The organism is Bacillus sp. CH30_1T (assembly GCF_008364765.1).
Classification (GTDB): domain Bacteria; phylum Bacillota; class Bacilli; order Bacillales; family Bacillaceae_B; genus Rossellomorea.
This window is the reverse complement of record NZ_VTUY01000003.1, coordinates 288357-346027: the sequence shown is the minus strand read 5'-3', so window position 1 is coordinate 346027 and position 57671 is coordinate 288357. Positions and strand designations below refer to the sequence as shown.

General features: G+C 37.3%; 71 protein-coding genes, 1 tRNA gene and 1 riboswitch (2 of these 73 cut by a window edge). Of the genes, 17 read left to right on the top strand and 55 right to left on the bottom strand.

Going from position 1 to position 57671, the window contains the following annotated elements; translation table 11 throughout:
- Both F0342_RS07210 and F0342_RS07205 read right to left on the bottom strand, forming a co-directional pair.
- On the bottom strand, positions 1–40 hold the 5' end (the start) of the coding sequence (locus F0342_RS07210) for an SDR family oxidoreductase (RefSeq protein ID WP_149155298.1). The gene continues 1049 nt to the left of window position 1, outside the view; only the first 40 of its 1089 coding nucleotides appear in the window; it begins with the start codon at positions 38–40; the stop codon falls past the left edge of the window.
- Positions 41–161: 121 nt separating this feature from the next.
- Positions 162–3251, bottom strand: a complete 3090-nt coding sequence (locus F0342_RS07205; RefSeq protein WP_149155297.1) for an efflux RND transporter permease subunit — start codon at positions 3249–3251, stop codon at positions 162–164.
- A 196-nt stretch (positions 3252–3447) separates the two neighbouring features.
- Here F0342_RS07205 and F0342_RS07200 point away from each other — a divergent pair, with 196 nt between their 5' ends.
- Positions 3448–4320: a hypothetical protein gene (locus F0342_RS07200; protein WP_149155296.1), complete on the top strand. Its 873-nt coding sequence runs from the start codon at positions 3448–3450 to the stop codon at positions 4318–4320.
- 65 nt (positions 4321–4385) lie between these two features.
- Here the strand turns inward: F0342_RS07200 and nhaC are convergent, their stop codons facing one another.
- The 3 genes from nhaC to F0342_RS07185 form a co-directional block, all read right to left on the bottom strand.
- Complete coding sequence (gene nhaC / locus F0342_RS07195) at positions 4386–5792, bottom strand: Na+/H+ antiporter NhaC (protein ID WP_149155295.1); 1407 nt, start codon at positions 5790–5792, stop codon at positions 4386–4388.
- 857 nt (positions 5793–6649) lie between these two features.
- Positions 6650–8218, bottom strand: a complete 1569-nt coding sequence (locus F0342_RS07190) for a peptide chain release factor 3 (RefSeq protein WP_149155294.1) — start codon at positions 8216–8218, stop codon at positions 6650–6652.
- 179 nt (positions 8219–8397) lie between these two features.
- Entirely contained in the window at positions 8398–8631 is a 234-nt protein-coding gene (locus tag F0342_RS07185) for a YueH family protein (RefSeq protein WP_149155293.1), read from the bottom strand.
- Positions 8632–8803: 172 nt separating this feature from the next.
- Here F0342_RS07185 and F0342_RS07180 point away from each other — a divergent pair, with 172 nt between their 5' ends.
- The gene (locus tag F0342_RS07180; RefSeq protein ID WP_149155292.1) at positions 8804–10021 is read left to right on the top strand and encodes a NupC/NupG family nucleoside CNT transporter; all 1218 of its coding nucleotides are present in this window, start codon (positions 8804–8806) and stop codon (positions 10019–10021) included.
- 49 nt (positions 10022–10070) lie between these two features.
- Here the strand turns inward: F0342_RS07180 and F0342_RS07175 are convergent, their stop codons facing one another.
- The 4 genes from F0342_RS07175 to F0342_RS24755 all read right to left on the bottom strand — a co-directional run bounded on the left by F0342_RS07175 (position 10071) and on the right by F0342_RS24755 (position 14222).
- The gene (locus F0342_RS07175) at positions 10071–11123 is read right to left on the bottom strand and encodes a GGDEF domain-containing protein (protein WP_223145708.1); all 1053 of its coding nucleotides are present in this window, start codon (positions 11121–11123) and stop codon (positions 10071–10073) included.
- A gap of 120 nt (positions 11124–11243) precedes the next feature.
- Positions 11244–12719, bottom strand: a complete 1476-nt coding sequence (locus F0342_RS07170) for a UDP-N-acetylmuramoyl-L-alanyl-D-glutamate--2,6-diaminopimelate ligase (RefSeq protein WP_149155290.1) — start codon at positions 12717–12719, stop codon at positions 11244–11246.
- A gap of 186 nt (positions 12720–12905) precedes the next feature.
- Positions 12906–13961 carry a M42 family metallopeptidase gene (locus F0342_RS07165; protein WP_149155289.1) on the bottom strand — a complete coding sequence of 352 codons (1056 nt, stop codon included), beginning with the start codon at positions 13959–13961 and terminating at the stop codon, positions 12906–12908.
- Positions 13962–14018: 57 nt separating this feature from the next.
- A complete protein-coding gene (locus F0342_RS24755; RefSeq protein ID WP_223145707.1) occupies positions 14019–14222 on the bottom strand; it encodes a hypothetical protein in 204 nt (67 codons plus the stop codon).
- Between the two features lie 164 nt (positions 14223–14386).
- Here F0342_RS24755 and F0342_RS07155 point away from each other — a divergent pair, with 164 nt between their 5' ends.
- Positions 14387–15781 carry a peptide MFS transporter gene (locus F0342_RS07155; protein ID WP_149155287.1) on the top strand — a complete coding sequence of 465 codons (1395 nt, stop codon included), beginning with the start codon at positions 14387–14389 and terminating at the stop codon, positions 15779–15781.
- A gap of 42 nt (positions 15782–15823) precedes the next feature.
- On the opposite strand, the gene F0342_RS07150 is transcribed toward F0342_RS07155, so the two are convergent.
- Both F0342_RS07150 and F0342_RS07145 read right to left on the bottom strand, forming a co-directional pair.
- The gene (locus F0342_RS07150) at positions 15824–16636 is read right to left on the bottom strand and encodes a YihY/virulence factor BrkB family protein (RefSeq protein ID WP_149155286.1); all 813 of its coding nucleotides are present in this window, start codon (positions 16634–16636) and stop codon (positions 15824–15826) included.
- A gap of 171 nt (positions 16637–16807) precedes the next feature.
- A complete protein-coding gene (locus tag F0342_RS07145) occupies positions 16808–17362 on the bottom strand; it encodes a GNAT family N-acetyltransferase (RefSeq protein WP_262481663.1) in 555 nt (184 codons plus the stop codon).
- 269 nt (positions 17363–17631) lie between these two features.
- On the opposite strand from F0342_RS07145, the gene kynA reads away from it, so the two are divergent.
- The 3 genes from kynA to F0342_RS07130 all read left to right on the top strand — a co-directional run bounded on the left by kynA (position 17632) and on the right by F0342_RS07130 (position 19468).
- Positions 17632–18471, top strand: a complete 840-nt coding sequence (kynA, locus tag F0342_RS07140; RefSeq protein WP_149155285.1) for a tryptophan 2,3-dioxygenase — start codon at positions 17632–17634, stop codon at positions 18469–18471.
- Positions 18472–18717: 246 nt separating this feature from the next.
- Entirely contained in the window at positions 18718–18918 is a 201-nt protein-coding gene (locus F0342_RS07135) for a cold-shock protein (RefSeq protein ID WP_034763568.1), read from the top strand.
- A gap of 106 nt (positions 18919–19024) precedes the next feature.
- Positions 19025–19468 (top strand): SACOL1771 family peroxiredoxin, encoded by a 444-nt coding sequence (locus tag F0342_RS07130; RefSeq protein WP_149155284.1) that lies wholly within the window; start codon positions 19025–19027, stop codon positions 19466–19468.
- Positions 19469–19511: 43 nt separating this feature from the next.
- Here the strand turns inward: F0342_RS07130 and F0342_RS07125 are convergent, their stop codons facing one another.
- From F0342_RS07125 to F0342_RS07115, 3 genes are all read right to left on the bottom strand, one after another.
- Complete coding sequence (locus tag F0342_RS07125; RefSeq protein ID WP_149155283.1) at positions 19512–19841, bottom strand: DUF3243 domain-containing protein; 330 nt, start codon at positions 19839–19841, stop codon at positions 19512–19514.
- A gap of 207 nt (positions 19842–20048) precedes the next feature.
- Entirely contained in the window at positions 20049–21086 is a 1038-nt protein-coding gene (locus F0342_RS07120) for a ribonucleotide-diphosphate reductase subunit beta (RefSeq protein WP_149155397.1), read from the bottom strand.
- 19 nt (positions 21087–21105) lie between these two features.
- The gene (locus tag F0342_RS07115; protein ID WP_483861463.1) at positions 21106–23355 is read right to left on the bottom strand and encodes a ribonucleoside-diphosphate reductase subunit alpha; all 2250 of its coding nucleotides are present in this window, start codon (positions 23353–23355) and stop codon (positions 21106–21108) included.
- A 144-nt stretch (positions 23356–23499) separates the two neighbouring features.
- Positions 23500–23680, bottom strand: a riboswitch (cobalamin riboswitch).
- 655 nt (positions 23681–24335) lie between these two features.
- On the opposite strand from F0342_RS07115, the gene F0342_RS07110 reads away from it, so the two are divergent.
- Together F0342_RS07110 and F0342_RS24750 are read left to right on the top strand one after the other, a co-directional pair.
- Positions 24336–25112 (top strand): SurA N-terminal domain-containing protein, encoded by a 777-nt coding sequence (locus F0342_RS07110; protein ID WP_149155282.1) that lies wholly within the window; start codon positions 24336–24338, stop codon positions 25110–25112.
- A 123-nt stretch (positions 25113–25235) separates the two neighbouring features.
- Positions 25236–25412, top strand: a complete 177-nt coding sequence (locus F0342_RS24750; protein ID WP_188048444.1) for a hypothetical protein — start codon at positions 25236–25238, stop codon at positions 25410–25412.
- A 44-nt stretch (positions 25413–25456) separates the two neighbouring features.
- Here F0342_RS24750 and gndA read toward each other — a convergent pair whose 3' ends face one another.
- Positions 25457–26869, bottom strand: a complete 1413-nt coding sequence (gene gndA / locus F0342_RS07105; protein ID WP_149155281.1) for an NADP-dependent phosphogluconate dehydrogenase — start codon at positions 26867–26869, stop codon at positions 25457–25459.
- Between the two features lie 164 nt (positions 26870–27033).
- On the opposite strand from gndA, the gene F0342_RS07100 reads away from it, so the two are divergent.
- Entirely contained in the window at positions 27034–27891 is an 858-nt protein-coding gene (locus F0342_RS07100) for a MurR/RpiR family transcriptional regulator (RefSeq protein WP_149155280.1), read from the top strand.
- Between the two features lie 102 nt (positions 27892–27993).
- Here the strand turns inward: F0342_RS07100 and F0342_RS07095 are convergent, their stop codons facing one another.
- Entirely contained in the window at positions 27994–28284 is a 291-nt protein-coding gene (locus F0342_RS07095; protein ID WP_149155279.1) for a nucleotide pyrophosphohydrolase, read from the bottom strand.
- A 346-nt stretch (positions 28285–28630) separates the two neighbouring features.
- On the opposite strand from F0342_RS07095, the gene F0342_RS25330 reads away from it, so the two are divergent.
- Positions 28631–28762 carry a hypothetical protein gene (locus tag F0342_RS25330; RefSeq protein ID WP_262481662.1) on the top strand — a complete coding sequence of 44 codons (132 nt, stop codon included), beginning with the start codon at positions 28631–28633 and terminating at the stop codon, positions 28760–28762.
- A gap of 143 nt (positions 28763–28905) precedes the next feature.
- Here F0342_RS25330 and F0342_RS07090 read toward each other — a convergent pair whose 3' ends face one another.
- Complete coding sequence (locus F0342_RS07090) at positions 28906–29106, bottom strand: cold-shock protein (RefSeq protein WP_034763533.1); 201 nt, start codon at positions 29104–29106, stop codon at positions 28906–28908.
- 312 nt (positions 29107–29418) lie between these two features.
- On the opposite strand from F0342_RS07090, the gene F0342_RS24745 reads away from it, so the two are divergent.
- On the top strand, positions 29419–29619 hold the full coding sequence (locus F0342_RS24745) for a hypothetical protein (RefSeq protein WP_188048455.1): 201 nt from the start codon (positions 29419–29421) through the stop codon (positions 29617–29619).
- Positions 29620–29810: 191 nt separating this feature from the next.
- Here the strand turns inward: F0342_RS24745 and F0342_RS07085 are convergent.
- The 9 genes from F0342_RS07085 to F0342_RS07045 form a co-directional block, all read right to left on the bottom strand.
- Positions 29811–29907 (bottom strand) — tRNA-Ser (locus F0342_RS07085).
- Between the two features lie 121 nt (positions 29908–30028).
- Positions 30029–30355 carry a hypothetical protein gene (locus F0342_RS24740; RefSeq protein WP_188048443.1) on the bottom strand — a complete coding sequence of 109 codons (327 nt, stop codon included), beginning with the start codon at positions 30353–30355 and terminating at the stop codon, positions 30029–30031.
- Between the two features lie 142 nt (positions 30356–30497).
- Positions 30498–30860: a hypothetical protein gene (locus F0342_RS07075; protein WP_149155278.1), complete on the bottom strand. Its 363-nt coding sequence runs from the start codon at positions 30858–30860 to the stop codon at positions 30498–30500.
- Positions 30861–30890: 30 nt separating this feature from the next.
- Positions 30891–31292 (bottom strand): hypothetical protein, encoded by a 402-nt coding sequence (locus F0342_RS07070; protein ID WP_149155277.1) that lies wholly within the window; start codon positions 31290–31292, stop codon positions 30891–30893.
- A gap of 203 nt (positions 31293–31495) precedes the next feature.
- Positions 31496–31777, bottom strand: a complete 282-nt coding sequence (locus F0342_RS07065; protein ID WP_188048442.1) for a hypothetical protein — start codon at positions 31775–31777, stop codon at positions 31496–31498.
- Positions 31768–32400: a M23 family metallopeptidase gene (locus tag F0342_RS07060; RefSeq protein ID WP_149155275.1), complete on the bottom strand. Its 633-nt coding sequence runs from the start codon at positions 32398–32400 to the stop codon at positions 31768–31770. Before F0342_RS07060 ends, F0342_RS07065 begins: the two co-directional genes overlap by 10 nt.
- A gap of 3 nt (positions 32401–32403) precedes the next feature.
- Positions 32404–32847: a hypothetical protein gene (locus F0342_RS07055; protein ID WP_149155274.1), complete on the bottom strand. Its 444-nt coding sequence runs from the start codon at positions 32845–32847 to the stop codon at positions 32404–32406.
- A gap of 18 nt (positions 32848–32865) precedes the next feature.
- Entirely contained in the window at positions 32866–33408 is a 543-nt protein-coding gene (locus F0342_RS07050; protein WP_262481671.1) for a replication-relaxation family protein, read from the bottom strand.
- A complete protein-coding gene (locus F0342_RS07045; RefSeq protein ID WP_149155272.1) occupies positions 33386–34696 on the bottom strand; it encodes an FtsK/SpoIIIE domain-containing protein in 1311 nt (436 codons plus the stop codon). Before F0342_RS07045 ends, F0342_RS07050 begins: the two co-directional genes overlap by 23 nt.
- 308 nt (positions 34697–35004) lie before the next feature.
- Between F0342_RS07045 and F0342_RS07040 the strand changes: the two genes are divergently transcribed.
- The 4 genes from F0342_RS07040 to F0342_RS07025 are packed head-to-tail and all read left to right on the top strand — an operon-like array spanning position 35005 to position 35907.
- Positions 35005–35217 (top strand): helix-turn-helix transcriptional regulator, encoded by a 213-nt coding sequence (locus tag F0342_RS07040; protein ID WP_149155271.1) that lies wholly within the window; start codon positions 35005–35007, stop codon positions 35215–35217.
- Positions 35195–35434: a helix-turn-helix transcriptional regulator gene (locus tag F0342_RS07035; protein WP_262481661.1), complete on the top strand. Its 240-nt coding sequence runs from the start codon at positions 35195–35197 to the stop codon at positions 35432–35434. The genes F0342_RS07040 and F0342_RS07035 overlap by 23 nt, the downstream gene beginning before the upstream one ends.
- Positions 35427–35672, top strand: a complete 246-nt coding sequence (locus F0342_RS07030; protein ID WP_149155270.1) for a hypothetical protein — start codon at positions 35427–35429, stop codon at positions 35670–35672. The genes F0342_RS07035 and F0342_RS07030 overlap by 8 nt, the downstream gene beginning before the upstream one ends.
- A gap of 34 nt (positions 35673–35706) precedes the next feature.
- Complete coding sequence (locus F0342_RS07025; RefSeq protein WP_149155269.1) at positions 35707–35907, top strand: hypothetical protein; 201 nt, start codon at positions 35707–35709, stop codon at positions 35905–35907.
- Positions 35908–36003: 96 nt separating this feature from the next.
- On the opposite strand, the gene F0342_RS07020 is transcribed toward F0342_RS07025, so the two are convergent.
- The 18 genes from F0342_RS07020 to F0342_RS06940 all read right to left on the bottom strand — a co-directional run bounded on the left by F0342_RS07020 (position 36004) and on the right by F0342_RS06940 (position 49905).
- Positions 36004–36831, bottom strand: a complete 828-nt coding sequence (locus F0342_RS07020; RefSeq protein ID WP_149155268.1) for a peptidoglycan recognition protein family protein — start codon at positions 36829–36831, stop codon at positions 36004–36006.
- The gene (locus tag F0342_RS07015) at positions 36831–37088 is read right to left on the bottom strand and encodes a hypothetical protein (protein ID WP_223145706.1); all 258 of its coding nucleotides are present in this window, start codon (positions 37086–37088) and stop codon (positions 36831–36833) included. Before F0342_RS07015 ends, F0342_RS07020 begins: the two co-directional genes overlap by 1 nt.
- Entirely contained in the window at positions 37089–37283 is a 195-nt protein-coding gene (locus F0342_RS07010; RefSeq protein WP_149155267.1) for a hemolysin XhlA family protein, read from the bottom strand.
- 35 nt (positions 37284–37318) lie between these two features.
- Positions 37319–37462: a hypothetical protein gene (locus F0342_RS24735; RefSeq protein ID WP_188048441.1), complete on the bottom strand. Its 144-nt coding sequence runs from the start codon at positions 37460–37462 to the stop codon at positions 37319–37321.
- Positions 37459–39948, bottom strand: coding sequence for a phage tail protein (locus tag F0342_RS07005; protein ID WP_188048440.1), 2490 nt, complete (start codon positions 39946–39948; stop codon positions 37459–37461). Before F0342_RS07005 ends, F0342_RS24735 begins: the two co-directional genes overlap by 4 nt.
- A gap of 120 nt (positions 39949–40068) precedes the next feature.
- A complete protein-coding gene (locus tag F0342_RS07000; RefSeq protein ID WP_149155265.1) occupies positions 40069–41646 on the bottom strand; it encodes a hypothetical protein in 1578 nt (525 codons plus the stop codon).
- 12 nt (positions 41647–41658) lie between these two features.
- Positions 41659–42477, bottom strand: a complete 819-nt coding sequence (locus F0342_RS06995; protein WP_149155264.1) for a phage tail family protein — start codon at positions 42475–42477, stop codon at positions 41659–41661.
- Positions 42477–45530 (bottom strand): phage tail tape measure protein, encoded by a 3054-nt coding sequence (locus F0342_RS06990; protein ID WP_149155263.1) that lies wholly within the window; start codon positions 45528–45530, stop codon positions 42477–42479. The genes F0342_RS06995 and F0342_RS06990 overlap by 1 nt, the downstream gene beginning before the upstream one ends.
- A complete protein-coding gene (locus F0342_RS06985; protein WP_149155262.1) occupies positions 45531–45845 on the bottom strand; it encodes a phenylalanine racemase in 315 nt (104 codons plus the stop codon). It lies immediately after the preceding gene.
- Positions 45846–45967: 122 nt separating this feature from the next.
- A complete protein-coding gene (locus tag F0342_RS06980) occupies positions 45968–46219 on the bottom strand; it encodes a segregation and condensation protein B (RefSeq protein WP_262481660.1) in 252 nt (83 codons plus the stop codon).
- Positions 46220–46294: 75 nt separating this feature from the next.
- Complete coding sequence (locus F0342_RS06975; protein ID WP_149155260.1) at positions 46295–46771, bottom strand: phage major tail protein, TP901-1 family; 477 nt, start codon at positions 46769–46771, stop codon at positions 46295–46297.
- A gap of 12 nt (positions 46772–46783) precedes the next feature.
- Positions 46784–47194 carry a DUF5072 family protein gene (locus tag F0342_RS06970; protein ID WP_149155259.1) on the bottom strand — a complete coding sequence of 137 codons (411 nt, stop codon included), beginning with the start codon at positions 47192–47194 and terminating at the stop codon, positions 46784–46786.
- Between the two features lie 4 nt (positions 47195–47198).
- Complete coding sequence (locus F0342_RS06965) at positions 47199–47534, bottom strand: HK97 gp10 family phage protein (protein ID WP_149155258.1); 336 nt, start codon at positions 47532–47534, stop codon at positions 47199–47201.
- Positions 47531–47830, bottom strand: coding sequence for a hypothetical protein (locus tag F0342_RS06960; RefSeq protein ID WP_149155257.1), 300 nt, complete (start codon positions 47828–47830; stop codon positions 47531–47533). The genes F0342_RS06965 and F0342_RS06960 overlap by 4 nt, the downstream gene beginning before the upstream one ends.
- A 17-nt stretch (positions 47831–47847) precedes the next feature.
- The gene (locus tag F0342_RS06955) at positions 47848–48174 is read right to left on the bottom strand and encodes a phage head-tail connector protein (RefSeq protein WP_149155256.1); all 327 of its coding nucleotides are present in this window, start codon (positions 48172–48174) and stop codon (positions 47848–47850) included.
- A 2-nt stretch (positions 48175–48176) separates the two neighbouring features.
- Positions 48177–48380 (bottom strand): hypothetical protein, encoded by a 204-nt coding sequence (locus F0342_RS06950; RefSeq protein WP_149155255.1) that lies wholly within the window; start codon positions 48378–48380, stop codon positions 48177–48179.
- 21 nt (positions 48381–48401) lie between these two features.
- A complete protein-coding gene (locus F0342_RS06945) occupies positions 48402–49268 on the bottom strand; it encodes a hypothetical protein (protein ID WP_149155254.1) in 867 nt (288 codons plus the stop codon).
- A gap of 13 nt (positions 49269–49281) precedes the next feature.
- Entirely contained in the window at positions 49282–49905 is a 624-nt protein-coding gene (locus tag F0342_RS06940; RefSeq protein ID WP_149155253.1) for a DUF4355 domain-containing protein, read from the bottom strand.
- Between the two features lie 129 nt (positions 49906–50034).
- On the opposite strand from F0342_RS06940, the gene F0342_RS06935 reads away from it, so the two are divergent.
- Positions 50035–50319, top strand: coding sequence for a hypothetical protein (locus tag F0342_RS06935; RefSeq protein WP_149155252.1), 285 nt, complete (start codon positions 50035–50037; stop codon positions 50317–50319).
- Positions 50320–50348: 29 nt separating this feature from the next.
- On the opposite strand, the gene F0342_RS06930 is transcribed toward F0342_RS06935, so the two are convergent.
- From F0342_RS06930 to F0342_RS06880, 11 genes are all read right to left on the bottom strand, one after another.
- The gene (locus tag F0342_RS06930) at positions 50349–51251 is read right to left on the bottom strand and encodes a minor capsid protein (protein WP_188048439.1); all 903 of its coding nucleotides are present in this window, start codon (positions 51249–51251) and stop codon (positions 50349–50351) included.
- A complete protein-coding gene (locus F0342_RS06925; RefSeq protein WP_149155250.1) occupies positions 51251–52570 on the bottom strand; it encodes a phage portal protein in 1320 nt (439 codons plus the stop codon). The genes F0342_RS06930 and F0342_RS06925 overlap by 1 nt, the downstream gene beginning before the upstream one ends.
- Positions 52571–53824, bottom strand: coding sequence for a phage terminase large subunit (terL, locus tag F0342_RS06920; RefSeq protein WP_223145705.1), 1254 nt, complete (start codon positions 53822–53824; stop codon positions 52571–52573).
- Between the two features lie 247 nt (positions 53825–54071).
- On the bottom strand, positions 54072–54662 hold the full coding sequence (locus tag F0342_RS06915; protein ID WP_149155248.1) for a recombinase family protein: 591 nt from the start codon (positions 54660–54662) through the stop codon (positions 54072–54074).
- A gap of 117 nt (positions 54663–54779) precedes the next feature.
- A complete protein-coding gene (locus tag F0342_RS06910; protein WP_149155247.1) occupies positions 54780–55220 on the bottom strand; it encodes a terminase small subunit in 441 nt (146 codons plus the stop codon).
- A gap of 50 nt (positions 55221–55270) precedes the next feature.
- Entirely contained in the window at positions 55271–55459 is a 189-nt protein-coding gene (locus F0342_RS06905) for a hypothetical protein (RefSeq protein WP_149155246.1), read from the bottom strand.
- Between the two features lie 52 nt (positions 55460–55511).
- Positions 55512–55880, bottom strand: coding sequence for a PH domain-containing protein (locus tag F0342_RS06900; protein WP_149155245.1), 369 nt, complete (start codon positions 55878–55880; stop codon positions 55512–55514).
- Between the two features lie 111 nt (positions 55881–55991).
- Complete coding sequence (locus F0342_RS06895) at positions 55992–56303, bottom strand: hypothetical protein (protein ID WP_149155244.1); 312 nt, start codon at positions 56301–56303, stop codon at positions 55992–55994.
- Between the two features lie 22 nt (positions 56304–56325).
- On the bottom strand, positions 56326–56700 hold the full coding sequence (locus tag F0342_RS06890; RefSeq protein WP_223145704.1) for a DUF6173 family protein: 375 nt from the start codon (positions 56698–56700) through the stop codon (positions 56326–56328).
- A gap of 75 nt (positions 56701–56775) precedes the next feature.
- Positions 56776–57051 carry a hypothetical protein gene (locus tag F0342_RS06885; RefSeq protein ID WP_149155243.1) on the bottom strand — a complete coding sequence of 92 codons (276 nt, stop codon included), beginning with the start codon at positions 57049–57051 and terminating at the stop codon, positions 56776–56778.
- Between the two features lie 130 nt (positions 57052–57181).
- Complete coding sequence (locus F0342_RS06880; protein ID WP_149155242.1) at positions 57182–57412, bottom strand: hypothetical protein; 231 nt, start codon at positions 57410–57412, stop codon at positions 57182–57184.
- A gap of 145 nt (positions 57413–57557) precedes the next feature.
- On the opposite strand from F0342_RS06880, the gene F0342_RS06875 reads away from it, so the two are divergent.
- Positions 57558–57671, top strand: the 5' end (the start) of a protein-coding gene (locus F0342_RS06875) for a hypothetical protein (RefSeq protein WP_149155241.1). Its footprint extends 168 nt past the window's final position; the window shows 114 of its 282 coding nt (coding positions 1–114); its start codon is at positions 57558–57560; the stop codon falls past the right edge of the window.

Sequence of the window (57671 nt, the reverse complement as noted above, 5' to 3'; positions counted from 1 at the left end):
ACCCTGGAAACCCTGTGATTAAATATATCCCTTTCTTCATATCGCTTCCCCCCTCCAAGTCTTTCAAAATGGGAAATAAAAAAGCTAACCTGCAGTCTAAGGTACCTGCTTTATTTAAAGAGGTGACTACTTAGCTGTAAGGTTAGCTCGTTTGATTTTGACTATTCTTTATTACCGTATGCTTCACGATTTCTCTTCATTCTTCTCGTTTCTTTATCAAAGAAGCTATATACTATCGGAATGACATAAATCGTTAACAGTGTACTGCTTATTAACCCACCAATTACGGCTACACCCATCGGCTGATTGATCTCAGTACCTTCCCCGAGTCCGAGAGCAAGAGGTAACAAGCCAAGTATAGTCGTCAATGCGGTCATTAATATCGGCCGTGCCCGATCTTGAACCGCTTCAACAATACTATCAAAGCTATTGGTTCCTGATTCTTTTCGCTGGTTGATGTAATCGACAATCACAATCGCATTGTTTACAACAATGCCTGACAGGACAATGACACCAATAATCGCTGAAATGCTTATAGGTGTTTGAGTTACCGCCAGAGCTATTGCGACCCCGATGACCATGAGCGGCACAGTAAACATAATGACAAATGGATACTTAAATGATTCAAACTGTGCAGCCATGACCATATAGACAAGAACAATTGCGAGTCCAAGTGCAAGTGCCATATCGTCAATGGAGTCTTCTAGTAACTCCCTGTCACCACTGAATGAAACCAAAGTCTCATTCGGAAGTTCCAAAGATTCTATCTTCTCATCCACAGCTTTCGAAATTGTCCCGAGATTGGTGGACGATGAATACTTCAAAGTGAATTGAACTGCGTGCTGTTGATCGATTCTTTGTATACTGACAGGACCATCTTCTATCGAAAAATCCACTACAGAATTTAATTGAATATACTTTCCTTGTCCGTTAGGGATCAGTAGTTTCTTCAGAGAGTCCAGATTCTCAGTAATATTACGGTCATATTGGACGAGTACATTTATGACATCAGACGTTTCTGTAACCATTTGTGTCGCCAATACACCTCGTGTTACATCCTGTACAAGGGTGCCTATCTGAGCTGGTGCCAGCCCTTGTTCGAGAGCTTTGTCACGGTTCACTTTCATTTGGACTTCTTTGACCGTTTCCATTTGATCGGTCATCACTTCTGATACGTTTTTCATACCCTTCAAAGAATTAAATAATGCATCAACAGATTGATCCAATCGATTTGGATCTGTATCCCTTAAGTTGAACGTCAGGGTTTGAGGACTAGAACCTGATGTTGACTGAAGGTTAAATGAAATTTCCGATGAATCATTTACGTTTTTCGCAGCTTTTTCTATCTCAGGTTTTATTTCATCTACAAAAGTGAAGATGGATCTCCCGCGATCTTCTAGAGGCTTCATTTTCACATACACTTCGGCAATATTCCCTTTTGAACTTCCTCTAAAGGACTCTTCCTGGGTTGTACCGACCAGGCTTACAAAAACATCAACATCTTTTTCCTTTTCCAGCCTATCTTCAATTGCGTTTACAACTTTATTCGTCTCTTCCACGGATGCTCCATTATCTAATTCAACTCTCAAATTAAAAAAACCTTCATCCGTAGGTGGTAAAAACTGTGTTCCTACCGTCGTTAACCCAAAACCACCTGCGACCAGAGTGAGAGCCGTAATAAACAGGACGGTGAATCGATGACGAAGGGCCCACTTGACAGATCTGGCAAATGTTTTTCTGCTCTTGGAGCGCCTTCGCTTCGCTTCGAGATTTCCTTTAGGCTTCTTCAATAATCTGCTTGCTAGCATCGGGATGACCGTTAAGGCTACTACGAGCGATGCTAATAAGCTAAAAGAAATGGTCAGGGCAAATTCGGTAAATAATTCACCAAGCAAACCTGAAATAAAGACAACTGGTAAAAACACGGCAACTGTTGTTAAAGTAGATGCCGTAATGGCTCCACCCACTTCTTTAGCTCCGATACTCGCAGCCTCTCTGGGTGTTTTCCCAAGAGAAAGGTGCCGATAAATATTTTCAATTACAACAATGGCATTATCCACAAGCATCCCAATTCCAAGGGCAAGTGCTCCGAGAGTCATGATATTTAAAGCAAAATCAGCAAAGAACATTAAGACAAATGTAACTATGACAGAGTATGGAATTGCCACACCAATGATTAACGGACTCTTTACATTCTTCAAGAATAGAAATAGAACAAGCATGGCAAATGCCCCGCCAATGATTAGGGAATTTGCAATATTTCCTATCGCTTGGGTAATGTAATCCCCCTGATCAAAGAGAATGTCTGCCTTGATTGATTTGTATTGGTCTTGTTGAAGTAGACGATCCAGTTCATCTTGAAATGCTTTTGAAACAGAAGCTGTGTTTGCGTCGGATTGTTGTAACACACTAAAAAGGATGGCAGATTCTTGATTGGCACGAGTGATCGTATTTGTGTCCTGCTGTTTCTTCTCAACAGCCGCCACTTCCCCAAGGGTAATCTTCTTACCATTTTGAGGATTCACTTGAAGCACCAATTTTTTCAGTTCATCAACGGACTGTAATTCACTCATAACACGGGTGGTTAAGGTTTGTCCATCAGTTTCTATAGTATCCCCAGGTGATGTTACATTACTTGCTCTAATCGTGTTAATAACGTCAGATTGACTTAGACGATTATCTTTAAGTGCTTGTTGATTTAATTCAATGACCACTTCATCCTTGAGTGAACCAGAAACGTTTACATTGGCCACTCCTTCAACCCGGGTTAATTCCAATTTCAAATTCTCGGATAGCGTTTTTAAATTACTTTCCTTACCCTCTTCACGTAACGAGAATTGAATGATTGGAAATTGGGCTGGATCGAACTTAAGAAACCTGGGATTATCCGCCCCATCCGGAAGTGGAGTTTGATCCATTCTTTGAAGGACATCATTTTCTATCTCATCAATGGAAGTTGTCCATGAAAATTCAAGGAGAATGAAGTTTGAGCCTTCCCTGGAAGTAGATTGGATGTTTTTCATTCCTGGTAAAGTTGACAAGCTTTCTTCCAGTGGCTTAGTCAACTTTTCCACCACTTCTTCAGGACTGGCGCCCGGATAATTGGTCACGACGACCCCGACTGGAGGATTGAGATCAGGAATGAGCTTCAATGGGATTCGGAGGAGGGACACTCCTCCAAGAATAAGAATGAGTAGCATTGTGACTATGGTGAATACGGGACGGCGTATGGAAAAATCACTAATTTTCAAACGGGTGCTCCCCTTTCTATATCTATATTGTTCACTACGTTTCGGAAGCAGTTAATGTTAACTATAGTCTCTTCAGGAAAATCCTTCAATATTAAAGCTTATACAAGAGAAAAGTTTCACAAATTATTCACCTCGATAAATAAATACACCTAATCTGTAAACACTATTTTTATAATGAAACGTTAGGAGCATTAGTATGGCGAATTGGGTTCCATTTGTATCCCTTAGTCTTATCAGCATTATCCTGTTGGTAATAATTGTCGTTAAGAACCGTCATATGTCTGCTCGGATTTTATTATTTTGGCTTTTCATTTCCGGTTTAGCTTATGTATTTGAATATATCATCTTTGTTTTATTTAACAGCTATACGTATCATCCCCATATATTATCGAATAATTACAATGACAGCGTGTTAGGATCGATTAGTTCCCAGGCCTTTTCAGTGCCAATCGCGATCACGTATATTGTTGTATATCATTTAAGAGCAACCAGGATTGCCTTGATCGTTGGTTTATTCTTTCTCATTGAAACATGGTTCACCTATTCAAGTTTGTACGAACACCATTGGTGGCAATCGTATTACACATCATTTTTCTTAATCATTGCTGTCATACTGTCTAAAGCGTGGTGGAAGCTGTTTGAAAATGATCCTAATCACTATGTACTATTCATTACCTTGTTTTTTGCTCTGTCGACCGTCTCTCTATCATGTGCCTGGATTCTTTCATCCCTTTTGGAACTATATATCATCCCATTGCATCATTTCTCTAATCCTACACGGGACTTGATTGCGGGAAATGCGGTGTACATTTGGTTTACCACCTATCTTTATACACTGGTGATCTTCTTTAGATATAAGGATAAGCAATATGCACTGTTGACCATCCTTTTCCTGTTAACCATAGAAGTATTCATGATCCAAGAAGGTGTGTTGCTACTAAAGAAACCAATCATGATGATGGTTCTTCCCCTTTTTCATTTTTCAGTGATTATAATTGGGGGATATTGTTACAATCATCATTTCCCAAATTATGTTGAAATTACACGAAAAGGACTGCACTCTGGATAATTCATCTTTAGAAAAAATTCGATGAATGACCAGTACAGTCCTTTTTATTTCTTCTTTATAAAATGTTAGTTTGAGGCAATTGGATTCGTTTCGGTATGTTCTTTTTCTATGGTCCAGCCGGTAAATCCATAAAGAATCGTTATGACGGGAGAAATGAGACAAAAGATTGCAAACGGTAAATACTCTACCGTGGAGACACCTAATACATCAGTTAAGAATATACCACATACACTCCATGGCACTAACGGGTTAATGACCGTTCCAGCATCTTCTAACGTACGTGATAAGTTCTTGGGATGTAACCCAAGCTTCTTATATTGGGATTGAAATGCTTCCCCCGTTAATAGGATGGACAGATACTGTTCCCCTACAACCAGGTTTATACCGATGGCCGATAGAGCCGTTGAAAGAATCGTCCTTCTTCCTGATTGAAGGATCGTTGAAATTTTATTAAGTAAGACAGGTATAATACCAAGCTTAAATAATAATCCACCAAGGCTTAGAGAAAGGATGACAAGGGAAATCGTAAACATCATGCTGTTTACCCCTCCTCTTGTTAAAAGGGAGTCAATGGATTCCACACCCGTTTTTGACTCGTACCCTGAAAATAAAACCTGGAACAGTTCATTCAGCTTCAAAGATCCATGTAAGAACGAAAGGCCCATTGAGACAACTATATTGATCGCAAGTGTTAGTAGTGCAGGGGTCTTAAATACAATGAGAGCAATTAGGAATAATACAGGAAGGAGACTGTACCAATGAATCAGACCTGTTTGATCCAAGCCATCCTGTAACGATTTCAGCTGGGTTAAATTCACATCACTTGTTTCCGGTGATAAAAACCCAAAAACGATGAGTGTAATAATGAATGCAGGGACAGTTGTCCAGGCCATATTACGAATATGAGTAAATAAATCTACCTTCACAATAGAAGAAGCAAGGTTCGTTGTGTCTGATAATGGCGACATCTTATCTCCAAAAAAAGCTCCTGAAACAATCGCTCCTGCTGTGATACTCATAGACAGTCCCATCGCCTCACCGATTCCGATAAGCGCTACCCCTATGGTTGCCGCCGTCGTCAATGAACTTCCAATCACGATTCCGCTCAAGGAAGTAAGCAAAAAGGCAATCGCATAAAAATAATTGGGTGATACAAATTCAAATCCATAAAACATCAAAGTGGGAATGGTTCCACTGAGTAGCCAACTGCTCACAAGAAGACCAATGAAGAAAAAGAGTAAAATAGCTCCTAAGCCACCTTGTGCCCCAACAATCATCCCTTGTTCAATCTCTTTGAATTTCACTTTACGACTTAGCCCATACACCATCAAAAAGAAGAGCGATAGGATAATGGGAATATGAGGGACTGATTCGAGCCCAATAATACTGCCACTGATAATCCCCAGTACAGCGAGCAATATCACTGATGCTTCTATAACATTTGGTTTGTTTACGCTTTGGATGTTTAACATAGTAACACTTCCTTCTCTAAGTTGAAATTGATGAATTGGAATAGAAAGAACAACAAAAAGAACTCTCCATCCCGAATAGGGACGAAGAGTTCTCCGCGTTACCACCCTAATTGGAATGAACCTATTGTCATACATTACCACTATTCATTACTCACTACTACTCATGAATAGTTGACAATTGATTTATTCCCACTTCATAAAGGTTTGTCCCTGGATAAATCCTCATTTAATTAGAGGATTTATAAGCAATGTAATTCAGAAATAAAGGACCTAAGCTTTCACCTGCCGCTTAGTCTCTGATTGCTGTCTTCCTATTTCCTACTGCGTTGCTCAAGACAAAGATATTTAATTCATTCGCTAAGAGATCGCAAGGGGGATCAGCCTCTTTCTCTCTTAAACGCTTTTAAGCACTAAAGTATTTATAGTAGTATTTTATCATCGTATCGAAATATGTCAATGATATTCATAAAAAAAAATGGCCTCTTTTGCAAGAAGAGAGGTCATTTCAGCTATACAAATAGGGATTTCGCAAATGGTTCTTTTGCCTCATGAGCCGATTTTCAGATGAAGTAACCTTGTGCACAATCAACACCGATTTTTTTACAGAATAGCAATTCTTCTTTCCTCTCCATTCCACATGCGATGTTCATTTTTAACTCTCCTCCCTTTATTATGAAAATATACCTTATATGCATATAACTAAGATTTTCCTCCTGGATAATGCTACTAATATACTTTTATTTTGGGATAAATTCACTTGATAATGGGGGAAACTCAATCGGCACCAGTTGCCACTTTCAATCCGATTACAAAAAAACACCCCGCCAAGTCTAATTCTTGAGGGGTGTTCACGACTATTACATCAAACTATATAGTCGAATGTCCGGATTTTTATCATTGAACCATCTCATGGCAAAATCATTTTCAAACAAAAAGACCAGGTTATCATGACGGTCTTTCACCAGCATGCTTCGAGAGCTTGACATTGTTTCCTTAACATCTTCTTCATTTTCAATCCATCTAGCTATTTTTGATCCAATCGGTTCCATTTTCACATCAACGTTGTACTCATTTTTCATTCTGTGCTCGAATACTTCAAACTGAAGCTGCCCGACTGCACCTAGGATGATATCTTCGGTGCGGGTCTTATAGTATTGGATGGCCCCTTCTTGAACAAGTTGAAGAATCCCTTTTTGAAAATGCTTCTGTTTCATTACGTTCTTAGCTGTAACACGAACAAAAAGTTCCGGTGTAAATTGAGGGAGCTTTTCATATTGGAAGCTTTGCTTTCCTTGAACAAGCGTATCACCGATTTGATACGTACCCGTGTCATAAACCCCGATGATATCCCCACTCACTGCTTCGTTTACAGTGCTTCGATCGTCTGCAAGAAATTGTGTAGATTGAGCAAGCTTAATCGATTTACCTGTGCGGGAAAGATTAACCGTCATACCTCTCTCGAATTGTCCTGAACAGATGCGGACAAATGCAATCCGGTCACGGTGAGCGGGATTCATATTAGCTTGAATTTTGAACACGAAACCAGAAAACTCCTCTGCTGTTGGCTCGATTTCTCCAGCGTCGGAATTCCTTGGATGAGGAGATGGTGCGAATTGTAAATACGTTTCCAGAAACGTCTGAACACCGAAATTCGTTAATGCACTTCCGAAGAAAACGGGAGAAAGCTCTCCATTCGCTATTCGCTCACGTGAAAACTGGTTTCCCGCTTCGTTCAGAAGCAACACATCTTCAAGGGTCTGATCATATAAATTGCTTTCCTTCAAGGGATGTTCTCCCTCGATTTCACCTTCTTCGTTTAAAGGAATAAAACGATCTTCATCCTCCACGCGGAATTGCTCTATTCGATTATGGAAGCGATCATAGATACCTAAGAATTCTTTCCCCATTCCTATCGGCCAATTCATCGGATAAGATTGAATTCCAAGTACTTCTTCAAGCTCTTCCAACAACTCCAATGGCTCACGGCCTTGACGGTCGAGCTTATTAATAAATGTGAAGATCGGTATGCCTCTCATTCGGCAAACTTTGAAAAGCTTTAAGGTTTGCGCTTCAATCCCTTTGGCTGAATCGATGATCATAACCGCACTATCAACAGCCATCAACGTTCTATAAGTATCTTCAGAAAAGTCTTGGTGGCCAGGTGTATCCAGGATATTCACCCGATAATCATCATAGTCGAAAGCCATCACAGAAGAAGTGACCGAAATCCCTCTCTGCTTCTCAATTTCCATCCAGTCAGATGTAGCGAACTTTCCTGATTTCTTACCTTTTACAGTACCAGCTGCCCGAATCGCCCCTCCAAAGAGAAGAAGTTGCTCAGTTAATGTTGTTTTCCCGGCATCCGGGTGGGAAATAATAGCGAAAGTCCGTCTTGACTGAACTTCCTGTATAAAGTCTATTTTCATTCATAAAATCCTTTCTCGGCATTCTCACTTTCTCATCATATTCGTTCTAAAGTGACAATGCAACAAAGAATCAACACCTTGGTAAATCAGGCATGTTTCACACATCATTTCTTATAGGTAGAATTTGCATTTTCACTATCTCGCTTTTACAGTATTCACCAAAATGGCTTTAAGGACACTTACATTTCACTTGTCCATTGAACAATTCGGGAACTTAGTGTTTCTGCTGTTTCTTTTGAAACCCTTCCTTGTAATGACTCCAGTAATTTTGTTTGTATATTATCTTCACCATAGGTAAAAGAATAAGACCATCGAATATCCGGGACTGAAATCAATATGAACTCATCTTTCTTGTTTTCATAGATATATACTTTTTGTTCCAAGCCTTCCAAAAAATTTTTTCTGATCTTCAAAATGTGTATCCCCTTTCATGAAAACGCTTTATTGGCGCATACTAATGACGATGTTGTCCGTACAACTTTACGAAAATCATGTAATTGTAGGTTGTCAGACGTCTGAAAGAATTGTAAAATAAAAAACCGAAAGCATCAAGTTACAAACTTAAATTTCGAAGAGGTGAAAGAAGTGCAATATTTATGGGGTATCATGGGTATCATTGTCGTTCTGGGAATTGCTTTTGCATTTTCTACGAACAAAAAGCGTATTAATTTCAGAACCGTCCTTGGAGGACTAGCTATACAGTTATTTTTCGCTTTTATCGTGTTGGAAACTTCTTGGGGTCAGAATTCTCTTAAAGGATTGACTCAAGTTGTAAACGCTATTATCAATTATTCAAATGAAGGGATCACCTTCCTTTTCGGTGGTCTTTATACGGAAGAATCCAATATAGCGTTTATTTTTGCGTTTAATGTCCTTCCTGTCGTTATTTTCTTTTCCGCTTTAATTTCAGTCCTTTACTACCTTAAAATCATGCAATTTTTCATCAAAATTTTAGGTGGCGGACTGGCTAAGCTGTTAGGAACAAGAAAGGCGGAGTCACTTTCTGCAGCAGCTAATATTTTCGTAGGACAAACTGAGGCTCCGTTAGTAGTAAGACCTTATCTATCTAAAATGACTGAATCGGAACTTTTCGCAGTCATGACAGGTGGACTGGCTTCCGTTGCCGGTTCCGTATTAGTCGGGTATTCCTTATTAGGGGTTCCTTTGGAATATTTACTGGCAGCAAGCTTCATGGCAGCTCCTGCAGGACTAGTATTGGCAAAGTTATTTGTACCTGAGACGGATAGTACGCCTGAACCAAAAGAACTTGATATGGAAGCGGATTCTGATTCGGCAAATGTGATCGATGCAGCGGCTAAAGGTGCCAGCGTCGGGCTTCAATTAGCTTTAAATATCGGTGCAATGCTACTGGCATTCATTGCACTTGTAGCGATGATCAATGGATTGCTTGGCTTAGTCGGTGGCTGGTTCGGTATGGACACCCTTTCACTTGAGCTTATACTTGGTTATGCCTTTGCTCCACTTGCTTTCGCTATCGGTGTTCCTTGGAGTGAGGCAGTCATCGCCGGAAACTTCATTGGACAAAAGCTTGTCATCAACGAATTCGTTGCTTATTCCACATTTGCTCCTGAAATCGGGAACTTATCGGATAAAGCTGTAGCCATCATCTCCTTCGCTCTTTGTGGATTTGCGAACCTTTCTTCATTAGGTATTTTACTTGGTGGACTTGGTAACCTTGCCCCTGACCGAAGAGGAGATATCGCTCGCTTAGGATTAAAAGCCGTCATTGCCGGTGCTCTCGCTTCGTTACTAAGTGCCGCAATTGCTGGTATGTTCGTATAATATATAATCATAAAGAAGCTGTCCTCAAGGAGGACAGCTTCTTTTCATTCTAGACTGCTGATGGAATGAAAAGCTCACCATTAGCAAGACAGGCCCTTCCCTTCCCGGCTTTCTTAGCTACATAAAGCCTTTGATCGGCAAGTGCGATTAGTTTTTCCGGGTCTTCGGCTTCCGTTGTTTCAGCCTGACCGAAACTCATGGAAATCGATATAGGTGCTAAGGTCTCCAATCGGCTGTATAATTCCTTTAAAAACTGATGAATAACATCGTCATCCATATGTGGCAATAAGATGACAAATTCTTCTCCTCCATATCGAAATGCCTGTCCATTATAGATCTCCGAGAGAGTACGAAAGACTTCTCCAACCTTTCGAATCACATCATCCCCGGTTAAATGCCCGTATTCATCATTCACTTTCTTGAAGTCATCGATGTCACCAAGGAGTACGGTGAAAGATTCATTCGCATCCAATTTCCGTCTAAACTTTTCCTGAAATGATAGCTGATTGAATAAGCCAGATAAATAATCTCTATGGGCGAGATGATGATAGACTTCCTTTTGCGCATAATGGGCTCGTTCCCTCAGCATAATCAGAGCACCGAAAAGGCCAATGATCCAAAGGAAAAACATATTAAAAGAAAGAGTGAAATAATGTTGGAATTCCGTTAAGTTGACGGTCACGATTCCCATCAAAAGGTATGCAAGACTAAATACTGCAAGAGAAATGAGGGCCCCTTTGGTTCTCCAATAAATGGTTGCATGCATGACAAACAAAATTGAAATCGGATAAAGCGGACTATGTATCCCTTCTGATAAAAACATCAGCCAGATTAATGCCAGAAAATCGAACATAATCCCCGCTTTTAAAATGAGTTGGAGACTTCTCTTATCATCCCGGGCACGTACAAGTGCAATTTGAGTCACAAGCATATAGATGAACCCGGATACTAATAAATAGGGAAAGACCGCTTTATTGGTAGTGATATTATCTGAAAAGGGTGGTACGTAAAATATGAGTGTAGCGATCACTACAAACAGCCACCTCAAAGTAGAAAACAACTTCTCTGTTTCGTAATCATTCAAGTACAACGAAAATCTCATAAGCTTCATTCTCTCATCATTTAATATAGTTTAAATTTACCAAAGACTGTGAAATTCGTCTATCACATATCAAAAAAACAGACCAACATCTGTCATATTGGTCTGTTGCTCAGGAGAAGATTATTCAGTTCCACAGTACTTCAACTTGCTCTCTTCGATCGCAATATTTTTGTCACTATGAGGATATTTCGTATTTTCGATGATCTGATAATCCTCATGGCCTTTACCGGCAAAGATGATAATATCCCCAGGTTCACTTACTTCCACTGCATGCTTAACCGCTTCTGCTCGATCTCCAATCAAAGCATATTGTTCATGCTGCATTCCTTTTTCAAGATCTTTTAGAATGCTATCGTATTCTTCATACCGCGGGTCGTCTGTTGTTAAGATGACATAGTCTGCTAATGATGCTTTTTCTGCCATGGTCGGACGTTTTGTCTTATCACGGTTCCCTCCTGTACCAACGAGGAAAATGATTTTGTTTTCTTTAAACGGCAGGACGGATTGAATGGCATTTTCAATTGCATCCGGCGTATGTGCATAATCGATGTAAACGGATAGAGGTGCTTCCATTTCAACCTTCTCCATTCTTCCGCTTACAGGTGGGAGATCGCGAACAATTTCCACTAGTCTGGATACTTCCATCCCTTTCGCATACAAACATGCCATGGCTGTCAGTACATTGTAAACATTGAACTTTCCTAATAACTTCATTTCTACCTCAAAGCTTCCTTGGGGAGATACAAGCGTAAACTTCGTTAAATCATTAAAATATTTTACATTTTCTGCTTTAAAGTCTGCGTGCCCTTCAAGTCCATAGCTAATCACTTCATGAGGAGTCATATAGCTGTAGCGCTCATACCATTCGTCATCTGCATTAAGAACAGCGTACTTTGGATTTTGAAGGTCCTGACCTAATTGAGAAAACAATAATCCTTTGGCATAGCCATAGTGTTCCATCGTTCCGTGATAATCCAAATGATCATGACTTAAGTTGGTGAAAGCCACTACATCAAAGTCGATGCCCCAAAGCCTCCCCAATGCAAGTCCGTGTGAAGATACTTCAAGGGTGAAATTCTGAATATCGCGATTTATAGCTCTTTGTAGCATCTGCTGGTTCGTTAAGTTGTCACAGGTTGTGTTTTCACTCGGAAGTAACTCTCCATTTAAATTAAAGCCGATTGTACCGGATAATGCAGAACTCCGATCGTCTTTTTTCAGGATGGAGTGGATCAGGTTACTCACTGTTGTCTTTCCGTTGGTTCCCGTTACGCCGAAAACCGTTAACTTCCGGGAAGGATAATCATAATACTTATTGGATAATTGAGCCAAGGCTTTGAATGAGTCTTTGACTACGATTAATGCGGCTTTATTTAAATCAATGTCTAATTGTTTTTCTGCAACGATCAGGGTGGCTCCTTTTTCAACGGCCATCTGTGCATAATCATGTCCATCCACTGTGTAGCCTCTTGTACATACAAACATGCTGCCTTCTGTCACTTTTCTGGAATCGACATGAACTTCGTTTATTTCTGAAGGCAGTTCACCGTAAATGGTTTTTAATTTAATGCTGTCTAATAATTTATATGTAATCATTTGCTTACCTCTTTTGTATTAATATTGTATCTATTTTATCTTATCATCTTCGCTTTGATAAGAGAAATACCTCCTAAAATCAAAACAAACTTTTCTCACACAAATGTCACCATACCCCATTCACAATGACTAAAACAAAAAAGTCTTTGATCACACCCATAGTAAGGGTGACCAAAGACTTCACATTTACTCCACAACCATCTTTGATTGAACATAGTTCCAAAGTAATTTTTCCGTATTGAGAATCGAGGATTCATGCGTTCGCTCATATGCATGAGAAGCATCGATTCCTGCCCCGATCAGTCCATGAACGATATCAAAGCCTGCACGGATTGCGGCTGATGCATCGGACCCATAGTAAGGATAAATATCGACTTTATATTCGATCCCGTTTTCTTCAGCTAATGAGACTAAGTGTTTACGCAATCCGTAATGATAGGGTCCACTCGAGTCCTTCGCACAAATAGAAACCGTGTATTCATCCGTCGATTGTCCATCACCGATTGCTCCCATATCCACCGCCAGGTATTCAATGGTTTCGTCAGGAATATTAGAATTCCCCCCGTATCCGATTTCTTCATTATTGGATATTAAGAAGTGGGTCGTATAAGGAAGAGTGATTCCCTCTGATTTGATTTGGTGAATCAAGCGTAGAAGCATACCAACACTTGCCTTATCATCTAAGTGGCGGGACTTAATAAACCCGCTTTCTGTAATTTCAGCACGCGGATCAAAGGAAACAAAGTCACCCACGTCAATGCCAAGTTCCCTTACTTCCTTTGCATTTTGGACTTTTTCGTCAATGCGGACTTCTATATTTGTTTCGTCCCTTTTCGCCTCACCCGCATTTTTGTATACATGGACGGATGTTTGATGCATGAGGATGGTTCCACTGTAGGTTCTGCCTGAAGAAGTTTCAATCTGACAATACTCCCCTTCGACTGCATTCCATCTGAATCCACCTATCATGGACAAACGCAAACGTCCATCTCCCTTGATTTCCTTGACCATGGCGCCAAGGGCGTCCACATGGGCCGTCAGCATACGATGCCTTCCTGTATCTTCGCCAGGCAGCGTAATGATCAGTGCACCTTTTCTGTTTCTTTTCATTTCTACATTAAGGTATGAAAGATAGTCCTCAACAAAATTCATTATCTTATTCGTGTTTCCTGAAGGACTTGGAATTTCAACAAGCTCCTTAATTATTTCAAGCGTTTTCTTCGTATCTGGATATGTATTCAATTGACTCCCTCCCTTATCGTATTATACCGTCAATTGGAAGCTTACTACAAATGTTGTTTACCGAATATTCCATCTAATACGCTTAGATTTTTTAATCGCTTCTCTTTCAAAGCTCTTTCTTTTCTCTTTTTGAAACGGATGAAGATACCCACAGTTCTCACAGCAGTAAAAGCCAATATTTCCTCTGATCTTTTGTCCATGAGGCAAAATCGTAAGCCCATCACCATATTCTTCTCTCAAGAATATTTCACTTTCAGTCAAATCCGGGTGACCGCAATATAAACAACCATTAAACCCCATATTTTCCACCGTCCCTTTTTGTACATGCCTATGAAGGGAACGGGGATACTATGAATGGATTCGTAGGAAGTTTACTGTAGCCCCTAATCATTACCCATAAAAATCATCTAAGAAACAGGAGTGATATAGTGAACTCATCAACACTGGACAATTTACCTCAAGGAAAGAAACATCCGAAAGGGTTATATCTATTATTCTTCACAGAATTATGGGAACGGTATAGCTACTATGGAATGAGGGCTCTTCTCGTCCTCTATCTAACAACTGCATTTGTAAGCGGGGGATTAGGTGTGGACCCTGCCAAGGCTTTATCCATCTATGGAATTTATACAGGAAGTGTATATTTCACACCAATATTCGGAGGCTGGATGACAGATCGCTATATAGGGTTGAGAAGAGCGATTACTATTGGTGGCATCACAATGGCATGCGGAGATTTTTTAATCTTCCTTACCCACTCCCAAACTGGGCTGTATGCAGGATTAGCCCTACTAGTGATCGGAAATGGTTTCTTCAAGCCGAATATTTCAACTCTGGTTGGTGAGCTCTATCCCCGACATGATAAACGAAAGGATGCAGCCTTTACAATTTTTTATATGGGGATTAACCTGGGAGCATTATTTGCACCGCTTATTGCAGGGTTTCTCGCAGAGGATTTATTTCTTAAAACACTTGCGGATGGTACGATGCACTATGGATTTAAATGGGCTTTCCTTGCATCCTCCATCGGAATGGTTACTGGACAAATCATCTTTAGCACATTAAATAATAAGTATCTCGGAAATGTTGGACTAAAGCCCAATAAAGCGTTGGCGGAAGAAGCGAACGAGAACCAAAATGTTCCTCTGACAAAGAAAGAAAAGCAGCGGACAACAGCCATTCTAATCCTAGCTTGCTTTGTCGTTTTCTTCTGGGCGGGCTTTGAACAGGCAGGAAGCTCGTTCACTCTATACACGAAACATTTCATCGATCGAGAAGTGTTCGGCTACACTATACCTGTCGCCTGGTTCCAATCTGTTAACCCCTTGTTCATTGTGATTCTGGCACCTATTCTATCAAGTGTCTGGTTAAAGCTTTCAAGATCAAATCGAGGGGATCTGAACATGACGACAAAAATGGGAATAGGAATGATTCTCCTCGGACTCGGATTTATGATCCTCATTCCGGCAGTCATGCAAACCGGTTCTGATGAACAGAATATCACCATAAAGGCAAACTTACTGTTTATCGTCTTTACTTACCTTCTGCACACTCTTGGAGAACTCTTTTTATCGCCTGTCGGTTTGTCTCTGGTCAGTAAAGTAGCACCTGTTAAAATCGCATCCTTGCTGATGGGTGTTTGGATGGCAGCCATAGGGGTGGCGAGCCTTCTTGCCGGACAATTGGCTTCCCTGACAGCCACACTGGGATATTTGGAAATTTTCGCTGTCATCGGTGCCACCGCCATTATCCTTGGTTTCGTCTTAATTGCCATTTCGAAAAAACTTGTCTTAATGATGAGAGAAGAAAATCAAACGTGAAAGAAATTAAAAGCCGCTGGGCAATCAAGTCAGGCGGCTTTCCTATTTTACTTTCTTCTCAGCTACACTTCCGTTCAATAATCCACCGATCAATAAAATCGTGGAGGAAATGTAAAACCATACAACTAACGTAATGACGCTGCCAAGCTGACCATAAAACTGGGAATAGTCATTCAATTTAACATAGGTACCATATAACCAGGAAACCCCTTGCCAGCCAAAGGTGGCGACTAGTGCACCGGGTATGACATGAAGGAACGAAATTCTTTTACTTGGAACAACCATATAAAGAAACAGGAATAGTATGAACATAAATATCGAACTTAAACCCCATTTTCCTATAACCCATGCTTGACTCCATTCTCCGTAAATCTTCCCTTCTGCGAACCTTGCATGACGTATATATTCCTCAACCACTGGTACAATAAGAGAAAATGAAATAAGGAACATAAAACCGACTGTCAATAATAGATCATATAATAACGCAACCAGAAAGGGTTTCTTCCTCTCGATTTTATACGCTTTATTCAATGATCTCACCATGGATTGGACAGCCATAGAAGAAAGCCAGAAGGTAAAGAAGATGGAAATGGACAACACATCTCCACGTTGGTCATACAAAATACGATCTATATTATTTTGAATGATGGCGTACGATTTATCAGGTGCAAAAGGCTTAATCAGAAGCAATACATTGGTTTCCGAAATAGGCAGATAGCTAATCAACGAAAAGACAAAAATTAAAAAAGGAAAGATTGATAATAACAAATAATACGCCAACTGTGCAGAATGATCGAAGAATCGTTCCTTAAAAAATCGAACTGCCACATTCTTAGAATGATGTAAGATATTCATGGGTTTTAAACTCCTAAATAGGAAATGATATTCTTATTTTCCCCTTTCATGCACAATTCAATCATTTTTGAACAGCTTTGCATTATCATTTGTCCATTCTTCATTTTCCCTGTCAATATTACATATGCGTAAAGATATAAAGAGTATCCGGAATAGTCCCCAATCCTAGCCTCATTCTCCACCCCTTTTTCTCCACTCATCATTTAATAATCCAAAAAGCAGAGAGTCTCTCCACCCATTTTTCATTTTCAAGTCATGACGGATTCTTCCTTCTAACGTCATACCGATTTTTGTTAAAACTTTCTGTGAGGAAATGTTTTGAGGGTCACATGTAGCTGAGATTTTATGTAAATTCAACTCAGAGAACCCTTTCTCCACTAATGCATTTCCAAGGAGTGTTCCGATTCCATTCCCCCAGTAATCAGGATGAAGAATATACCCAATCTCTCCAGATTGATGAACGAAGCTTTTGATTATTATTTCTCCTGCACCAATCACACGACCGGTTTTCTCATCGACAATGGCATGAACATACCTTATTTGTGGAACCATCTTTTCAGCTTTCAGAGCTTCTTCCACATATTTTAATGTTTCCATCTCTGAATTCGGACCCCATGGTTGATACTGAGACACATTTTCTTGAGACGCATAGAGATGAATATCCTTCCAATCTTCTTTCTTTAACCTACGTATATATAAATGAGAAGAAATGTAAATATTCCTCACACCAATCACCCCACTTGCATTTTAAATTGTTCTAATATTAACATAACTTTCTATATTAGGAATAATTTCTTTAGATAAAAATAAGTACGTTTGTCTGAATGGATGACGCTATTGAACTAATAAACAAAGTAATTCAAAAACAGCAATCAATATTCACGAAAATACCGAAATTAATAAAGGATTTCTCCCCCTCATTCAAGAAATCAATAATAGAAAGAAAATTTCTTGCATCACTGTTTGAAGCAGACGAAAGGAAAGGGAGAATCGATATGGTAAACAACAAGGAAACAATGGGGAATGAAGATGTATACACCGACTTTATTAATAAAATGACCTATGGAGAATATCTTGGTCTGGATACATTGCTTGATAGTCAGAAACGATTATCCGGACACCATGATGAAATGTTATTCATTATCATTCATCAAGTAAGTGAGTTATGGATGAAATTGATTCTGCATGAAATCAAAGCTAGTATCACTTCCATTCAAAAAGGTGAACTTTCCCCTGCATTTAAAATGTTGGCACGTGTTTCAAAGATTCAATCACAAATCATTCATGCCTGGGATGTGCTATCCACACTTACACCATCAGAATATGTTCAATTCAGGGACAGCCTTGGGCAAGCATCAGGATTTCAATCCTACCAATATAGAATGATCGAATTTGCCCTTGGATACAAAACGAAACATGTATTGGAGATTTATAAGAAGGATCCTGAGTTATTAGCCCAGCTTAAAGAGGCATACGAGGCCCCTTCCCTATATGATGTTTCTATCCTTGCCCTATCAAAAGCAGGCTTACCCATTCATGAAGATGTACTTCTTCGGGATTATAAGAATCCTTACACGGAAGATCAGACTGTATTGGATGCATGGACAGAAGTTTATAAGCATCCCGATCAGTATTGGGATTTATACGAATTAGCCGAAAAATTGATCGATATTGAGGATTGGCTTCAACAATGGCGTTTCAGACATATGAAAACCGTGGAACGTATCATCGGTCATAAAATGGGGACTGGAGGATCAAACGGTGTAGGCTATCTAAAAAAGGTTCTGGACCATCGGTTCTTTCCTGAGCTGTGGAATGTCCGAACGAACCTCTAAATCCTTTACATTATGTACTTTTTGAAAGGCACATATTATTCATGTGAAATTCACACATTTTTCTGCCTATTTTTAATTCCTTCATTCATAAGTGTTGCCTTTTATATGGTTACCTGATATTATGTAAGAGAATTATTTTTGTTCGGAATGGAAGGATAGACAAAGTTTTTAAAGCTTTTCGCCTTGAAGTTACGTGAGCAAGAATAGTAATACAATTGTGTGGAGAACACACGAGGAGGTAACATTATGTTAGAAGGTACAGTTAAATGGTTTAACGCAGAAAAAGGTTTCGGATTCATCGAGCGCGAAGGTGGAGACGACGTGTTCGTACACTTCTCAGCTATTCAAGGCGAAGGATTCAAAACTTTAGAAGAAGGTCAAAAAGTTTCTTTTGAAATCGTTCAAGGAAACCGTGGCGACCAAGCTGCTAACGTTACTAAAGCATAATTCATGCTAATTCGAAAGACTCTACTCTGTAGGGTCTTTTTTCTTTGCCATCACATTAAATAGTGTATACAATATCCTTACCATGCTTATTAGGAGGTTTATTTATATGGCTAGACACTCATTTCATATATCTACTGATTGGCCGGGGTTGCGAAATGATACAGGTACTTTAAGCTCGGAAAATTTTCATACGAAAATATCCATTCCAACTGAAATGGATGGCCCTGGAATAGGAACAAACCCTGATGAAATGCTTCTTGGAGCAGCAGCTACTTGTTATATCATCACTCTGGCAGCGATGCTTGAACGAAGTCATATTGAGAAAACGGACTTATCGATGACATCTGAAGGAATTGTGGAAGTTCAAAAAGGGATCATTACATACAAAGAAATCATTCACCGCCCTGTGCTGTCATTAGGTCCCTCCACTTCTGAAAAAGACATAACCCTTACGAAGAAATTGTTGATGAAAGCAGAGCAGTCTTGCATGATCACCCGTGCCATCAAAGGGAATGTGACGGTAAAGGTAGACCCGGAAATACATATGTAATAAAAGCATAAGTTAAGGGCATCCATTCAGATGCCCAAATTTTTTATGATTCAGCGTGAACAAACTTCACTAACATATGGGAAAGCATATGCTGCTCTTCCTTGTTACCCGCTTTCCATAATTCATATAATAACTTTTCTTCTCTATTCTTCGGCTCCTCATGAGCCGCAAGATAATCCCCAACCTTCTGGGCTGCCTTTGCCTGCTGCTCTTCATTCATCCCTAACTTATCCGCCAAGGAAACTTTATTACCTAAGTATTGTTTAAAATGATCAAAGTTAGATAATATATCCTCTTTTTTGTCCCGGGACATATTATCTAATGTTTTGTCCACCTTAGACTCCATTTTTTCTTCTGTAGAATGATTTGCCATGTAAAACCTCTCCTCTCATTCAATCTATTATGTATATTCCCACCACTGGGAGAGATAAACATGTATTTTCACATTATTGGAAATGTCACCAGCCCAACTCTCTCAACTATGTTTACAAGATAATGGTACCGAAAAATAGATTGGATAAAGATTTATTGAGAAATAATAAGGCAAAAAGCGAGTCGTGATGACTCGCTTTTCTTATTTTTACAGTTCATCAAACCCATTAGCATCCGATGTCTTCGTATATTGCCTTGATTTCTGTTCAAAGAAATCGGTCTTCCCTCTATCCACTTCTTGATAGGCGATGATCCATTTTAATGGATTGGTCTTATATCCTTTGAATGGTTCTTCAAACCCCAGCTGTTTGGCTCTTTTATTTGCCATAAATTTAATATAATCTTCAAGGTCGCTCATTAACAGCCCTTCAATGTGAGATCCGATGATATCCCTTCCCCACTCTATTTCCAGGAGAGCTGCCTGTTTGAAAGCTTCTTGTCCGAAGTCACGCAGCTCCTCCGTTTGATAAGCCGGATTCTCGTTAAGGACTTCTTTATATATTTTTTCAAATAAGCCGACATGAAGCTGTTCATCCCGATTGATATAATTAATCATCGTCGATGTCGCCACCATCTTTTGATTTCTGGCCAGGTTGTAGAAGAAGGCAAAACCGGAGTAAAAGAACAAACCTTCAAGAATGACATCATAGATGATTGACTTTAATAGATTCTCAATGGTGGGGGATTCTACAAATCCTTTATAGCCATTCGTTATAAATTCGTTCCGTTTCTTCAATATTGGATCATTCTTCCAGAAATCAAACACTTCATCCTGCTTCTTTTTGGACACGATACTCGATAAAACGTAACTGTACGAGTGGTTATGGACAACTTCTTGCTGTGCCAAAATGATCATCAATGCATTCAGGCTGGAATCCGTGAGATAGTCTGCCACTTTACCGGCGTAATCTGTCTGCACACTATCAAGGAGAGCCAGTAAACCGATTATTTTCAAAAAGGACTCCTGCTCCTTTGATGAAAGAGTAGGGAACTGCTTGATATCCTTTGCCATATTGATCTCAAAAGGAGTCCAGAAATTCCCCAGCATTCTCTTATACTTTGGATAGGCCCAAGAGAACCTGACATCATCCCAGTTTAAAATATTCGAACTTTGTCCATTTACAATTCCAGTAGATTTATTTGGTGCCTCAGAATCTATTAAGATTCGCTGCTTTAATCCATTCACGTTATCATCTTCCTCCCAGTTAGCTATGGCAGCTTTCACATTCTTCAAAATTTGAAACAGATGTCGATCTCACATAGTAAGTCGTTTTCAATCCTGACTTCCATGCATCTATATGAAGAGATAATAGTTCTATCGCCTTGATATCATTCCGCACATACAAGTTAAACGATATTCCTTGATCTATATGACGTTGTCTCTTCTCATTCTGTTTAATACTCCAGTGCTGATCTACGTTATAAGCCGTTTTGTAATACCAGGTCGTCTTAGGTGATAAATCAGGTGCTGTAACAGGAATCTTATAATCTTTCTTTTCTTCCGAGTACTCTAATCTGAACAAAGGATCGATACTTGCTGTAGAGCCTGCTATGATCGAAGTGGACGAATTGGGCGCAACGGCCATTAAATATCCGTTTCGAATTCCTTTGGAAGAAACATCATCCCTGAGTGAATCCCACCTCGGTCCAGAATATCCTTTCTTCGAAAAATACTCTCCAGTCGACCAGTCGGAACCGCTGTAATATGGATAGGAACCTTTTTCTTTCGCTAATTCATGACTTGCTTTTATCGTGTAATAAGCAACATCCTCGTATAGTGAATCACAATAATCAACTGCTTCATCGCTCTCCCATTTCAATCCTTTTATTGCAAGGAGGTGATGCCAGCCAAAGGTTCCTAATCCAATCCCTCTATAGCGCCTGTTTGTCAGTTGAGCTTGCAGGACTGGAAGTTTATTAATATCTATGACATTATCAAGTAATCTCACTCCTATGGACACGACTCTCTCCAACTCATCATCCATGATTGTCTTAGCTAAAGAAACAGATGCCAGATTACAGACGACATAATCCCCCGGAGATTTATAGGTAATGATTTTCCCGTCCTTGATAACCTCTTCTTCCATGACGGTCGCACTCATATTCTGGGCAATTTCCGTACATAAATTACTGCAGTAGATCATCCCCTTATGCTGATTGGCATTTAGCCGATTGACTGTATCACGGTAAAACATATATGGCGTTCCCGTTTCGAGCTGGGAAATCATGATCCGCTTGAAAATTTCAATTGCTGGAACCTTTTCCCTGGAAAGATCAGGACATTCTACACACTCCCAATATTTATCCCTGAACGAACCTTCTCCCTCATACTCATCATAGTAATCTTCCAGGGAATACCCCATTACCATCTTCACTTCATGAGGATCAAATAAATACCACTCCCCTCTGTTTTCCACTTGTTCCATAAATAAATCCGGTAAGCTTACTCCAGTGAAAAGATCATGAGTACGCTGCCTTTCGTCTCCATTATTTAATCGTGTATCAAGAAAAGGAAAAATATCCTTATGCCATACATCTAAATAAACAGCGATCGCTCCTTGACGTTGTCCTAATTGATCAACGGATACGGCTGTGTTATTTAATTGCTTCATCCATGGAATAACACCAGAACTTACTCCCTTGAAGCCTTTGATATTACTTCCTCTGCTCCGGACCTTCCCCATATAAATACCGAGACCTCCACCATTTTTACTTAATGTGGAAACATCTGTATTACTGTCATAAATACTTCTTAAATCATCTGCTACCGTATCAATAAAACAACTAGATAACTGACCATGGCTTTTGCCGGCGTTGGCAAACGTAGGAGTTGCAACCGTCATATACAAATTAGACAAGGCCCAGTAAGCTTCTTCAATAAGCGCCAGCCGCTTATCACTGGGTTCGTTCCTAAAGAGTGTCATGGCGATGATCAGCAATCTCTCTTGAGGTAATTCAAGGATTTCACCATCATGGGACTTAGTTAAATACCGCTCTGTTAATGTGACAATCCCTATGTACGTAAACAGATGGTCTTTAGATGAATCCATGATCTTCCCCAAAACGTCAATTTCTTCTTTGCTATATGATTCCAATAGTGCGGGTGTATATAGTTTCCGATCAGTCAAGTCTTGAATTAATTCATAAAAGGAACTGTACAACTCGCTTTCTTCCACTCTCCTTGAATAAGCGATGGTACGATAAAGTTTCATTAAATATAATTCTGCAGCCACATACGTCCAATCAGGTTCATGGGCAGAGATCCGTTCTACTGCCGTGAGGATCATGAAATGATAAAGTTTTTCTTTACTCAATTCAGATTGACCGTCTGCATACTTATAAGTCTTTTCGTCGAACTCTTTAAAATGAAGTTGTGGAAAGCGATTGTGGAGATTTGTAAGAATCGCTTTTGCTTCCATAGTTATCGGCTGATCCTGTGATACGATTGACATCATAATTCCTCCCAATTTATACAGTGTGGGAAGGATACAAAAAAAGCCCATCCTTCTAAACGGATGGGCTTTATGTACGAAAGATATGTGAACAGACTATTGGTCCTATTCCAATCCTCGCTTTATCCTCCCAATTCCCGAAGAAGATAACACGTGATAAACAAGGCAGGTCTCCTGACTTGTGCTTCACCCTACTCTAAGGCCTTCCCATCGTATATGACAGTGGCAGTTCCTTATTTCGTCAGCACTTACAGTTGCGGGGACAGTTCCGGATTCACACCGAATTCCCTTTTAAGTCCATTCAGACACCCTATTCACAGGTTATAATCAATATATAGTTAAAATAATTAAACAGAACACAAAATGTTGTGTTCTGTACCATCATAAACGATTAAAAATGAATTTACAAGTGAAACTACTCATTTTGCTTAGAAGTTGAAATCTTTTAATAGTATCACTCTATTACCCTCTTAAAGTCAAGAGATGTAACAAGTTGAAGGAAAAGAAGGAAAACCCTTCCTTTGAAATATGCTTATAATTATTATTTTCCATGAAAAGAATAGAAGAAGATTGAATACTGCCTTCTAAAGGATACTAGTCAGCCGACACCTCCCTAAATGTTAGTTGAAGAAAATGTAGCCACTCTCTATAATTCAAATAGAAGGTTGTTTGACAGTATTCTTTGGTCCCCAATATTTTTTATAGGCTGTTTAAATGGAGGAAAAGTTCTCGATTTAAACAGCCTCTTTTTTAGAAACCAGGTGAAAGTCTTCTTACATTATCATTTCTGTCCGGCAGTTGATAGTCGAATGTAACCGCATACACTATAGTGAATAGGGACCATATTAGTAATGAACTGTATTTCAAACTCATTACAATCTATAATTTTCGGCTTAAATACTTTCTTTTTTCGGGCTTTTCCTTTAAAATGCGCATTAAGTGATTTTTTTGAAATCACACCTTACTTCTGAAAGGAGTCTATTATGAAAAAATTATTAACGACTTTGCTATTAGCTTTATTATCGATTGGACTAGCCGCTTGCGGTTCGAACGAGGAGAGCCAAAAACAAGCTGACGATAAAGCGAAAACAGAAGAAAAAAGCGATGGACAGGCTCAGGAAGAGCAAGCAAAGCAAATGGAAGAAATGCAGAAGAAAATGGATGAGCAAAAGATTGAAAAAGATAAGATCGTTGCCATTGTAAACGACGAAAAAATTAAAGGTGAAGATTTCAATAACGTATTGACTCAATCACAGATGCAATATCAACAAATGGGGCAAGACCCAACAAGTAAAGATGCAGCAAAGAAAATCAAGGAACAAACAATTGATAGCCTGGTTGGACAAACACTCCTTATGCAGCAAGCCAATGAAAAAGGATATAAGGCATCAGAGGATGATATCAATAAACAACTGGAAGAAGTTAAAAAGCAGTACGGTGATGAAAAGAAGTTTGAAGACGCAATGAAAAAAGCAGGATTCACGATGGACGAATTAAAAACTCAAATCGCTGAAAACATCAAATACACAAACTACGTTGAAAAAGAAATCAAAGTAGAAGAAGTCTCTGAAGATGAAATGAAGAAATTTTACGATCAGTACGCAAGTCAGCAAGCTCAGAGTGAATCAAAGGATGCACCAAAATTTGAAGAAGCTAAACCTCAAATCAAGACTCAGTTAGAACAACAGAAAAAACAAGAAAAACTTGTTAAGCATGTAGAAGATTTAAAGAAAAATGCTAAAGTTGATGTGAAAATCTAAAGCTCCACCAAAGAAGCCACCTACACGGTTAGGTGGCTTTCTTATGTTCTATTCCCCCGATGTTTTCACCTGCTCAAGAAGGGTATGGTACAACAACGACTCATTAAGGGAGGATGAAAGATTATGACGAAAAGGGCAAATGACAATCCTGAACAAATCAATAAAGATCATGACGGCATTCTCGATCAGCATGAAAGTGAGCAAAATGTAGACCCAATTCCCCTCGATGACTTAAAAAAAGAGCAGCGGGACGAGAAAAATAAGCATCATACGAAAAATGACTCATCAAGCAAAGAATGAAAGGTTAACCAAAAGCCCTGTGGGATTCCCACAGGGCTTTCTTCTTATTTAGATAACCAATCTGTATGGAAAGTCCCTTCTTTATCCACACGCTGATACGTATGAGCTCCAAAATAATCACGTTGAGCTTGAAGAAGATTGGCTGGCAGTGACTCAGAGCGATAGCTGTCATAATATGCTAAAGCACTCGCAAGACCCGGTACAGGGATACCTAATTTAATGGCTGTAGCCACCACTTCTCTCGCTTCCTCCTGATAGTTTTCAACGATTTCCTTGAAATACGGATCGAGCAGCAAATTCGTTAATCCCGGTTCACGATCATACGCTTTCTTGATTTCTTCCAGGAAGCCTGCACGAATGATGCATCCACCTCTGAAGATCATGGAAATCTCTCCGGGCTTCAGGTTCCAACTATACTCTTCCGAAGCAGATTGAAGCTGGGCGAAACCCTGTGCATATGAACAAATTTTGCTTAAATACAACGCTTTACGAATCATTTCGATAAACGCTTCTTTGTTACCGGAGAACTCCATATTTCTTGGTCCTCTTAAGATTTTACTTGCCTTCACTCTTTCTACCTTCATGGCAGAGATGAAACGGGCAAATACAGATTCAGTAATGATCGATAATGGTACACCTAATTCCAGTGCAGAAATACTCGTCCATTTCCCTGTCCCTTTCTGGCCTGCTGTATCCAGGATTACGTCAACAAGGGGTTTTCCTGTTTCTTCATCCACCTTTGTGAAAATATCTGCCGTGATTTCAATAAGGTAGCTGTCGAGCTCCCCTGCGTTCCATTCTTTGAATATCTCATGCAGCTCAGATGCGCTTAAACCCAATACATTTTTCATAAGATAATACGCTTCACAGATAAGCTGCATATCACTGTACTCAATTCCATTGTGGACCATTTTTACATAATGGCCTGATCCATCCGGACCGATATATGTACTGCACGCATCGCCTTTTACCTTGGCCGCAATTGCTGTCAGGAAAGGCTGGACTAAATCGTATGCTTCCTTTTGACCGCTCGGCATGATAGCAGGTCCGTATAAAGCGCCTTCTTCTCCGCCTGAGACACCTGCACCGATGAAGTTGATTCCTTTTTCACCAAGTTCCTTATTGCGGCGAATCGTATCTTCAAAGTATGTGTTTCCTCCATCAATCAGAATATCTCCCTGATCTAAATGAGGAAGCAATGATTCAATCGCTTTATCGGTAATATTACCGGCTGGAACCATAATCAATATTTTTCTTGGTGTTTCTAATGACTGGACGAACTCTTTTACATCGTGAGTACCTACCATGTTCTTCTCTGGATGCTCTTCAAGTACTTCTCTTACCTTCTCACTAGACACATCATAGATGGAAACGGAATAGCCTCTGCTTTCGAAATTCAAAGCCAGACTCTTCCCCATCACTCCGACACCAGCAACCCCTATTTGTTGTTTTTTCATATATTTATCATTCCTTTCACTTAGAGTAATTATATTTTCACCGTATATATTATAATACGAAATAATTTTCCGTGGTGGATTTTTATGAAATAATATTTTTTTATTTCATGAAGTAGGTTAAAATTATTTTCATGAAGAATTCGCTTAGAGGAGGTTTCCCCTGCATGAAAGAGGAAAAAGTACAGCATTGTTTGCCTCGTATCCGTTCTCATTACTCTCAATTCAGTGAAAAAGAAAAGATGATTGCAGAATTTATTATTGCTAATCCAGAAAAAATTATCCACTCCACCATCAGTGGTGTAGCGGAAGAACTGAACGTTGCAGATGCTACAGTCTTCCGATTCTGTAAACGCTTGGGCTTTAAAGGCTACCAGGCCATGAAGATTTCTCTTGCATCCGACCTGGTGACCCCTATCAAAGATATACATGAAACAATCAATGAAGAGGACTCTGAAGGCGTTATTGCCCAAAAAGTGTTCAGGTCCAATATCAGAACATTAGAGGATTCTCTAAGCATGCTGAACGAGGAAATGTTTACGAAAGCTATTCGAGGGATGATAGGTGCCAGAAGAATAGAATTTTATGGTACGGGTGGATCGGGGTTTGTTGCCATGGACGCTCATCATAAGTTCCTCAGAACAGGCATGACCACTACAGCGTACAATGATCCCCATATGCAGCTGATCTCCGCTTCACAATTGACCGGTGCTGATGTAATCGTCTTTATCTCTCATTCAGGATCGAACAAAGATTTATTGGAAGTATTGGACGTAGCGAAGAAAAATCGGGTAACGACCATTGCCATTACTCACTTTGCCAAATCCCCTCTAAGCAACGGGGTCGACATTCCTCTATTTACGGTATCTCAAGAAACCGAATATCGATCTGAAGCACTTGCTTCAAGAATTAGTCAACTTAGTATTGTCGATGCCCTCTACGTTAACACCATGATGAAAAGAAAAGATCTATCCAAATCTTCCCTGCAAAAAATGCGTGACGCGATTTCCATTAAGAAAATATAGTCATTATTGTATGGTAAAGGACATCAGGCATTTATTCAGGGTTTCCTGACGATTATGAACAAGTAAAGGGACGGACCTTTTCGGTAGGTCCGTCCCTAATCATTACTTCGGATACTTCAGTGCATTCTTTTCCAACTTCTCATATACTTCTTCTTCTAAGTCGATATCCATTTTATCAGCCAGCTGGACTAAATAAATCAGGACATCAGCCATTTCTTCTTTAATATTTTGACGTGTCGCTTCCACTGCTTCCCGGCTTGTTTTCCATTGGAAATTTTCCAGGAGTTCATTTGCCTCTAATGAAATGGAAATGGCAAGATCCTTTTCATTATGATTGGCATCCCAATTTCGTTCATCCCTGAATTCAATGACTTTTTCACACAGTTGTTTCATCTTCTCTCTCCCATTTGCCTATGATCTTTTACCACTTCTTTACTATAACACGGGTGGCAAAAGGATTGGGACAGGGATGAGCAACTTTATTCTCCTTAAGTTTCCAGTCTTTCAACCGATTTTGGATATGGAAATCTTCGTCACGACATCTTTCCCATCCATATATACGGCGATCAAACCATCGAGGAATACCCTGTCCATCTCACTATCCGTCGTCATCTCCACCATCTTAAATGGGTATTCTGAAATTCTCCAATCTCCCTTCCCTTACTTACCAAGGATAACGATGTATCACTTGTTAAGAATAAGAATGTAACAACCATTTACGGTTTAGGAGGAGACAACGATGACTAATAAAAATGACAATCGTGAACGAAAAAACAAATACCCAAACAACAAAAAAAGCGATAGTGAATTCTCGAAAGAACTCAATATTCGCAGTGAAGTGACGAAGAAAGATTTAGGAAATAAATCATAGAAATATGAAGCTTATAGCGGCCGTTTAATTTCGGACATATTGGAAAGACGCCCATCTATTTTTCAATTTTTCCCGGTTACTTAAATATCCCCATAAAAAAACAGACTCACGAATGAGTCTGTTTTTGGATTTGTAAAGTTAGATTATGCTTTACGTACGTTAGCTGCTTGTGGTCCACGAGCACCTTGTTCAACGTCGAAAGATACTTCTTGACCTTCGTCAAGAGATTTGAAACCTTCACCTTGGATCGCTGAGAAGTGTACGAATACGTCGTCTCCACCTTCAACTTCGATGAATCCGAAACCTTTTTCTGCGTTAAACCATTTTACTTTACCATTTTCCATGTTTGTTGCCTCCTAAAGTGCGTTACACACAATGTATTACTATTCTTGCGATATCAGGTGAAAACCAAATCTTGTTCTTCCCTCGTATACCGGACAAAAATAATTCTTCTATAGAATAACAGTAATGAAACAAATAAGCAAGTTCTTCAAGGAGAAGTTTCGAAAGTCAGACCTCTGACACAATATTACCCCCATCAAATAATCTGATGATATGACTAAATTACTACCCTCTTACCTGTTAAAGCGCTACCATTATATTTATCAAGATTTATCACTAATGGGACTCTAAAATGAAGGGTAAACTGTGGTATAATGAGAGAATATGAAAGGGAGTGCCCAATGAAATCCACAAAAAATCGGTTTAGTAATGGCGCAATGGTTACGATAAAGGAAACTGGCGAAACAGTGACAATATTGAAATGGCAATACGTTAAAAATATGAAGCGATACTCATATATCGTAAAAGAACATCCTGGCACGTTTTATTTTGAGGAAGAATTAGAAGTTAACTAAAAGAAGTGATCATATCTTAATATGATTTTGGCAAGGACTCTTACGTGAATTCCAACAGAGTCCTTTTTACATTAATTTAATGGCAAGCCTACGTTTGCCTTTTGACACTGATTATCCTTCATAAAGATATGTCTACATATGAAAAAAGAAAGCCTGCATCTTTTAAATAAGATGCAGGCTTTCTTTATGTATGACCTGTGAGGGATTCGAACCCACGACCCCTTCCCTGTCAAGGAAGGACAAGCGTATTTTGGAATATCTCCATATACCTCTGAATACTCACAAATCAAGGTTTTATACCTTTTTTTCTTCTTCAATTTCTTACAATATTTTTTAATTCGTTACCTTTATGTTACCTTTTTCGTTTATCTTTGCAATTTAAAAGACAAGGATTTCACTCCCTGTCCTACTACCATCTATTCTTAGTCTTATATTGTTCTACTAACTCCAATAGCACTTTAGCCATAAACTCTACATCAGTTTCTTCTCTAGGTTGAGATGGTTTTCTACCCGGCTTTTTCTTGGGATATTCACCGTCGAACCACTCCAAAAATACCTTCTTGCTCACTTTGAACCTATTTTGGACTTTTAGGATCTTAAACGGTGGATTTTCTGAATTCATCAAGTCATATGTAGCTCTTCTGGATAACCCAAGAATATCCTGAATATGTTGTGGATTTAATGCTTCTGGCAAGGCATCCCTATCTAACACGTAATGCTCTTTAGTACCACTCATGATGTCCCTCCTTCACAAAAGATGATTGTATAAAGGAAATGAATAATTGTCAAAATTATGTAAAATAAATTAATGTAATTTATATTCAACTGAAAGGTAATTAGAGTAATACCAAGATTAATAAATAAAAAAACCTCACCTATTAGGTGAGGGAAGATTCTTTACTTTTGAAAATTTTACTAAAATTTATAACCCAAAATATACAGGTGGTTATGACAATTATATAAAAGACACCATCGGAAATGACTTGAGTGGAAAAATTAAATCCAAACATTATCAATAGAAAAACAGTCATCCAAATTAGCTTTATTTTAATACGTTTTAAGTCACCAATACCTTTACTAAACCTTGGATAATAAATACCCATAGCAAGTAACACAAGAAGAGTAAAAATATTAAATAACTGTGTTAATTGTCCAAATAGTTGTATTTTGTTAATTGAGAAATAAAAAATTATAGAAAATAAAGCTAATAGGAATATGTTGTACCTTAATATGTTTGTCATTAAAATCCCTCCTATTTTTTATAAATATAATCATCCAACCCCATAATAACGGGTAATATGGTAGGTATTGTAGCCATTATAATTTGGATTTACTTCCGTGCAGACATATAAGCTTTTCCCATCGTATGCATAGGATCTCAAAGTACTTATTATAGGTCCAATGAATAAGTCAGCAATTTCTAAAGCAGCATCGCCAGCTACCTGAGTGAAAATGCCTGCTAAACTTTTTCCAGAACTTCCATTATCATAAGCGTTCAAAAAATCAACTAACTGTGAATGAGGAACATAAGTGGCATATTCACAAGCTGACCCTCCACTTGGTGGTCCTTCAATGGCTCTTGTTCCTATAGTATTTGATGCAGACGCAGATCCGCCTAGTAAACCCGAGAATATCAAACCAAATGTTAATATACTTACAACAATTTTCTTCAAAAATAACTCCCCTTATTAATATAATATTATTTAAGCGCTTAAATATAAACCCAGTATACAATAAAATAATTTGTAATTGTTGGAATATTCCTAGACTTATATTTTGTGTAATATTACACTATAGGAGAAATATATATTTTAGAATTTTAAGAGTAATTATTATTCTTACTATAAAGATTCCTCCTTGAATTCTTTTACAGTCATCAAATTAATTTTTTTAATCCTCTATTCAATAGCTTCCTATAATTCCATAACACATCATTATCAATATCTATCTCTTTCCAATCGCAGAACTGCTTATTCCGCCGATGGTAGGTTACCTTGCCCTCAAATGGGTATAACATGAAGCAAATTTCCCCTTCTAAGATTTCATCCGACACAACCAAATAATATTTTTGATTACCCTGATCATAACCGTCAGCCACATTTGAGAAATGAACTATGAAGTGTTTAACATCAATCTCCTTTTTAATAATCATAAGCACACCAGCCCTCCAAGAATGAAAGTAAGTATTACCCCTAAATTAGCAAGCCTTTTACTGACCATATTAAGAAGAGCAAATACACCAATACTAACCCCCACCAAGATAGGTAATGAAATAAGGTAATTCTCAATCCAATGTTCAATCCCACCGCCAATAACTTTTTCATAAAGCCACCCCTTAATTGTTGGATAATCATTGTTTGCTACATTCCCATTCTCTAAGAATCGCTGCCATCCACTCTGGGAATACTCCCCTAACTTTTCAGCAAGGGGAGTTGGATCTACAAAGCTCCCATTCCCATCCTTCAATCCAAAATGTAAATGAGCACCCGTTGAGAATCCTGTATTACCTGATAATCCTATGACATCGCCTTCTGAGACTAATTGCCCTACCTTCACCTTAATATCGCTTAAATGACCGTATATTCCTTCTCTCCCGTCTGCAAACCGGACTATAATCCCCTTACCTATATTTTCATCCCCATAATCGACTACCCTTTCAACAACACCATCATATAGACTCCTTAGTGGCGTACCTTCACTTAACCCTAAATCAATCCCTTTGTGACCATTTGGATGTAATTTATCGACTTCCCCATATCTTCCTGTCATTCGTACCTTCATGGCTTAAACAATACCTTTCATGATTTCAACTAGGATATTCAATAACATTGGTAAGATATTAATCAAGATGACACCTAATCCAGCATTAGTTATCATGTCAAAACCTTTATCTTTTTGACGTACCATTATCATAATTGCACCAACTAATACGCATATTGATGCTACTGGATAGGCTAGAGCTTGAATTAATGTTGTGATTGGTTCAAATGCAGTCAACATTTTGTCGTATATCTGATCAGATGAGAGTGCGGCAACAGTTTGAGTTGATTGATAGGTTGAGGTTGTGGATGCTGAAGCAACTGAACTTGTTAAAGTGGTCATTGGTATGACTGTTAGAGGTAAAAAGGTTCCGAACAATGCTGTGTTTTTTGAGACAGAGTATTCCTTCCTGTTGAAATCTTTGTTCATGAATTCTTTGATACTCATAGATTCTCTTTTCTTAAACATGATGATTCCTCCCCGATGTTAATGAAAATCTGAAACCAAATAAATAGTAGTATCTAACCCTTCACATAAAGCTAATAGTTGTTTCCTTCTGTACTCGGTTGTGGTGATCCAATAAATCTTAGGTGCAATCATAAAAGTACCAGTATCTTTAAGGTGCTTATACTTCTTGATTTTCTTTTTGTTTTCACACATTTTTTGTGAGTAATCAGCTTCAATAATGCAAATTCGATCCTTATTCATAAACATGGCATCACATACTACACTTATTTTTTCATCCAACTTAGTAAATTTGATTTCATTCTTCCACGTAATTGGACATCCAAGAGTAATAAACAGCCAGTTTCGCATAATGTAATGATTTACTTGAGGAGTTTTCTTACAGATTTTCTCACAATTGACCATTAACCTACCTTCCTTATTCAAGTAGTAAACATTCTCCCCAGACTGAAAAGAATAGAGATATTCCTCCATGTCTTTTAATACTCTATTGGCATTCCTTGTACTTCCTAATCTGTGTAGCCTCTGGATTTGTGATCTACTAAGATAATCGAGTTTCTTCAATGACAAGCATATTTCTTCTTGACGCTGTTGTTTTAGTAACTTCTTGTTCATCTTGAGACTCCTTTCTCGCTTTGAAAGTTATATGAGGCTTAATTTTATTGTCAATAAAGTCATTTTTAATGTAAGGAGACTGAACAATTACTTTCCTATCTGATTGATATATTGCTCTACCAGCTAATCCTACTGGCAACTCTTCTGCACCCTTCTCATCTAAAACAACCATACTCTGAGTTGAATTTTTCAGTTTAAAACATAGTGATCCACTGGTATTTGCTTTTACTTGTCGCGGGAAAACATCTGCAGTCGGATATTGGGTTGCAAAAATCATCCTATAACCTAGCCCCGCAGAAATCCTGGCTATTTCCCCAATAAGATGAGTACATCGTTCTCGCTTAACCTTATCTGTGAATCCTGAAATTTCAGCACCTTCATCAATTACAATAAAATGTCTCTCTTTTATTCCAGCTTCACCTATATCCTCATAACCCTTATTTAAGAATTCTTTTTGTCTCTTCAACAATTTGTCATGTATCGATTCTAATGCCTTTATTGTCTCCTCTTGATTCTTTGCAACCTCTTCAACTTGCTTACATTTCATAAATCGACTAAAAGCTAATCCTCCCTTTAAATCAATTAGCGTGAATTTAACATTTTCGGGTTGTTTGCTGATCAATGTTGTTATGGTATTTTTTAAGAAAACAGTCTTTCCATATCTCGTCATTCCCGCAACCACAAGCATTTGAGATTTTTCAAAGTCGTGATTTATTAACTCTTTATAAGTAACTCCAATTGGAACTTCCCAACCTTTAACCTTTTTCAACAGCTCATCAGTATAAGGTAGATATTTTGTTAATCCTTTGTTGTATACTCGTATATTAAGCATTCCATCGTACTCGATCTCAATCTCTTTATTTAATGGGATTCGATTATTAAAGATATCTAATAATTGTTTTGGTAATGTCTTATCAAATTTCAGGGTTTTCAGATCTCTTAATTCAATCATTTTACGGCTGCGATTATTTAATCCATCTACAAATTTACTTTTCTTGAGTAAAAAATCTTCCAAACCTAATCCTAAAGGGACTTTAAAAACATACTCAGTAAAATCAAACTTTTTATCATAATTTCTTCGATATAACCTTAGCTTTTCTTCCTTAGTGAACAAGCCACAATTATTTGCTATTTTCAATATCTTTTCTGCATCATTTGTTTTTGAATTTGTTTTAAAATAGTGACTTACTCCCATGATCCCACCAGCGATTATCGAAGTAGAGATTTCAACTAACATCACACCACCCCTTTCTGATATTTATAAGATAAATACTCCCAAATAAAAGGCATGTAATAGACAAAGTATTGAGATTGATATTAAAAGATAAGCAACATTCCATGAGGACTTCTAGGTTGGAATCAAACTAGGTATGATGGGTTGGAATAGATATCTGCCCATTTGGTATATTCCTTGGTATATTCTTAATCTATGGGGTATACATGTCCGATTTATCTTGTCCTCACAAAAAAGTTTGTGTAGAGCCCATCCTATTTTTTAAAGGGTATTGATTAAGCCTCATAGAAATACTATTTGAGGTGAATAAAATGGCTTACAAATGCAGATTAAAATTGATATTGGCTGAATTAGAAATGAAACATGGTGAATTTGCTGATCTAGTAGGTATAGACAAAAGTACTATGTCTTCAATTGTTAATAACAAATCATTACCGTCTTTTGACACGCTTTATGATATAGTTGAAACGATTAGGGAAATTAATCCAGAAGTTCGATTGAGTGACATTTGGAGTAAAGAATGAAGGGATAATAATGAAACCTTTACTTAGGGAATATAGATTTAAAAGAAATGTAGATCAAAAGCAAGTGGCTGAAGTTATAGGTGTATCACAGCAAATTTATAGTTTGTTTGAAAGAGGTAAACAACTGCCTCGAATCGATATTGCATTTAAAATAGCTAATTATTACGGGTGTAAAGTAGACGACTTATACGAATACGAGGTGATAAAAGATGATTGAAGGTTTTAAGTTGGCATTTGTAAGTATGAGAGAGATGGAGATCCATGATAATCATTTTGGGGAAATTAAGTTAGATATTCTTCAAAGAACAGACGGTGAGTTCGTTGTAATATCTTCTGTAGATGATAACCTAATTGAAGGTTATGGAAACACTGAGAAGGACGCACTTAAAATGTTCTTAGGAAAATTGAAGCGATTGAAGAAATCCATAAAGGTTGAGGTCAGTAATGAGGTTTAACCTAGATGTAAATCTAGAAATAGAAGGTATAGGATTGAAACAAGGTGGCACTTTTTATGCAAGGTCTAATAATGATGTGGTAAGAGTAGCTTATGAGTATATAAGGGACATACGTATGAGAACTGGTATGAGAGATACTGTAATTATTGAAGTTAAAGTAAATGGTGAACACGACATTACTCAGGATGTTAGAAATTATCAAAATGGGGACCATATTGATCCGTTACCTTTTTAGAACACAAAAAATAGCCCCAACCAATTAACGTTAGGGCTTTCTTACATGCCAGTTTAGCTCGTGGTGTGTTTATATTATTTGACTTAGAAGACTTTACTATTCAACCTTAATGTATTTAGGTGCTGCCGTAATATAGTATGTATGTCCTTTTGAATTCTTAACCTCAAACATGTATGCACCTTCTACCTTCAACTTACGCACAATTTTAGGGAATCCATATTGATAATGAAGCACCCCTGCTCTGTACTTATCATTGAATGTAGCTTTACTGTAGAAATCTAATCCTTCTTTGCCTCTATAAATACTCTCAGCCCGTTTGCCTACATAGGAAGGCTTAGTTTGTGGTTTAGCTGCAGGTTTTGACTCCTTCTTCTCCACTTGATCAATTGAATTTAAAAAATCTTTCCATGCCCCCACATCATCTACAAATGGTTTAGGACAGATTTTCCCTGTTACATCATAGTGACGAACCACTCTATTCTTAGTGTCCCTAAGTTGTGGAAACTTATTTTGAAGATATTTAACTACTAATCTTGTACGCTCAACTGTATCGGGATGGAATGAACCATCTTCCTCAATACACATTTCAATACTAAGTGTAAGTAAGTTTGCATTACCTTCTGGATAGTAAGATGTTGTTGCTTTGAGCGTTGATAATCTTGGTTCCTTCTCATTAGCTTGATATGCTACTTCATTTAGAGGGATAACCTCAACTGCTTCATCCTTATCAACGAAAATATGAGCTCCTGCATAGCGATAATTTCCACCATCTGCTCCATCAAAGAATTCTTGATGATCCTCTGCATTAGCATGTGGATTAGCTGTATAGTGAACAACAATAGCTTGTACTTTAATTAAAGGATCTCCTGAACGTGAGTATTTATTTTTGATAACATGATCTTTTCTATAGTTAAGTGCGACCATTACTTATCCTCTCCTTTTCGCTCTAATGCGTATTTAATTCCAGCAACTGATCCAATTCCCAATAACGCATATTGAAGTCCTGTCATCATTACTTCAAATGAAAAAGAGCCACTTTCCATAATAGAGAAAGCGACTCCAAGAAAAATTGCTGCTGAAGGTATGTATTTATTTGATAATCCTGTTGCTTGCCGGATTGCATATAAAACAAGTGCTAGCCCAACATAAGCTGTAAATTCAATTGACATTAATGCTTCCAATTAGATTCCTCCTTTAAAAATAAGTCCTAGCAATCCAAGAACAATGACACCTAAAATCAATCTCAATATCCACGAAGTATTATCTTTGATTGTTGAAAGGTATTCCTTAATATCCTGAATATTTGACTCAGCAACTGCAACCCTTGTCTCTAAACTGGTTACTCTGCCTTCTAATTTCGAAACTCTTTCATCCATGAGAACATTCTCCTTTACTGCAAAATAAAAAAGCCTTATTCGGCTCCATCTTGTTCTTTCTCATTTAATTGTTTCATCAATTCCTCTAATTGAGATTCCTTAAATGCTAGTTCAATCTCCAATTGTGAAATCCTATTTCCTAACTTTTGTATAACCACATTTCCATCAATATTCATCATTGCATCATCTCCAAATCATTTATTCTCTTATTTTGATTACTAACTTCTTCTGATAATTCCTGAATAGCTTTAACCGAATAACTAAGCATCTTATAAAGATTTACCGCCTTACCATCAGTTGTTGCTACTTCAGGACTTAGCTCACTAATAACACCTACTTGCCAATTGTTGTAGAGCCCACTATCTACATCTGATTGAAGTACATAGCGTTTTATTTGAAGATTATTTAATATATCTAGCCCACTCTCATCTAAATCCTCAACATTAGACTTATATGTTGTGCTAGAACCATTTAAAAACTCACTGGCTCTTATCGGTCTATATCCTGTGTTCCCACCATTGTAGAATAGATTATCCGTTACCCTTAGTTCATTAGTTGATACTCCAATATAGAAATTAGAGCTTAAATCCACCGTTCTCATACTTTTCACCCGTAAATCTCTGGCTTCTACATCAGAAACATACAAATCTCTTGCTGCAACGTCACGATAGTTTGGAGATCCATTATTGAATCCATTTTTATCAGTAACCCTTAATGCACCATTAACTTGAACATAAGCATTATCTGTAGGTGCTTCGAGTGCTCCTATAAAGGATTTATTTGCACGTATAGTAAAAGCTTCAAGATTACCTGTTCCACGATCTCCATCACCATTGGTCACGTAAAGCGTATTTCCATTCAAGATTTTACTGAATCTTAAACCACTAGACCATGTCCCATTATTCTCTGAACCAAAAAATAGGACGCCATCCTGCTCATTAGCTTCGGCATTATCGACAACATGAAATGTAAAGGTATTGTTTCCTACTACATGACTTCGAGGCTGTATTCGTACCTGTTGCTGATTAGACCGAAGATAAGCATGGTCGTATGCATCAATGATGACTCTTTCAAGACCTGATCTTAATGCTACAACACCACCTACAGATGAAATCGTTAATCCCTTTCGTGTTGGATGATAATCATATGAGAAGAATTCAATTGTTCCAGATGATTCATTCTGATTACCACTAGCGAAAGTTGAAATACCAAAGTTTGAGTAATAAAGGTTTCTGTCATCATTAAGGCTACGGGCTGCAAAGTATCCGTTTTGGAACTCTAAGGACACATCATGGTTATAAGTATTACCTTGCCATGTTCGAGTGAATTGACCTCTTGACTCTAAAAATGATCCTTCTATTCGAGTATAATCTGTTGCATCTCCACCAAATATCGTTACATTATTAGCGTCTAGAGTACCGATAGCACCAGCAGAAAGATTGAATCCATCAGCAGTTATCGCTTCTGTAAACGTTTGACCGCCATCCTTACTAATTCCAAAACCTTCTGAGTTTAAAATAGTTAGTTGATTTGGATCAATCTTGGAGCGACCAATGATACCATTAACAAATTCAAGTTCTGTTTGAGCTGATTGCAATGCTTCTGTTGAGCGTTTTACAGCGTCATCTAAGACGTTATAAGGAAGTTTAGCATTTCCATTGAATAGCGAGTTTACTTGTTTCTGAGTCTTTGAAAAATTAACAAATTCATCAGAAGTATTACTACTATAGTTAGAAAGCGTAACCTTTGTATTAATTGGCTCAAGCATTAAATTAAACTCTTCTTCAATTTCAACAATTCGTGCATCTAAATCAATATTTAATGGCTCATGTATTAAAAGTATGTAGTCACCTTCATTAACCACCTCATACGGATATCCATTCCTTCTCAGATCCAGGTAATCCACTGTTATCGAAAGGTTTGGAGTATCGTTTATTTCACGCTTCAAACGTTCCAAGAGGCTATCTGCATTAGTGTAACGCTCATCTCTCACTTCAGGAGCTTCATGAAGTATGTCATAATTCTCATAAAGAGGACTATAATATTCAACTTCAAACCCATCTTTACCATATCCTTTGATATAAGTGGATAAGTCATTAGAATCAATCTCATGACTTATCGTCTTTATGTTATGACTATATCTAAACTGAACGTCTAATTTAGAGCCAATTTCAGATTTAAATGTCAAGTGAGTGCCATTACGCTCAAATTCAACACTATAGCTTTTAAGAACATCTTGAAGTAATGATAAACGATTGTCCTCACCAAACTCTTCCCAAGTCTTGTTAGGCACACTTTCAACAATTGAAAAAGTATAATCAGTATCTTTAAATATAAAATTGAGTATTTCAAATAGAGATTTGCTTCCTGAAATCTTTGTGTAAATTCGTGAATTTATCAGATCAAAGAAGGTATGATTTGCCTCTACTTCCTTAATCAGAACTTTACCCTTCATGTGTTCCTTCACGTATTTAATTCTGTATTCTTCACCAGCTAACTCAATCAAGCTCTCTTGTTGCACTAGTGGATATGCGTATTCATTTTGAGTTAAAGAAAAAAGGATAAAGCGAATCGTTCTCTCTCCATTTACTCTTCTCTTTCTTTTGAGTTTAGTAAAGCCAGTTAGCGATTCACTTTCTCCATTTAAGTCAGTTACTATTAACAAATATCTTCCTCCTTTCCACAAAATAAAGAGTCCATAACTGGACTCATAACACTAAATATTTTTTATGTTGCTCTCTTTTTCTTACGTATCCTTATTGCACTTTTTATTTCCGATTGTACATTAAGCTTCGATTAATCCGAAACCTTTCCAAGTTCCCGGTGTTCCGTCAGCTACACATATCCAACCAAGATACCCACTGGCAGTAGGATTTAAATTCCAAATAATATCTCGTTTTTTCCATGTTCCAGTAGTAGGTGCTGCTCCTCCATAGTTGAATGTTTGCTGAAGTTGTTTATATTTCAAAGTCGAGCCTGAATTAAGTACTTTTTCTATATCAGATTGGACACTCCCCACAGTTACGGTAGAGTTCACCAATCTAACTGCTTGAGATCCAAGTGATCCATTTACAGTGACATCATCAACAATGGCATTTGTAGAGTCTCTAATGTAAACCGCAGTTAACCAATTTGTATTTAATCCTGTACAGACTACTTTGCCAACTTGTTTATTGCTACCATAACGTAAATATACCAACGATGTGTTAGTAAATGCTGCAGGCGGTAAGTTTTCAGCATATAAGTTGCCTATTCGGAATCCGTCATTAACCCCTTGTGACCCTACCGCTACTCCACCAATGCCGTTTACGTGCATATTGTCTATGGTGATCCTTATATTCGCTCCATTTTCATCAGCTCCATGAATACATCCCGTTGAATCAACGGTAGGCTCAATATTTGCGTTTATAAATACTGCTGTACCGACATGTAAACTTGCCTTTGCGTTGATATCTGTATTAGCTATGTTTATAGGGTTTTTATTGAAGTTTTTAACATAGATGTAACCAATATCAACATTTTCCCATTGTGACCCGTTTATATATATAGCGTGTCGCCCGTGAGTTGTGTCGTCATTAATTACATTAAGTGTTTTAATGGTAGTACGTTTAGCAGATGTGTTTATTCCATACCCATATTGTGCCTCTTTACCGTAAACGTTTTTTAATGTAATATCCCCACAAATAAAATCTTCACCATTTAGTGAGTGGATTGCAGTTGAAGCTCCTATAATTTCAGCAACTTTAACCTCAAAGTATTTGGGATTATCGCACCTGATGACTCGATTGTATTTAGTCCTGCTAGAAAACGGGATTGTCACCGTTGCTTTTATACGTTCAAAAACAATGCGATTTGGGTTGTTGGCACTAAACCAATAATCAAAATCTCCAGTACACTTGAACTCGCCTTTACAGTTGATTATGACATTATTGGGTAAAGTGATAGGCTGTGAGACTAAACAATTGTAATTACTGGGGATGTCAACCTGCTTCCCCTCGGAAGCGTTAAATGCGTTTTGAATGGCGATAGTATCGTCCGTCACACCGTCACCGACTGCCCCGAATTGTTTAACGTTTATTATCGCTATGTCTGCCAACTGTGCATTAAGGGAATTATAATTACCTTCTAATCTTTGATTTAAATTTTCAAATTCACCACGAGCTTGAACCACTTCAGGATTATTTGATCCTGCCTCTGCTACCACCTTGTCAAACTCTTCCTTAACTGATTCAGCCTGTTGTTTGGCATAAGATGAATCTAAAAGGGATTGATCAACATCATTTTCAATTAAACCAATGTTTTCATTGTAATCATTTCTGAAATTAGCGTTCAGATCATCCCCTAATCTTTTGAATCTTGCCATGTTATACCTCCTTTACACATAATAAAAACGGAAGTCAAACGATATCTCAAATGGACTCGTTGCTCCCGTTATCCTGAAGTCATTCCAACCTTCAGCGATTGTAATCACTTTTTTATTTGTTTGTCTTACTATCCCGAGACTGTTTTTGGTTGGTCTTACACCGTCAATTTTAATCACGTCACTTGTTGTTGTACTTCCGTTGTAGTTAAAAACATCACCAGTTGTAAGGTTTTCAATTTTCAAGTTTGATGAAGCGCCAGTAAACGTAATAATTAAAGGTAAATACTGTGGGTAGATTTTCGTATCTCCAGCGTTGTAGATACGAAAATCAGTTGTGGAATGAGTATATTTCATTTCCTCTAATGTGGTTAATCCTTGACCTACTTGCCATAAACCAGATGAGAAAGCAAAGTCATCTTGAGTTGTTCCCACACTCTCAGCAAATGGCAGGAAAGAGGTAAAGTCTACATTGAAGAATCCCTTATTAGCCATAATTCTTTCAAATGAGTATGTACCTGTTGATTTAACTTTCCATCTCTTCCCACTCTCAGTATCACTTTGTATGTAAAATGGATCTTTTCTGCTTAATAACTTAAAGATTTCATTTCTTTTCAACACATAATCAACATTATCAATTGCTTCCAGATAAAACCTACTTTTAATTGGTCTGGGTAACAATGTTTCACTAAAATCAATTACTCCATGCATTCCCTCAACTTCATCTGTCTTTTCTCTGTGAGAAGGGGAATCAGGATTGAAGTCGATTGTTTTAATGCCATGAGCAGAGAAGTCATAGACTTCCCCACCCAAAGTTGTTATAGTGACATTCATCACTTAACCCCCTTCAAAGTTAAATTATTTTGCCATCTTCTATGTAATTCAGTGTCAAGATATTCAACCATTTGATAAGCATCCTCTTCACTACCTGAACCATTGTAATTAAGTGTTACAGTTACTTCATTGTTATAGGATTCTCCTTGATTACCTCCATATTGATGACTTGCTTGTGCTGCCTCTCTTGCATATTTCATGGATACATCATGAGGAATAACTTGTGTACCATTTGGCATATTAACAATCTCGCCACGTCCACCTTCGTTAATCCTTGCGAATCCACCTTGCCAATCATCTGTGCCACGAGCCAGATATGGGATCTTACCTATCTCAACCCCAGGAATTTTATTGATAAGTCCAATCGCACTGTTAATGCCACCAATGACTCCATTAATAAAGCCTTTGACCTGTCCAACCAGTTCACTTACTGCTCCGGAAATTCCACTAAACACTCCACTCACAAAGGATGTTAAACCACCCCACGCACCTTGAATGGCTGTGAATACTCCAGTTACCGTTTTAGACACCTTGCTCATGATTCTTGAAACAATGCTAAATATTGTATTAAAGATGCCTGATACAGTTGAACTTAATCCACTGATGACTGTACCGATAGTATTAATTGCAACACCAATGAATGTGGAAATATTTCTGAAAACACCACTCACTACATTGAATACAGTATTGAAGATCCCTGTAATAATTACAATAATTGGAGTTATAACACTGATGATAGATGTAATTATTCCAGCGATAAATACAACGATTGGTACAATAATTGCCATCACTGCAGTGATAATACCTCCAATAAAAGCAACAATTGGGCTAATAACAGAGATAATGCTGGCAAACACATTGATTACTACAGTCAAAATACTTATGAATACAGGTACAAGAGCTTGAACCACCGACATGATTACCTGAATAATAGCAATGAGTGCTGGTGCGACTGTGGAAACAATATTCATAAATGTAGTAATCAAACTTGAAATCACAGGAAGTAAAGCACTTAAAAGCACTCCCACTAATGGAATTACTTGTGCAATAATACCTGCAAAAATCACTACTATTTGTGTAATGATAGGTACAAGTTGATTGATCAGTGAAATAAGCACAGGTAACACTGTTTGGATAATGGACATAAATGTCATTCCAACTTGCAAGATGATTGGAATTAGAGTTGCAAGAGCTTGCATTAGTATTGGTATGATTGCACTAGCAAGTTGTCCAATTGCCGTACCTATTGTTGCAACAACCGGAATTACCATTGTTGATATTTCTTGAAAAGCCCCAACAATATCTGTACCAAAGTTTTGAAACAAGGCAATAACTATTTTTACAATTGGATTAAGTCCTAACAAGATAGAAGCTAACTGAATTCCAAATCCACTTCCAACTCCTCCAGCAGAACTAAAACCGCTAGTGATACTTGAGAAAAATGTTGTGAATATAGGAATTACTGCCTGAATAATCCCCCAAATAGCTGTGAATACTGAACCTATTTGAGATCCTAGTGTAGTTAGGACGCTAATTACTATTGGAATAGCATTGCTAAAGGGAGAACCCAATGAACTAGCAACTTGAGATAGTACAGGCTGTACAGTAGCCCACAAACCTTGAATTATAGGAATAATCGTATTAATAACACCTGTAACTTTATTTAAAATGGAATCAAATACAGACATGGTATTATTCCTAAACGATTCATTTGTAGCCATTTGGAAGCCAAAGGCTGCTCCAAGTGCCAATAATGCACCTACCACTAATCCAATAGGACTGATCAAGAAGCCTACAGTTGATACTAATCCACCGAATCCCATAGTTAGAAGACCAAGGAAGATTAAGACTGGACCCATCGCAGCTAATACTCCAGCCGAAATAGCGATTACTTTCTTAGTCCCATCATCTAAGCTATTAAATTTGTCAACTACTCCTGTTGTCCATTTAGCTAGATCAGTAATGAAGGGAGTTAATTGACTCATGACACTAATGGTTGCAGATTCAACTGCGCCACTTAGATTTTCTAATGCTCCCCCTATTCCGGCTTTCATTTGTTCAGCAGCTGCTGCACTAGCACCCTCTGAGTTTTCAAGCTCTTTCGTTAACCCTTTCAAACCTTCTTGTCCTTCATTTAATAGAATTAACATTCCACTCGCTGCCTCAGTACCAAATATAGTTGATAAGGCTGCTAATTTCTGAGCTTCGGTCATACCATCCATCGAACTGCTTAATTCACCAACAATTTGATTCAATGGTTTAAAGTTTCCTTGTGCATCAATAGCACTAAAACCTAAACCTGACATGGCTGATTCAGCCTCACTTGTTGGTGCAGCCAATCGGTTAAATGCCATTCTAAGTGTCGTCCCAGCTTGAGATCCTTCCATACCAGCGTTTGTCATTATACCTGTTGCTGCTGCTAATTCTTCAATACCGATTCCTAAACTAGAAGCCGCAGGTGCTGCATACTTGAAGGCATAACCCATGTCACCAACTCCAGCTGCAGTTTTATTAGCTGCCATTGCTAAAATATCTGCAACCTTACTTGATTGACCAGCTTCTAATCCAAAACCATTCAAGGCACTAGCCACTACATCAGCAGTTAAAGCTAAATTTTCACCTGAAGCCTCTGCTGCTGCAATTACACCGGGCATGGAAGCAATAGTTTGTTTAGCATCAAATCCTTTAGCCGCCATTTCTGACATGGCTATAGCAACCTCAGAACCCGACAATGATGTAGTAGCACCTAACTCTAAGGCTGATTTAGTCATTGCATCTAAATCTGTTGCTGATGCTCCAGCGATTGCTCCGGCTTTTCTCATAGCAGTATCAAAATCTGCAGTAGTTTTTATTGCTCCTATAAATGGAGTAGTTATTCCAGCAGTAATTCCTGCACCTGCTACAGTCATTTTCTGTCCCATTTGATTGACCTTTTCGCCAATCTCCTTGGTTTTATCGGACAGATTCTGAAGAGTATCATTAGCACTTTTAAACGCTTTGTTAAACCCTCTGGCATCTCCTGTAATTTTTGCACTTAATGTATAATCAGCCATCTATTTTCTCCTTTCCTTAGAGATAGGCTTTTTCATTCCATTTGCCTTATAGATGCGATCAACCCAACTTTTTCCGTTGGTTTCTTCCATTTCTATAATGTTCTTGATTGCGTTTTCGTTATATTCCTTATTGGCTACTTGCTTTCTAGGGAACAACTCGAGGAATTTCTTATTCTTACCTCGATTGATATTTGCTTCAGCATTAAGAACTGCATTTCTAAGCCAAGTAGTATCAGAGATAAATTTGTTTTCGTGTTCTTTCTTAATAAACATCTTCTCTTTATCAGTCAGATTATCGAACTCTTCTCTCGACATCCCAATCTGAACAATAAAAAAAGCTAGTTCTTTCTCATAAGAGAAATCCCTAGCTAATTCATGTTTTCTTATTTCTTCAGGTGTAGGTTCGTAATTGTTAGGCAGATCACTTGCGACCAGCTCTAACGGAACATAAAACCCATATCATCTTTAAGTTTCTCCACAATAGCCATGTTAACAGTGATTAGTCCATTCTCTTCAATTAGATTCTCGAACATTTCAACTGCTTCTTTTTGCTTAACCGCTTGATTAGTTGCTTCTTCAACCAAAGCTAGTGAAAAGAGTGCTTCAAGAATGCTGATAGGCATTACTCCATTATTCTTAGTAACCTCTCCAACTACACTTGTTTTAGTTACCATTTCAATTGTCTTCAACTTTTTCGTATTGTATTTTAACGTGTATGTATTTCCTTTTACTTCAAACATTAATTATCAACTCTCCCTAATTTATTATGGCGTAACTGGAATTGCCGTATCTTCAAGATCAACCAAAGCACCTGTACCAGTGAATGAAGCTGAGTAAGTTACAGCATCATCGTATGGGGCTTCAATCGGGTAACTTGTTAAAAATGCCATACCACCAAGCATTTCAGTTTTAGCTTTTTGGTTTGTAACTTTAAGTAACACTGGTTCATCACCATCGAAAAGATCCTTTAGTTTCTTATGAGAATCATGATCACGAACATAAACACCATCGTTATCAATCGACCATTCCTTCATGCCGACAATATTTTGTTTCCAACCACCTTCACTATCCTTTGAAGTAACTTCGATTGTATCTTTATCACGATTGATTGTAAGACCTTGTTGACCTGCAACAGCTAACAAAGTGCTACCTGTTGTGTCCCAAATAGATAACAAGATATCTTTACCTGCAATGGCTTTTCCTAATTTTCCACTTAACTCTGTATATAGTTCTTGACTCATTATTATTTCCTCCTATATTTTCATTTTGTAGCCATAAAAGATTACAAAGTCATAACCCATTACCGCATGTTTATTTCCATCTTCTTCATCCATAATTCTTTGTACTCCATTAGGAACCTGTATAACCACTTCATACTCTTCTGGTAATTCAATAGCTTCTGACATTGCTTCTTCAAGCTTTTGAATGCCATCAAATACAGGAACAGAACCATTTGAACCATCAGCAAATACATGGATAAATACTTGATATCTTTCCTTAAGCATTGTTTTACTTGGATCAGGTAATTGACCCACGATTTCAGCATAATAAAAAGGTACAGGAGCGTTAGCCGGAATACTGTCATAACAACGTAAACCTGTGTTCTCCTCTACCTTTTGTATGATGGATGATAGTACAGTTGTAAATGACAACTTCTGTATCACGGTATCACTCCTTTAACTTGTCCTTTAAATCTTGCTTATAAATTGGTCTTTGAGTATCAACGTTTCTTTTTAGATAATATTGACCTGGCACATACCCGCCTTGCTTCATCCTGTGACCATATTCCACATGAGGAGCATATTCTTTGTTGTAGCCAACTTCATCCCCTCGATATTGTGCAGACATTCTTAGTTCAGTCGTATCAATAGGTGTTCCACCTTGTTTTTGGGAACGGGAGTATATATCTCTAGTATTCTTTTGATTTACTGAAATAAAATCCTCTTCACTTTTTTCAAGAAGTTTTCTAGCTAATTTATCAGTACCTTCCCATTCAATTCTCATTGTGAATCACTTCCATAACGATTTACAATAATGATTCTCCAACGTGAGTAATCGTCACCAATGATTTCTTTAATTGAATGGTATTTATGCTCAAATTTAACCTTATCTGCAAGCAATAAATTAGCTTTAGATTCACGAGTAAGTATCTTACGACTATTCGCAGTAATATCTCGTTTATCTAAAGCTACTTCCTTACTAGTCCAATTTGAAAACCGACCAACCGATTCACCAATCTGAACAAGTTCATTAATTGGATTATTTAATTGATCCTTGCCAACTTCTTGATTGGCATACAAGTAAAGGGGTAAGAATCTCATAGGAATCTCAACACCCCTCTATTTACATTTTCTTGCTTGGATTTATTCTCTTTATATAGTTGGAAATCTGACTCGTATTCTTTAAGAATATCATCTACAAAGGAAACACTGAATGTGTCAGCATTTTCATTTTTAATACCTTCATAATGTGACTTATTGTACATAGCACAAATCACTTCAACCGCTATGGATTCCATTTCAGAAGGTAACTCAGAAACACCTAATCGAATTTTGATGCGATCAGTTGCTGTAGTTTCTAACTCCTGTAATAAATCCGGATTAATCTCAGGCTTACGTATTAATACTCTGTTTCCAATAGCCATAATTACTTACCGCTTTTCTTTGGTTCAGATTTCTTCTTTTTAACCTCTTTGATAAAAATAGTTTTCTCGTCATTATCAACTGTTGATAACAATTTAATTCTTTCTTCAGAGGGCTCAAAGCCTGTACGAGGATAGGATTGACCTACCTCATACAAGCGTTTATTGTCCTCTTTATCAAAGAAGCTAGTGACTACTTTATATGCCATTTAGCTTCATCCTTTCTTTAATTAGACTGCTGGTGTAATAGCAACTTTAACAACACCATCAAGACGCTCTGCAAACAATTTGACACCAGAAAGAGCTACTGTTTCTGCAGTAAGTTGTTTCTTTGCAATATCATGAGTTACACCAATCAAACCAAGTTCTTCAGTAGTGAAATCAAATGCTTTACCGATTTCTCCACCAGAAATTTGAACGTAAGCAAGTACAATGTTTTCAGGTGCTGTAGCATAGACAGTACCTTTTGGAACTGAAGAGTTAATGATTACTGTATCTACCCCTGCAAAGTTCTGGATATACTGTAGACCGAATGCAGTTTGAACAGATACTTCTGCTTTAGTAAGATAATCTGCAATATCAAGTGGGTTAACAAATGCTACTGTTTGAACAGCATCATCTTCAAATTTCACTTGAATTTGACCCCATGCTTGAGCAAATGCACCTTGAAGGTTTTCTGCTGATGCTGAACCAGTACCTGTAGCTAAGAAATCAAAGAATGAAACACGTACACCTTTTTGAATTTCACGGAGTAATTTTTCATCAGATTGTACTATAGCTTGATCAAAACCATGCTTTTGAATCGCTTCTACGGATGCTGCTTTACGATATTTCTTGAATGCTAGTTCAATTGAAGGACCCTCTTGAGTCTGAACTTTAGAAAGTGGAATAACTTCACCTTCACCAACTGAATCATCTGCTGCCATTGTGACTGAAGACGTGTAAGTTTTAAGTGTCATACCATTTGCTACAGGCATTCTGCGAGTAACTCCTAGTGCTTCAATTAGTTTAGATAAGTTTGATCCGAACCTTTCTACAAAATCGATTGATTGTGCTTTTGAGAAATCACCTTGTACTTGTAAATTTACTTCTGCCATTTTTTATTTCCTCCTATTTTTGGAACAAATGAATGTTCTCGTTAATTAATTTTTGACGCTTAATAGCATCTTTTTCATCCATAATTTGTTGTTTGGTTAATGCTTTATTGTTTGTATTAACCTTTGGTGGTTTACCTGCTAATGCCTTCTTAACTCCCTCTTCAACTTTTGCATTGATAAGGGATACAAATGAATTTACGGCTACTCTCGTATCCTCTGCTGATTCTTTAACAACAAAGGCAAGCAATTCATCATCAGCAGTAATTTGATGTTCAGAAAGCATTTTAGAAGCTTCCTTAGACAAACCATTAAAAGAATCTTTTCGCTTGTATTCATCTAATTCTTTTTGAATCTGTTCAAATTCATACTTCCGCTTTTCATCTTCATTCATTTTGGCTAATTTCTTAGCCTCTTCTACCGCTTTTTCTGCTGCTTTCTTTTCACGGGCAACACGTTCTTTAACCATTTTTTGTACTTCTTCTTCGCTGTAAGTTTTCACTGATTGATTCTTATCATCGGATTGATCATTTTGATTCTGATTATCTTGATTATTATTTGAATCATTATTATCATCAGATTGATTATTATCGTCAGCAAAATACTGTAAGTCTAAATGTAGTAAATCCTTTGTTTCCATAATAATTACCTCCTAACAACACTCTTTATAGCCTTGGTGGGCTTTATACTCATGCAGTTTAATGTCGCCAGCACGGTTATGGACAAATATTCCAATGTCACCTATCATGGGTATGAGGAGGTGTTTAATTTGGATGCTAAAGTAAATATTCATTTATCAAATGGTGAAAAGTTGACTGTAGATAAAAATTCCATTATTTTTCCTATCACGCTTACAGAGCATAAAGACGAAACATTTTGTTCTAAAAGTAAGCCGATTATTTTGGACGAATATTTCCATATTCATGATGGATATATCCCTGAGCTGACTAGTGTCTTTGCTAAGAATAAATTCTTTACAGTTAATGAAGAAGATCCATATAAAACAAAAGTCTATAAAACTAGTGCGATTGTATCTCTAGAACAAATAGATTGATGAACAATAAAACGACAGCCTATGTTTAATTAGCTGTCGTTTTCTATAGGTATTTGTGTTGTTCTGCAACGAGTATGAAAAGGACTGTAATTAACTCCTACTTTGGCATCCTTAAACTCAAATTGCTGCCCGTCCATATTTCTGCATGTTGGACTAGTCTTTTTATCCATAACGGCTGAAACTTCGTACCGTAAAACACCAGCATCCATGAAGGCTTGTTTATTAGCCTGATTAAGCACAAATGCACTTTCAGTCTGAACTAATGCCATAGTATTAGAAGCACCAACACCTGTACGATATTGGATGATTTGAGCCATCTTCTTATAACTGTCACCACGGATAATACCGTCACGTATTTCATTGTTTAGAGTGTTGATTAATTTCTCTTTATTCTTCCAGATCCTGTCTGAGAAATTCTCACCGTTAATCCATTTTTCATTGATTGTTTGCATCATAACTTCAGAATTCACATTGAAGAATGCAGGAGTATTGACTAATCCTTTCATACTGGATAAGTACCCTGATTGATAAGCCTCTTGAAGTAACTTTTCAAAGCCTTCTTGTTCAAATGTACCTAACTCCATCATTTTCATACGGATGGATAACTGTAAACCTTCTAATCTATTCAACTTGTATATGGATTCCCTGACAGGCATGAGATTCCTATACTTTGGATTCCTTCTCATGAATTCCTCATAGTCCCTGAATAGTAAATTACGCTCAGAATCGGATAATTGGACAACTAACTTACGAAACTCAATGATATCGTTTTTACCGTACTTTTGATAATAACTAGCTATATCCTTTTGAATATCGGATTCTAACCTGTAATATTCTTTTCTCATTTTCTTATCAAATTTGGCATCTCGCTTGTCCTGAGCGTTGTAAAGTTGAACCATCCGCTTTTCCCAATAGGCTTTATTGTTTGCCATCATTGATCACCTGTTTCAAAATCTCCATTGGAATTAGTTTTAAATCCTGCCTCATTCTTTTCCTGATTCCTACGTTCCAATTCTTCTTTAACATTATCAACAATGGATATTATCTTAAGTAAAGTTTCATCAGAAACAATTCCTTTAAGTTTGCCAGCAGTTTCAGCCTCTTCTGCAATATTTCTAGGAAGATTTCTCGTGAATTGGTATGACAGATTTCTCCATTCGTCTTTATTGGACACTTTTATATTTGTAGGTAAATTAAATACCATTCTAAAACGTCTATTCATTCCACTTATGAATTTTCTTTCCTTCATGATTGCAAGGTTTTTCATTGGTTGCAGTTTATATTCAAGAGCTATTCCTGTTGCATTCCCAAAAGATTCATCATTAATATTTGCTGTCATACTCATTTGGAAAATAAGCCTTTCTAGACGATCCAATAAATGTTCTTGATTGTCATCTGCATTAGGCTTATCTAGGAATTTTGCAACTAGATTCTTCACATCTTCATTCTTACCATACATGTTGATAATTCTGTTATCCCGTATTTTTTGAAGTGTCTTCTCATCTAATTCCATACCCAATAACAATAAATAAGCATCGGCAAAGTAATCTACATCGTTTGCTTTTTCTGAAATAGCTTTATCAAATGCATTGATCATTGTTTCTACAGATTCAAAGATACTTTGTCTTTCTTCATTTTCTATGTATTCGATTACCGGAACACCATTGTAATAATGAGACTTGTTATCGGATAGGATTAATCCATCTTTACCTTCTGATATCGTTATTTCCTCTTCTGTTGTAAATAATTGACCTTTGATACCGTCATCAGTAGTTTGATACCTGACAGCAAATAAAGGCTTCTGAGCAATCGTATCATCATAAACAATGAACATATCTAATGGACTATTGTAGATACAGTTTGTAAGTGAATCCTCATCTTGATACAAGAATTCAAATCCATGACCATATATACTTGTAATTTTAGATAACTCTGCCATGTTGTCATCCATATCATTCATTGATTGAAATGTTTCTACTCGCTCATTAACTGATTCGTCATCATGAGATACCTTTACAGGAATACCGATGAAGTAACCATTAAAAGTATCCGTTATGTATTTTGCAAAGTTTACAACTAGCCTATTGTCTGGTTTGAATTGCTCCTTATCATCTTGAGATAGGATAGGTGCTTTACTTTCATACAGATTTTTTAACTTTTTATACCTTGGAACTTCTGCCTTATGCAGATCAATAAACTTCTGTACTACTTCCCCATTAATCTCTTCTTCTACTGGATGTATTAATATCAATTACAACCCTCCTTTGAATAGCTTGATAGATGCTTTCTGACTTCCAACCATTTCAACTAATCCGGTTAATGTATCTGGAGCATCATCTTTTTTGTTTTTACCTTCTCTTTGGAAAGAAAGTATAGCTGCTGCAAATTCTTTGAAACGCACTTCCCAATCTTCAGGAAAATAGACATGTTCCATAACAAATGTGGAAGCAACCATAATACGAGTGATTTTCTTTTTGGATTGATGAAACCACTCTACAGCTACCTTTTTAGTTTTGTGATTTTCCCATAGCAATCTTTCTACATTACGAGCAAATCCACGACCACCATTATTGGACTCAAATTTAGCTACGTTTACTTTGTTCCTGTATAACATCTTTGCTGTATCAGGCTCAGTAACTTCCATTCCTTCTTTTGTGTAATATACATCAAGAATGTATAGTTCCCCTTTATAAACTCCTGAAACAATACAACATAGATAGTCATTGCCTTGGTCTGCTGTATCAATATATGCGATAATCTCATCAAAGGCTGGATCACCTTGTTTATCTCTAGGAACATCACTATATAATTTAAGATTCTTGTATAGTCTGCCTTGTACATCAATACATTCCTGTTGATAGTTAGCTAGGAATATAGGTAAAGAGGTATCACCATTTTTAAGGCTCATATAACGCTCAAAACTCATTAATTCAGGACATAGCATTTCTTCCTTTTTCTCATCTAAACAGGCAGGTAAAACAAGCTCATACCATTCATCAGGAAACCTTGCTAATAATCGTCCAATTAAATCCTTGGTGCTCCATCTTGTTTGAATGACTATTTGAATCGCACCCTCAACCATTCGAGATAAAAAGGTATCATTGTACCATTCGTATTTAGTCTGCAAGGCTTCTTCATTAAATGCTTCATAGTGGTCTTTTACTGGATCATCTATAATACCTATATTTCCTCGGTTTCCTGTTAAAGTGGCATTAAATGAAGTTGCTAAATAAGACATGTATCTACCTTCTAGTGACCATGCCTCTACACTTGCATCCCCACGTTTAATTTTTACATGAGGGAAAATATCATAAACAGTTAATTCAGTAGGTGAAGATGACCTTTCCATAATCCCATCACGAACACCCCTTGCAAATTTGGTGCTTTGTTTTTCATTGTAGGAAACGGATATAATTTGATTATTAACATCTTGACCATATGCCCATTGTGAAAATTTGATAGCAATATAGGATTTCCCATGTCCGGGAGGTACTGATAATGCCATCTTTTTATAAGGCTTACCTGTATTCTTGTTAATAATTGTTCCTTCATAAATCCCCTGAAAAGCGTCACAGATAGTCTTTAAATGTGTTCTATTCGGCTTGAAGAATTTAGGATCAACTACCTTACAAAACTCCCAGAATGACTTCCTAGCCTGTCTTATTTTCCATTCACGCTGAATTGCTAATTGCTGCTTTAATGCTTCAATGTCTATGCCAATACACCCCCAAACATAGAAAAAAGACTGTCACCTATTTGTGGTCAGCCTTCTTTGATTCCCTATATATTGTTGCTCTACTTACACCTGTTATTTTTGCAATTTGGTCTACAGTCTTCTTATTCTTATCTCTTTCAGCAAATAATTCTAAAGCATGTTGTAACCGTTGATTCTTATCTGTATACTTCTTTGGTCTTCCTTTGTACACTCCTCGCTCTTTAGCTTCTGCAATTCCTTCTATTTGCCTTTCTCTAATCATATCAGCTTCAAACTCAGCGATACCAGACAAGACAGTAATCATTAGCTTTCCTATTGCTGTAGATGTATCAACCTTATCCCCGCCCATATTTAAAATGACAAGTCCAACACCTATGTTATTTAAGTGTTCAATTGTGGATAAGGCATCTTTAGTACTCCTAGCAAAACGATCCAATTTAGTTACTACAATGACATCACCATCAGAAACTTTTTCAAGAATCTTGTTAAACTCTTCTCGATTATCCTTTTTACGTCCACTCACTTTTTCCTTATAAATTCTTTCACAACCAAATTCTTTTAATTGATTGATCTGAGCTGATAAGTTTTGTTGACGGCTGGATACCCTTGCATAACCGTAAATTGTCATCGTTACACCCTCCATTTATGATACATGTATTTGATACACTGTTAACGTTATTATATCAACAGTCTCAAAATGTATCAAGAGGGTACACTCAAAAGATACAATAAAAAATTCATTTTATTAACCTTGCTTTTTAAATCGCTGTGATTCCTCTGCCATTTTCATGATTTCTTCATCTGATAAATTTTCAAATGGATTACCTTTTTCAGTTTGAACAATCTGTTTATCAGTGAACATAGCTAAGTGTTGACCCAGCAATTTAAGTGCATTTAGCTTCTCTGATCTGGTAGCTTCTTTATCTTCGGCTATATTTAAAATCTCAGATAGTATTTTTTCTTTAGTGATAATTGCAGCCATTTCAAATTCTTTTTCCTTTGCCTCGATTGCTTTCTTAATCTTAGGAAGCTTTAGTAATTGACTAGCCATACTATCTGCACTCTTTTCACTGTAACCTGCTGATATACAAGCATTCCTGCCTATTCCATGCTTCAAATACTCATTCACAAATTTACGCTGTTGAAACGTCAATTCATCACGCTTACTCTTTTCTGCTCTAGGCATCACGCCACCTCCTTAACCTTTGACTTAATATATAAATGTAAAATTACACCTTATTCATTGTAAACAACCAGTGCTGAATAATGTATCGGATCAGGAATGACTTTATCAATCACTGGATTTCCTGTAACAGTGTATTTTATATCAATTAAGTTTTTAGGCTTGATATCCATCAAAATCCTTTTTAGCTCACATTCAAAAAATACCTTATTTGTATTCTCAATTAATTCTGCTGCAATCATCTACGTAACACTCCCTTCCAAAATAAAAAAAAACACTCACAAAAGTGAATGCCTACAAATCTTGCCTATATGATACTCCAACTAAATCCTTAGCTTCCTTCGTTGCTGCTCTAATCTTTTCCCTAACCTCATTAGGACTCTTTACCTGCTTCAACACCAATACAGGATCTGAACTATCTGTACTAATGATCTCAATATCACCAACGTCCATAACCTTATCTTTCATTTTCTGCTTAACAGTTATGTCTTTGATTCTATATAACTCAATATCACTCTTAGTTTCTGTAATCATACCCTGCTTCGTAACTTTCAATCTTTCATTAGTTAATTCATAATATTCCTTTGGCATCTTAATTATTCCCTGCTTATTTCCTTTAAGACCAAATAAATAATTTTCAAATTCCAGTATTGTCTTCTCCATGTAAGTAATCTCCACCTTTTCCGAATATTAGTCTATATACGTTTAAATTCGGCTTATGGTTTCACAATACCTTTAAATAAAAAAACACCCAAAAATGGGTGCCTACTAAACTCATTTAAATATTCCTTTAAATTGTTTCTGCAGATGTTCATTAGCTGCCTTGTCAAACATCAATCTCCAATTGCTAAATGAAGTTTTTTCAGCTACAAATTTATCTAGCTCTTCATTTCTGAAATCCTGAACATTTGAATCTTTCGCAGTAAATTTATATGGACTTTCATCTTGAAATTCTTCAAAACTTTTAAAGTCAGTATATCTTGCCATAAATGTAGGATTAAATAAATCTGTCAAGCCTACTGTTGATTGAGAAAGCTTTTCTACTTCCTTGTTTAACTTATCAAACCCTTTGAATTTTCCACTCATACTATCACCATCCAGAGGAATTTTATTCTTCCTGTCCTTCTTCAGAAAAACCAATTCGCTTCTTAGGTTTTTCAGGGTCTAACCTTTTTACTGCCATTAAAAGAAAACTGATCTGTGATACATGTTGTATTAATTCAATCTTATCACCTGAATCAGTCCTCCCAAAAAATTGAATTAGACTCGGGTTATAATAACCTATATCTTCGACATGGAATTGTACAGTTTGACCAAAAGATACTAATCTCATCCCAACTTCTTGAGATGGGTCTAGTCCATCATCGAATTCATTAATCATTTCAACCAGTCTACTATGGAACTCACTTGCTAAATTACTATTAACAGGTGGTTTTATTGTTGGAATATTAACCATTGGACTTTGTAACTTTGAAAAATCCATTTTATATCACCTCACCTTCCATCTATTTACATTCGACAGAAAGTGAAGTAATCCTTTTTTCCTATGTATAAATTTCTAAATACTTGTAGGATTAACTGTCATACATACTGGTTTTATTTCAAATACTTCATCACCGATAATAAATTTCGCACCATTAAAATTAATTTCTGGCATATCCGAGTTATCGTTGCACACTTCTTTTTTCCTTGGTGTAAAATGCTCAGTAGCCTCTTTGCCGTTCATTAACCAATATCCGTCATATCCAAAGTAACTGTCTTTTTCCTTCTGTTGCTCTTCCCACTCATTCATTTCATTTTCAGTATTGAACTCGACAACAAACTCATGAAACATTTGATAAAAATAGTACTTATCCTCTTTGATTTTTCTAAATTAGTAAGAACTTTCATTTTTTAATCATCTCCCTACAACAACAATAAAAAGACATTCAACTAATGGAATGTCTTTTAGTAAAATTACTTTATTAATTTTTAAGTTCTAATTTTTCCAACTTCAATTCTTTTCCATGCACTTCAATATTAAGAACATTATTAAGATTAAAAGCTTTATCATCCACCCATATCCATTGGGTATTATTTCGCAATTGAACCATAAGCTTTTCTTTTAAGTCACTTTTATATTTTATGTTACTTTCAACTACCTCAGTAGAACCATTTAAATAAAAAAGTTTTAATAAAGCATTCTTGTTTTCCACAAACAACACTCCTCATCGAATAAATTTATCCTACCTTTATCCATTCGACTTAGAGTGTTAAATTCCTGCACAAATAATCATATTATGTAATATTTTGCTATATTAATAGGAATAATGTTACAATTATAGTGAAGGAGGTGTTATTATGCATAATGATGCTCTTGTTGAAGTAAGACTTATTCATGACTTAAATGACGAAAAAGGAGAACTAATATTCTCCAAGACTAAAAAGGAACTTATTGAAGATGGATTTGCTGAA

Coding starts and splice junctions, on each gene's coding strand:
- F0342_RS06900 (WP_149155245.1), bottom strand. CDS start 55,880: ATGGAGAAGACAATACTGGAATTTGAAAATTATTTATTTGGTCTTAAA.
- F0342_RS07150 (WP_149155286.1), bottom strand. CDS start 16,636: ATGAATATCTTACATCATTCTAAGAATGTGGCAGTTCGATTTTTTAAG.
- F0342_RS24745 (WP_188048455.1), top strand. CDS start 29,419: ATGAGAGAATATGAAAGGGAGTGCCCAATGAAATCCACAAAAAATCGG.
- F0342_RS06945 (WP_149155254.1), bottom strand. CDS start 49,268: ATGGCAGAAGTAAATTTACAAGTACAAGGTGATTTCTCAAAAGCACAA.
- terL (WP_223145705.1), bottom strand. CDS start 53,824: ATGGCATTATCAGTACCTCCCGGACATGGGAAATCCTATATTGCTATC.
- F0342_RS07130 (WP_149155284.1), top strand. CDS start 19,025: ATGGCTAGACACTCATTTCATATATCTACTGATTGGCCGGGGTTGCGA.
- F0342_RS07110 (WP_149155282.1), top strand. CDS start 24,336: ATGAAAAAATTATTAACGACTTTGCTATTAGCTTTATTATCGATTGGA.
- F0342_RS07200 (WP_149155296.1), top strand. CDS start 3,448: ATGGCGAATTGGGTTCCATTTGTATCCCTTAGTCTTATCAGCATTATC.
- F0342_RS06930 (WP_188048439.1), bottom strand. CDS start 51,251: ATGGCAAACAATAAAGCCTATTGGGAAAAGCGGATGGTTCAACTTTAC.
- F0342_RS06975 (WP_149155260.1), bottom strand. CDS start 46,771: ATGAGTCAAGAACTATATACAGAGTTAAGTGGAAAATTAGGAAAAGCC.
- F0342_RS06940 (WP_149155253.1), bottom strand. CDS start 49,905: ATGGAAACAAAGGATTTACTACATTTAGACTTACAGTATTTTGCTGAC.
- F0342_RS07075 (WP_149155278.1), bottom strand. CDS start 30,860: ATGACAAACATATTAAGGTACAACATATTCCTATTAGCTTTATTTTCT.
- F0342_RS07100 (WP_149155280.1), top strand. CDS start 27,034: ATGAAAGAGGAAAAAGTACAGCATTGTTTGCCTCGTATCCGTTCTCAT.
- F0342_RS24740 (WP_188048443.1), bottom strand. CDS start 30,355: ATGAGTGGTACTAAAGAGCATTACGTGTTAGATAGGGATGCCTTGCCA.
- F0342_RS07020 (WP_149155268.1), bottom strand. CDS start 36,831: ATGGTCGCACTTAACTATAGAAAAGATCATGTTATCAAAAATAAATAC.
- F0342_RS06985 (WP_149155262.1), bottom strand. CDS start 45,845: ATGTCGAGAGAAGAGTTCGATAATCTGACTGATAAAGAGAAGATGTTT.
- nhaC (WP_149155295.1), bottom strand. CDS start 5,792: ATGTTAAACATCCAAAGCGTAAACAAACCAAATGTTATAGAAGCATCA.
- F0342_RS07115 (WP_483861463.1), bottom strand. CDS start 23,355: ATGATGTCAATCGTATCACAGGATCAGCCGATAACTATGGAAGCAAAA.
- F0342_RS07190 (WP_149155294.1), bottom strand. CDS start 8,218: ATGAAAATAGACTTTATACAGGAAGTTCAGTCAAGACGGACTTTCGCT.
- F0342_RS24750 (WP_188048444.1), top strand. CDS start 25,236: ATGACGAAAAGGGCAAATGACAATCCTGAACAAATCAATAAAGATCAT.
- F0342_RS07125 (WP_149155283.1), bottom strand. CDS start 19,841: ATGGCAAATCATTCTACAGAAGAAAAAATGGAGTCTAAGGTGGACAAA.
- F0342_RS06950 (WP_149155255.1), bottom strand. CDS start 48,380: ATGGCATATAAAGTAGTCACTAGCTTCTTTGATAAAGAGGACAATAAA.
- F0342_RS06910 (WP_149155247.1), bottom strand. CDS start 55,220: ATGCCTAGAGCAGAAAAGAGTAAGCGTGATGAATTGACGTTTCAACAG.
- F0342_RS24735 (WP_188048441.1), bottom strand. CDS start 37,462: ATGATGAATATTGATGGAAATGTGGTTATACAAAAGTTAGGAAATAGG.
- F0342_RS07045 (WP_149155272.1), bottom strand. CDS start 34,696: ATGTTAGTTGAAATCTCTACTTCGATAATCGCTGGTGGGATCATGGGA.
- F0342_RS07170 (WP_149155290.1), bottom strand. CDS start 12,719: ATGATTACATATAAATTATTAGACAGCATTAAATTAAAAACCATTTAC.
- kynA (WP_149155285.1), top strand. CDS start 17,632: ATGGTAAACAACAAGGAAACAATGGGGAATGAAGATGTATACACCGAC.
- F0342_RS07095 (WP_149155279.1), bottom strand. CDS start 28,284: ATGAAACAACTGTGTGAAAAAGTCATTGAATTCAGGGATGAACGAAAT.
- F0342_RS06965 (WP_149155258.1), bottom strand. CDS start 47,534: ATGAGAATTGAATGGGAAGGTACTGATAAATTAGCTAGAAAACTTCTT.
- F0342_RS07030 (WP_149155270.1), top strand. CDS start 35,427: ATGATTGAAGGTTTTAAGTTGGCATTTGTAAGTATGAGAGAGATGGAG.
- F0342_RS06955 (WP_149155256.1), bottom strand. CDS start 48,174: ATGGCTATTGGAAACAGAGTATTAATACGTAAGCCTGAGATTAATCCG.
- F0342_RS06895 (WP_149155244.1), bottom strand. CDS start 56,303: ATGAGTGGAAAATTCAAAGGGTTTGATAAGTTAAACAAGGAAGTAGAA.
- F0342_RS06890 (WP_223145704.1), bottom strand. CDS start 56,700: ATGGATTTTTCAAAGTTACAAAGTCCAATGGTTAATATTCCAACAATA.
- F0342_RS07175 (WP_223145708.1), bottom strand. CDS start 11,123: ATGAGATTTTCGTTGTACTTGAATGATTACGAAACAGAGAAGTTGTTT.
- F0342_RS07060 (WP_149155275.1), bottom strand. CDS start 32,400: ATGAAGGTACGAATGACAGGAAGATATGGGGAAGTCGATAAATTACAT.
- F0342_RS06915 (WP_149155248.1), bottom strand. CDS start 54,662: ATGACAATTTACGGTTATGCAAGGGTATCCAGCCGTCAACAAAACTTA.
- F0342_RS06990 (WP_149155263.1), bottom strand. CDS start 45,530: ATGGCTGATTATACATTAAGTGCAAAAATTACAGGAGATGCCAGAGGG.
- F0342_RS07040 (WP_149155271.1), top strand. CDS start 35,005: ATGGCTTACAAATGCAGATTAAAATTGATATTGGCTGAATTAGAAATG.
- F0342_RS06885 (WP_149155243.1), bottom strand. CDS start 57,051: ATGTTTCATGAGTTTGTTGTCGAGTTCAATACTGAAAATGAAATGAAT.
- F0342_RS07090 (WP_034763533.1), bottom strand. CDS start 29,106: ATGGAAAATGGTAAAGTAAAATGGTTTAACGCAGAAAAAGGTTTCGGA.
- F0342_RS07135 (WP_034763568.1), top strand. CDS start 18,718: ATGTTAGAAGGTACAGTTAAATGGTTTAACGCAGAAAAAGGTTTCGGA.
- F0342_RS06995 (WP_149155264.1), bottom strand. CDS start 42,477: ATGAATGTCACTATAACAACTTTGGGTGGGGAAGTCTATGACTTCTCT.
- F0342_RS06905 (WP_149155246.1), bottom strand. CDS start 55,459: ATGATTGCAGCAGAATTAATTGAGAATACAAATAAGGTATTTTTTGAA.
- gndA (WP_149155281.1), bottom strand. CDS start 26,869: ATGAAAAAACAACAAATAGGGGTTGCTGGTGTCGGAGTGATGGGGAAG.
- F0342_RS07000 (WP_149155265.1), bottom strand. CDS start 41,646: ATGGCAAGATTCAAAAGATTAGGGGATGATCTGAACGCTAATTTCAGA.
- F0342_RS07055 (WP_149155274.1), bottom strand. CDS start 32,847: ATGTTTAAGAAAAGAGAATCTATGAGTATCAAAGAATTCATGAACAAA.
- F0342_RS07010 (WP_149155267.1), bottom strand. CDS start 37,283: ATGGATGAAAGAGTTTCGAAATTAGAAGGCAGAGTAACCAGTTTAGAG.
- F0342_RS25330 (WP_262481662.1), top strand. CDS start 28,631: ATGACTAATAAAAATGACAATCGTGAACGAAAAAACAAATACCCAAAC.